Origin of the sequence: Granulicella sp. S190, from assembly GCF_009766095.1 — a bacterium.
Lineage (GTDB): Bacteria > Acidobacteriota > Terriglobia > Terriglobales > Acidobacteriaceae > Edaphobacter.
Genome location: NZ_LMUD01000023.1, coordinates 490,814 through 548,484 on the forward strand (window position 1 = coordinate 490,814; position 57,671 = coordinate 548,484).

Sequence of the window (57,671 nt, forward strand, 5' to 3'; positions counted from 1 at the left end):
ATCGAGCACGCAACCCTCTACACCACCGGCGCGGACACAGCAGCCGCATGGGTCAACGGTGACTCTGTTCTGACCGCCAGCCCGCTCCCACCCTGGCAGCAGATGCCATGGGGAACGTACGAGAAAGTCGATGTCACTAAGAATCTCAAGCAGGGCTCAAACCTCCTAGCCGTCGGCATCACTCACTATCAAACCGCCCGCGTCCAGAAGATCTCCGCACAAACTCCCATGAGCACCGTCTTGTACATCGCCTACACCGACGGCACAACGGAGCGGGTCACCTCCGCCGACCCCGGCTGGAAGGCGCAACTCGATGCAACCGATGGTTGGCAGCAGCCTGCACAAAAAGACTCCAGCTGGAAGGCCGCCGAGCCATACCGTCCCAGCTCGGACCCTTTCGGTTCTACCGACAGCGGTCAACCTTGGCCCACCGGTCCCGTTGCCGCTCTTCGCAAAACATTCTCCACTCAGCCAAAGGTCATTGTCTCCGCGCGTCTCTACGCCACTGCTCTCGGAGCCTATAAATTCCACCTCAACGGCACACCCGTGGGCGATCAGATTCTCTCCCCCGGTTGGATGGACTTCCGCGAACACATCCCGTACCAGGTCTACGATGTCACCGCGCAGATTCACCGCGGCCAAAATGCCATCGCTGCCTATCTCGCGCCAGGCTGGTACAGCACGCCCCTTCGATGGCTACGCCAGGGCAACAACTACGGCACCACCGAGCCAGCTCTGAAAGCGCAGCTCCGCCTGCAGTATGCCGACGGCAGTGTCGATTGGATCGCCACCGACAACTCATGGAAAGCCACAACCTCTCGCATCACCTTTGCAGAGATCTACGATGGCGAGACCGACGACGCCCGTCGCGATCAACCCGGCTGGGACACCGCTGAGTTCCGCGAAGCTGATACCGGCGATAAGGTATGGCATCCCGCCACCATCGTTCCGGTCAAAGAGCCCCGCCTCGTAGCGCAGTACTTTCAGCCGATACGTGAAGAGCGCGCGATGAGCGCCGTCAAGATCACTGAGCCTAAACCCGGTGTCTACGTCCTCGACTTCGGCCAGAACATGAGCGCAATTCCTCGCCTTCTAGTTCACGGTCACGCGGGCGAAGACGTCAGGCTGCGATTCGCCGAAGTACTCAATCCAGATGGCACACTTTATGTCGATAACCTGCGCACGGCCAAAGCGACAGACCACTTCATCCTCTCTGGCAAAGGTGCCAGAGAGCTCTTTCAGCCTCTCTTCACCTTCCATGGATTTCGCTACGCCGAGATCACCGGCCTCAACTACCATCCAAGCACCGCAACCTTGAAGGCCGTCGTCCTTCACACCGATGCCCCCTTCACCACTCAGCTCATAACCGGCGATCCGATGGTCTCGAAGCTCTGGCAGATCGTGCTATGGGGCCAGCGGTCGAACTTCGTCGGCGTCCCCACAGACTGCCCTCAGCGCGACGAGCGGCTCGGCTGGACCGCGGACGCCCAGGTCTTCTGGCGTACTGCAACCTTCAACATGGATCTCACCACCTTTAGCCAGAAGTTCGCTGCAGACATCCACGGCACACAGGCCACGACGCCCATGTACGGCATCTACGCGCCAGGCCTCGATACTCCAAATCCAGGTTACGGAGCCGCATGGAGCGATGCAGGCGTCATAATCCCCTGGACTGGCTGGATTCAGTCGGGCAATCCCCGCATCATCGATCAGAACTGGGACGGCATGGAGAGCTACCTCGCCGAGATTCTCAGCAAAAACCCAAATCATCTTTGGCAGAAAAACTTCGGCGCCGCCTTCGGAGATTGGCTCACTCCAACCATCACCACGCCGGAGGATCTACTCGCTACCGCCTACTGGGCTTACGACGTCACGCTCATGCGTCAGATGGCGCTCGCCACTCACCGCACCGAAGCAGCCGAGAGATATGACAAACTCTTCGAAGACATCAAGTCAGCCTTCCAACAGGCGTACATTCGCTCTGACGGATTCGTAGGCACTATCGACAACTTCCCCTCGATACCACCGCCCACGATCCACCCCACCAGCGACGGTCAGGCCGGAAAAACAGTCGAGACCCAAACCGGCTACGTCCTTGCCCTCTACATGCACCTCATGCCGGAGAACCTTCGCTCCGCAGCTGCCGATAAGCTCGTAAGAAAGATCCGAGCCAATGGAATGCGACTCGGCACCGGCTTCGTCGGCACTCCGTATCTGCTTGAAGTTCTTACCGACACCGGCCACGCCGACGTCGCCTACCAGCTCCTTCTCAATCGCGACTATCCCTCCTGGGGTTACCTCATCGACCACGGCGCAACCACCACCTGGGAGCGTTGGAACGGCGACACCATGCGCTCCGATCCGAGCATGAACTCCTACAACCACTACGCCTATGGAGCCGTAGCGGAGTGGATCTATCGTTTTGCTGCCGGCATCGATACTGACGCTGCAGACCCAGGCTTCCACACCGTCAACCTTCATCCCACCTTCGACTCGCGTCTCGGCCATCTCGACTTCACCTACGACTCTCGCTTCGGCCCTATTCGCTCTGCCTGGGCCGTCTCCGGAGCCAACGCAGCGGGCGTGAAGCCTCATGTCGCCTCCACCTCAGCGAAGACGCCAGCATCAGGGAAGATCACCTGGACGGTAACTCTCCCGGCCAACACCTCCGCCATCCTTGCCACTCGCCGGATCAACGCAACCGATATCCAACTCAATGGCAAGCCACTCGCCACAAGCTCCCTGCAGGTCGGCCACAGCGCAGGCGACTTCCTACTACCCGCCGGCACCTACACCTTCACCGCTACGCTCCAACCCAGTAGCAACTCACCCAGCACGGAGACTGCAGATGCCAGCCACTAATTCCATTCGCCGCAGCGCGCGTACCAAAGCTCGTACCTCACTCCGCTCTACCTCGGCACTCGCTCTCGCGGCCTGCCTGCTCAACCCCGCGCTATCGATTCAAGCGCAGCAATCCACCTCGTCGGCCAACATCGCCAGCGATCCCCTTGCGTCCGGCTTCCTCAACCCACCCGATACCGCGCATCCGCGCGTATGGTGGCACTGGATGAACGGCAATATCACCAAGGACGGCATCACGCAGGATCTCGACTGGATGCACCGCGTCGGTATCGCCGGCTTCCAGAACTTCGACGCAGCTCTCAACACCCCGAAGGTCGTCGATCAACGCCTGATCTACATGCAGCCTGGCTGGCAAGAGGTCTTCAACTACGCGATCCAGAAAGGCGACACCTACGGCTTCGAGATGGCCGTCGCTGGCTCGCCTGGCTGGTCCGAGAGCGGCGGCCCTTGGGTCAAACCCGAGCAGGCCATGAAGAAAGTGGTCTGGTCGCAGACCACCCTCGAAGGCGGCAAGCCATTCCGCGGCACGTTGCCCCCGCCGCCCAGCGCCACAGGCCCCTTCGGCAATCTGGCTCAGCAGGATCTCATGGGTGCCATGGGTGGAGACCAGGCTCCGCCGCCCGCGAAGGACTATGGCGCCGACACTGTAGTTCTCGCAATCCGCGAGCCCGCCATCGAGCGCTCCATGACCGCCCTGCATCCCACCGTCACCACCTCATCCGGCGCACCAGTCGATAACGCAAGCCAACTCTACGATGAAGATCTCAATAGCGAGGTCCACTTCCTCGCCGCTAAGCCCGGCGAAACCGGCTGGCTCCGCTATGAATTCTCCGAGCCTGTCGCTATCCAGTCGGTCACCTACGTTGCAGGAGGCCAACGCGATCCTCTGTCCATCTTCATGGGAGAAACCAACAGCGGTCCCCTCCTTCAATCCAGTCAGGATGGCACCACCTTCACCGATGTCGTTCGCTTGCCCACGTCCGGGGCGGTCGAGCACACCATGGACTTTGCGACCGTTACTGCCCGCTACTTTCGCATCGCCTTCGCAGAAAAAGGTCCGCCCTCTAACATGCAGGGCGACATCGATCTCAGCGACTTCGGCGGAGCCCGGCCCTCCGGCCCGCTAACCCACAGCATCGCCGAGTTCCAGCTCCACACCGGCCCTCGCATCCATCGCTTCGAAGAGAAAGCCGGCTTCGCCACTCTGCCAGACCTATACTCCGTAGCGACGCCTTCGGTAGATCAGAGCGCTATCGTCTCCAAATCCGATGTCATCGACCTTACCGGGAAGATGTCCAAAGACGGCACCCTCGACTGGACGCCTCCTGCGGGCACCTGGACCATTCTCCGCATGGGCTACTCCCTCACTGGAATCACCAACCACCCCGCCCCTGCTGAAGCAACCGGCCCCGAGGTCGACAAGCTCAACAAAGCCGATGTCGAATCCTACATAAACCACTATCTCGACAACTACAAAAAAGCGACCGGTGGAAACATGGGCTCCGAAGGGCATGCCTCCGCAGCCTCCGGCAGAAAGGGTGGCCTACAGTTCGTCATCACGGACTCATGGGAGGCCGGCACCGAAAACTGGACCAACGACATCCTCGCCGAATTTCAAACCCGTCGCGGTTACGATGCTCGCCCGTGGCTGCCTACGCTCGCAGGCCGTATCGTCAACTCCTCCGCCGAAAGTGACCGCTTCCTCTGGGACTACCGCCGCACCCTCGAAGAGCTCCTCGTTGAAAATCACTACGGCGTCATCGCCGACGCCCTGCATCAACGAGGCATGGGCCAGTACGGCGAATCGCATGAGTCAGGCCGTGCCACCATCGGCGACGGCATGGAGATGAAGCGCTACGATGACGTTCCCATGGCCGCCATGTGGACCCAGCGTCCCGGCGTCAACGAAGACAAGCCCGGCTATAACGCCGACATCCGTGAGTCCGCCTCCGTCGCCCACATCTACGGCCATCCCTACGTAGCAGCCGAGTCGATGACCGCAGCCGCCGCTCCCTGGGGCTGGTCGCCCGCGACCCTAAAGCCAACCGCGGACAAAGAGCTCGCCATGGGCCTGAACCGTTTCGTCATTCACTCTTCAGTCCACCAGCCACTCACCGGCCCCAACGGCGCAGATGCAGGCTCTCCTGCTCCTGGGCTCACGCTTGGGCCCTTCGGTCAGTGGTTCAACCGCAACGAAGCATGGGCAGAGCAAGCTGGTCCGTGGATCAACTACCTCGCCCGCAGCTCCTACATGCTGCAGCAGGGACGCTTCGTCGCCGACGTAGCCTACTTCTACGGAGAGGGCAGCAACATCACTGCCATCTTTGGCGAACACAACCCTCCCGTCCCATCCGGTTATAACTTCGACTACGTCAACGCCGACATCCTCGCGCACAAGCTGCGCACCGACCACGGCGCGCTCATCACCGACAGTGGCATGCACTATCGCGTCCTCGCGCTCGACCCCTACGCGCAACACATGTCCCTGCCCGTCCTCCGTCGCATCAGCGAGCTCGTTCACCAAGGCGCAACCGTCGTCGGAAACGCTCCCACCTCCGACATCTCCCTCGCCGACGATCAGGCCGCCTTCACCAAACTCGTTCAGGAGCTATGGGGAACCGGTGTCGAGCCCAACCGCAAAGTCGGCAAAGGCCGCGTCCTGAGCGGCAACAACCTCGAAGCCGCATTCAGACTCATCGACCTCGCCCCCGACACCACCTACACCAAAACCTCGCCCGACACCGAGGTGATCTTCGTTCACCGCACCGCGCCCGGCACTGACATCTACTTCGTAGACAACCGCTCCGACCATCCCCTGGACACCGAGACCAGCTTTCGCATCACCGGCCGCACCGCCGAGCTCTTCCATGCCGACACCGGCGTCATCTCTCCCGCCTCCTTTCAATCTGCAAACGGACGTTCCACCGTCCCGCTTCATCTTGAACCATGGGGCACTGTCTTCGTCGTCTTCCGTCATCCGACCAAGCAGACCAACCACATCCTTCCCAAGGTCACTGAAACTGATCTGGCAACAGTTACTGGTCCATGGGACGTACACTTCGAAGAGAGCCGCGGCGAGCCAGAGACTCTTCACCTCGACCAGCTAGCCTCCTGGTCCGATAACAGCGACCTCGGCGTCCGCTACTTCTCCGGCCACGCCACCTACTCGAAACACATCGAGGCCTCCGCCGACTGGTTCAAGTCCGGCGCACCACTCATGCTGGACCTCGGCGATGTCGCCAACCTCGCAGAAGTATCGGTCAACGGCAAGAAGCTGGGCACGGTATGGAAGGCTCCCTACCGCCTCGATATCACCTCTGCCCTCAAGCCCGGTGACAACCTCATCGAAGCAAGAGTAGTGAATCTCTGGGTCAACCGCCTCATCGGCGACGCTCAACCCGGCGCTCCGAAGAAGTACACCTTCACCGCGCGCAATCCGTATAAAGCGAACTCACCACTTCTTCCCGCCGGCCTACTCGGACCAGTACGCCTCATCTCAGAGGAGACAGCTCGATAGCAGCAATTCCCAGCCTTCCCTACGAAACTCTCTCCCGTGTCAGGTTGTAATAGATTACCGGCGTCACGACTAGGCTCAGAAAGAGGGAGAGCGACAGGCCGCCTATAACCGCGATAGCAAGCGGCTGTAGCATCTGTGAGCCCGCGCCCAGCGCAAACGCAAGGGGCAACATTCCGCAGATCGCAGCGATTGCAGTCATGAAGATAGGGCGCAGCCGCCTCTGAGCAGCATGCAGCATCGCTGCCCGGGCAAGCGCATCGCCATCTTTTGCGCTTCCAGAAACACCCTCTCCCCGATACCTCTCATCGGCATCGAGCAACAGGATCCCGTTCTTCGCCACAATCCCGATCACCATGATAAGACCCATAAAACTGGCGACGTTGAAGGTGGTGCCCGTAATCAGCAGCGCAATCACAACACCAGTCATAGAGAGGATCGAGCTGCTCAGGATTGCAACAGGCGCCGAAAAATTCCGAAACTCAGTTACCAGGACTCCGAAGACAAGCGCAAGCGCAAGGATCAGCACACGGGCTAAATCGGCGAAGGACTTCTGTTGCTCCTCGTAGGTTCCCCCATACTCGACACGAACACTCGAAGGAAGGTGGAGCGACTGCACCGTCGAGCGAACTCGCGTCATCGCGGAGCCAAGGTCAGACCCCTCCAGTCTGCCGCTGACGAGAACAACCTGCTGCAAATTCTCTCGACGAATCTCATTCTGCGGCGGAAGCTGAGTCACCTGGGCGAGCGATCCAAGCGTTGCCGTGTGGCCTGTGCTGGAGTTGAAGACAGTGTTCTGAATCGCCTCCAACGACGCGCGCGTGTCCTCCGGTAGTCGAACGCGGATAGTGTAAGGACGGCCATTGACGATGATGGGATCATTCGTAGGCAGCCCGTCCAGGATCGCAGTCGCGTCCTCAGAGACCTCCGCAGGCGTAAACCCTAACCTCCCAGCCAGCACCGGGTTGATCTGAAAGTTAGTCGCCGGGCCGGAGATCGTATTGTCGACGCCGTTCTGCGTATCCACCACCCCAGGAATCTTGGCAATCGCATCGGCAACCTTCGGCCCAAGCTGGTGAAGAAGAGTCGCATCCGACGAGAAGAGCTTCACCTGAATCGGCTCCGGTGAATTCGACAGGTCGCCGATCATATCTTGCAGCACCTGTGTGAACTCCACGTCCAGCGCGGGCTCTCTCTTCTTGATCTCGGCACGAACGTCGGCTATTACATCGTCGATCGGACGCGAGCGTTTGCTCTTCAGGCGAACCGTGTAGTCGCCATAGTTAGCCTCAGTGACTGCGGCAAGGCCTAACTGAAGGCCCGTCCGGCGGGATGTTATCTCCACTTCAGGGGTGTCGTGCAGAATCTGCTCTACGTGCGCCAGAATCCGATTCGTCTCCGTAAGAGAGGTTCCTGCAGGCGTAAGGTAGTCGAGGATAAAGGCGCCTTCATCCATCTCTGGCAGCAGATCCGTTCCTAGTGCACGATAGCTCAAACACCCAGCGAGCACGATGACAAGGCAAGCCATGCTAAGCAGGAGTGGACGTGCCAAAGCCAGCGTCAGCACGCGCTCATGAAGATGAAGAATCTTACGCATCAGAGAGCCATTCGCATCGTTCTTGGCCGAGGCAGATTCCCTCCTGCTTCGCAGCAGATGCAGAGAGAGAGCGGGAGTCCATGTAAGCGCCAGTGCCAGGGATGTGAGCAGCGCCGCAGTCATTGTGACTGCAAGTGCGCGGAAGAAGCTTCCAGTAACTCCGCTGACGGCGATCAGCGGAAGAAAGACGACGACCGGTGTAATAGTGGAGAAGACAAGAGGAGTGGTGATCTCCTGAAGGGCCCTCCGGACCGCCTCCATGCGGGACTCTCCGCGATCTCGATGAACAACGATATTCTCGACCACTACGATCGCATCGTCGATGACCAGGCCAATCGCTGCGGCAAGGCCACCCAGCGTCATTAGATTGAAAGACTGGCCGATCAGCCAGAGAAACAAAATCGTGACCGCAATCGTAACCGGAATAACCAGGCCAGCGATGAGTGATGAGCTCCAGTCGCGCAGAAAAAGAAAAAGAATGACGCACGCCAACACTAGGCCAATCAGGATCGCATCCCGAACACTTGCGATCGACTCTCGGACCAGCTCGGACTGATCGTAAAAAGGAACCAGGCGAACGCCGTGGGGCAGTTTGGTCTTCAGCTGGGTGATCTCGTCGGCAACCGCGTTCGCAACCTGGACAGTGTTGGAGGAAGGCTGCCGGGCAATGTTAAGCAGCACGGCTGGCTTACCATTCGAAGTCACCATCGTGTAGACCGGCATCATCGCAGCTTCGACTACTGCAACATCCGCCACTCGGACAGGCGCGCCACTGGGCGTGGTCTTGATCACGAGGTTGTCCAGCTCCGCGCTACTGTGAGCCTGCGCGCCGACAAGGCCAAGGATAAGCTGGTGGTTGGTCTCATACAGCCCAGGCGAGTCGATGATGTTCGAAGCTTGAATCCCGTTCACCAGATCCAGCAACGTCACCCCGGACGCCTGCAGCCGCGCCAGATTCGGCACAACATGAAACTCCGGAACCTTGCCCCCTTGCACAACGACAGTACTGACCCCTTGAACTCGGTTGAGCGGTGGTTTGAGATCGTAGGTCGCGATCTCCCAGAGCTGGGTCTGAGAGACGAGATCCCTCCCCGAAGGGTCTGCCTCAGAGGTAAGAGCGTAGCCAAGGATAGGAAAGGTAGCAAAGGTGAGTCGATTGGTGGTGATCCTTGCTGTGGCGGGCAAGGTCTGTTGCACCTTGGCGAGTGCCGCGTCCGTAAGCTGGAGCGTGCGGTACATGTCGACATTCCAGTCAAAGAAAAGACTGATCTCGGCAGACCCGCGACTGGTCGTGCTTCTAACAGTAAGCAGACCGGGAACGCTGTTGATCGCGTCTTCGATAGGCTTCGTGATCGTGACCTGCATCTGCTCGACAGGCATCACCCCGTTATCGATACCGATGACAACTCGAGGAAAGTTAGTATCCGGAAAGACAGAGATCGGGACCTGCATCGCTCCATAGATCCCGGCGATGGTAAGAGCGATCAGGAAGAAAAAGATAGGTTTCGAGGCTGTTGCAAGCCAGATGCTCTTAGACGAGGGCGCACCGGCAGTGGTGTCGACCATAGGCGTCACTTCTCATCCTTCTTGCCAGCCTCAGGCTTCGAGGTATCAGACGCATCAGGCGCCTCTGCATCGGCCGCTCCGATCTTCACCTTCGTCCCATCATCCAGTCCATAGGCTCCCGTTGTGATCACGCTGTCGCCAGCGTCGACGCCGCCAAGCACCTGAACCTTCGCAGCCGTCTGAATGCCAAGCTTCACCGGACGCTTGTGTGCTGTTCCGTCAGCCGCAATCACCATGACAGACTTCGCCGTACCGTCGGCCGCAGTCTGAGCGGCCTCGGTTGGAATCAACAGAGCACCCGATTCTGTGCGCCCTGTGATCGCAACGCGCACAGCCGTCCCCGCCTTATAAAGTCCCTTCGAATTCTCGATGCGCAGCCACACCTCGACAGTAGTACTCCCGGGATCTAGGGCAGGGCTGATAAGCACCACCTTGGCGTCTACCGGATCGGTAACGCCCGGAATCGTCACCTTAGCCGAAGCGCCCACCGTCAGCTGCTGAGCCTGCATCTGTGCAAGGTGCAGCTTCGCCAGCAACGCCGAGGTATCCATCACCGTAACCACCGCAGTCCCAGCCGCCGCAGTCTCACCGGCAAACAAGGGCCTGTCCGTCACCACGCCATTAATCGGACTACGAATTTCGGCGTAACTCAATTGCGCCTGAGCCCCCAGGTACTTGCCCTTCGCAGAGGCGAGCAGCCCTTGCGCATTTTCCAAAGCGGCCTTGCGGCTCACCTGTTGCACCGCTTCAAGATGCTGCTTCGCAATCTCGTAAGCCGCCTGGGACTGCACTAGCGTGGCCTTCGCCGTGTCGAGATCGCGCCCCGGAATCGCTCCCTGTGAGAGCAGCTGACTCCGCGCAGTCACAATGCTCTGGTTCAGTTCGAGCGTCGCCTTTGCCTGGGCCAGATCCAGCTGTGCCTTGGTGTACTCCTCCGGAGCAGTAGCGCGAGTCGCCGTCTCATACCCCGCCTGCGCCGAAGCGTAAGCGCCTTTATTGTCGAGCGCCGCCGCTTCAAGATCGCTGCTCTCCAGCGTCGCCAGCAGTTGGCCTGCTTTTACCTTCGATCCGCGCTGGACGTAAAACTTCCGCACCGGCGCCGTAACCTTCGGTGAAATCGCCGCCTGAGCCAATGGAGCGAGCGTGCCATCCGCCATAATCTCTTCGGAGATGCTGCCCTTCATTGGATGAACCGCTTGCACGGTGACCTCCGGCACCGCGACCTCCTCGCTTTTTTTACAGCCGCCCGCGAGCCACAAGGAGGCACCAAGCACAAGAGAACAGGAGACACGAAGATTAGTGATCCAATGCAGCGCCATGATTAAATCGTTCCTGTAAGCATCTGCAAAGCAGCAAGGGCAGCCCAGTAGCGAAGCCTTCCATCCTCACGTGCAAGCTCCGCGCCGGTCAGTGAATTCTGTGCGTCCACGACTTCAAGCACGCTTGCCTCTCCAGCGGTGTAGCGCAGCCGCGTCAACCGAAGGCTCTCCTTCGCGGTCTCAGCGCTCATCTCAAGCGACTGCAGCTGATCCCGCGCAACCGAAGCCTCTGCATAAGTCTCATCAAGCTGAGCAATCAGTCGGCGTTGTGTCGCCGTCAGCGTTATCTTGGCAGCATCATGCAGAATCTCGGCTTGCTTTACCTTGTGCTGCGTCGCAAGCCAATCCCACACCGGAATATCAAGTGTCGCCGTAGCAGAGTAGCCCAGATTGCGAACCCCGTCATTGCCGCGAGTTGCAAACTGTGCAGCGTCGATACCATAGGCAAAGCTCACACCCAGCTCAGGCAGATATGCGGCGCGTGCACTTGTCACATCGAGGTTGCTCAAACGTAGTGAGCTGAGGGCGCTCTGCAGCTCCGGATTCGCTCGAGCCGCCGCCGTCTCAACGTCGGATTGGCTGGCAAGAGGCGCAGCAATAGCAGATGCGCTAAGGGTAAATGGTGATCGCGGATCGGGAAAAAGAAGCACAGCCAATTCGAGCCTCGTCTTTTGCACCTGTAACACCGCGTCGGCAACATCTCTCTCCCGCTGCTGCTGCTGCAGTTGCGCTTTGACAACATCCGCGTGCGCGGCCTCACGCGCGGCCTCTCTCTGTTCGGTAAGCATAGTGAAACTTGATGCCTCCTGCGATGCGCGTTGTGCGACAACCAGCTTACGGTCTGCGGCAAGCGAGCCATAAAAAAGCCCAACAACTGCGGACACCAAACCTCGACGCGCGATCTCTAACTCTGCCGAAGCAACCGCTGCCGCAGCATCGGCTCGTGATACCGCAGCGATCTGCTGTAGCCCGATGGTCTCTGTGACGACACCTTGGCTGGTGTACTCATGCACGGCGTTGTTCGCAATAAAGCGTGGCGTCGAACTAACCGCGGGAGAGCTGGCACTGGCATTGCTCGAGCCAGTCACTCCGTCAGCGGGCTGCGTATAAATAAATTGATTGTGGTAAGTAACCGTAGGCAGCAGCGCGCCCCGCGCGATGGACCGGTCAATATTGCTGACACGACTTGCAGCGGCAGCCGCTGCGAAGCCGGGCTCGTTGCTCCGCGCTCGTGAAAGCGCCTCGTCCAGGGTAACGGTCGGAGTCGTCGCCGCCGAGGGCAATGATGCGGCTGCATTCCCTTGTGCACGAAGCAATCCCTGTGCAAAGCACAGTAGCAAAAGAGCAGCTAGCAAAGTTCTCTTTCGCTGACCGCGACCTATCCCGCTATCGAAATTGAGACGAGGAAACATACCTAATTGCGCCCGACCACAAGCACTGTAAAGGTCCCCGGCACAACTGAAGGACGTGGCCGCGGGTTCTCCGCAGTCGCTGCTGGCCTGGGGCCAAGCTCTGCGGTGACCAGGTAGATTCGTCCCGTTCTCGAATCAAACGCCATGGTCCGCGCGCCCTTCTGTGTCGCAACCGATTGCAGCACCGGATAGTCACTCTTGCTGGCGTCGACGATCGTAAGCGTCCCCTCGCCATTCGAGGAGAACGCCAGCTTGTTTGCAGCATCGTAGGCCGCCGCATCCGGCCCCTCTCCAATGCTAGGCAACCCCAGGCCTTTGCCGGATCTCGAATCGGTAACAATCATCTTCTTCTCATCGCAGACGGAAAAGAGACGATGACCGGACACATCGATCGCCATCCCTGAGGGTGAGTCACAGCCGGTGAGAGGCCACGTAGCCGTGACCTTGCTCAGTCCTGCATCCAGCCGGAGAATCTCATTCTTGTCTTCGATATTTACAAAGACGGTGCCACTTCCATCAACCGTCGGGAACTCAGGCTTACCCGGCAACGCAATGGTGGCGCTCACGGTGCGGTTGCTTGTGTCGATGACAGTTACATTCTTGCTCCGCCCGTTGAAAGCCCAAACAGTCTTCGTGTGAGGTTCGAAGACAATACCATCAGGATTCGTGCCGGCCGGTATCGACGCTATCTTCTCAAGGGAGGTACGGTCAAAGACCACAACAGCATTCGCACCGCCATCCGAGATATACCCGAATCTGCCCGCATCGTCGAACGCAATGCCATGAGTCCCCTTCAGATCCGAGATAGCGCCGAGAATTTTCCCGGTCTCTGTATCTAAAACATCGACGCGCGCGCCATGCGTAACGTAAAGCCGAGGCATGGCAGGATCAACCGCAAGATAGTCCCACCCCCCTTCGCCCCCGACCGCCCACTTTGTCTGAACGCTGAACAGCTTCTGCGCTACTGCTGGCTGATGCAAAGAAGCGAGAGTTGCCGCGACGGCGAACAATCTTCCAAAGCTTCTGCAAACACTCTTTCTTGTCATGAAGTCTCCCTGTCTCGCACGGCGATATCTTCGCGGCCCGACAGCTCCACTATTGCAGGTCAACCTTAAGACACACTGAAGATCCCTGCGATCCGAACCCATGCCGTAACCGCCTCAAAGGGATTGGTTCTCCTGCTTTTGAGCCGGCTCCGAGGCGCGCGTGCTGTCCCATGCAATAAAATCCCGCTCGAGTCGCAGTCTCACAATAGCTGTAGTTCCTGAGCCAGACTTGCTTGTGAGTTCAAGGCTGCCTTTCGCCTTCGCGACAATTGCCTTACAGATCGCAAGTCCAAGGCCCGTTCCACCTGTACGGCGGCTGCGCGAAGGATCGTTGCGATAGAAACGATCGAAGACATAGGGCAGGTACTCCGCCTCAATCCCGCTGCCTTCATCCGCAACTATCAGTTCGAGCCATACCCCCATCGACCGACCGGTCACACGAACGACATCAGACTGCTTACTATGCTGCAAAGCGTTCATCAACAGGTTAGAGCAAAGCAGTTCCAGCTCCTCTTCTTCAATGTCTAGAGTGACACTAGCAGGCACAGAAAGCTCTACACCTACCTTGTTGAGTTCGGCATACGTCTCGAGTTGCCCCGCAACCCTCTTGACGACTTCGGCCACATCCGTAGAGAGAACGCTCGAAGCCCTCTTCTCTCCGCTCAAGCTGCTTTCAATGCGAGCAAGAGTGAGCATCTTTGCCACAATCTCCTCCATTCGGCTGCAGTCATCCTGGCATCGTTCAAGCCCAGCCTGATACTCCTTTGCGCTCCTTGGCTTCATCGCCAGTAACTGAAGCGAAGACTTGATCACTGCAACTGCCGTCTTCAGTTCATGCGCAGCATCGCTGACGAACCGGTGTTGTTGTGTAAAGGACCGCTCCAGTCCTTGCATCGCAGTCTCAAGTGCCTTTGCAAGCGGAGCCAGCTCTGCAGTCTCGCGGACACGGCTAGAAGGTACAAAACCCCAAGAGTCTACCGATAAGCCCGAAGCTTGTACCGCCAGCTCGTCCAGAGGCGCGAGCCCTCTGCGAAGTAACCAGTACATGCCCAGTCCTGTCAGCACCACGAGAAGCATGCTCGTCACGCCATAAAAATAGACGGCGCCCCACACTGCCTCCCAAATCGGACTCGTCGGCGAGCCATAAACAATCGTCACGTGGCGCAGCACTCCTCCACCCTTGTCTCCTGGATCAACCACCCGTACACCATCAATCCGTATGGTTCGATATCCCTCTCCCATCACACGGATCTTTTGAAATGGCTTCGCCGAAGTGGCAAACTCACCGGCGTTCGGAGCGATCCTCCACCCAGCCGAATGACCCAGGACGCGCAGATCCTGGTCCCATACCTCGTAGAGATCTTCTTTGGGCAGGTTGATCTCGCTGCCATCGAGCATTACGTTGTCCTGCGTATCTTCCGCATCCTGGACAGCACCTAGCAGCGAGTCGGCGCGGCCGCGAAGCATGATGTCGAAGGCATGGAAGCGGGCATGCCGCTCGTAGAGAACCGCTAGACCAGTCCCCAGCAAAGCGGAGACGAGCTCGACCAGCAGTACAGAGGCTATGAGCTGCATCTTGATAGATCGTAGCCTCATCCTGGTAGTCGCTCCTTGAGAGAGAGCCGATAGCCGCGTCCTCGAAGCGTCTCGATACTCGGCTCTGCGGCATCGAAGTCCAGCTTTCGACGCAGATTAGACACGTGCGCCTCAATCACGTTTGAGTGATGCTCCCAGTTGTAGTCGTATAGGTGCTCCAGCAACTCACGCTTGGAGACGATCACCTTCGGCCGGTGCATAAGATACTCAAGAATGCGGTACTCCATCGGGGTCAGATCGATTACAACCCCTGCACGGCTTACCAACTGTTGAAGCGTATCGAGTTCGACGTCCGCAAGATTCAGTATGGGATGCGCGACTCCTTTTCCTCGCCTCACCAGCGCCTTGGACCGTGCGATCAACTCCCCGAGATCGAAGGGCTTGGCAAGATAGTCATCGGCACCTGCGTTGAGAAGCTGAATGATCGAGCTCGCCTCCCCCCGCGCCGTCAAAATCAGCACCGGCGTCAGATCGCGATCTGCACGTAACCTCTTCAAGACGCCCTGCCCATCCAGCAGGGGAAGCATCAGATCCAGAATGATGAGATCGTAGCAACGGTTACCCGCCAGGGACACGCCCATCGAGCCATCGGAGGCACAGTCTACGGCAAAGCCCGGAATCTCACGAAGAGCGGCAGCAACATTCTCAGCCAGCCGCACTTCATCTTCGACAAGAAGAACACGCATCCAGAAAGTATCGCCGAGGAATGCTTAAGCCAGCCTGAAGAAGAGTTTTGAGGGGTGGAGCGCAGATCCGCCCCATTGACTCTCGGTATGCCAAAAATAAACCCAAAACCCGTGTCATGTTATTAGGACTACAAAAAGTGGATGTCAGGGCGCCACGTTAGCCATGCAATTCACCACGCTCTCACCATCAAAAAACCATGTCGAAGCACCCGGTTTTCTTAAAAACCCCAGTAAAAACTACCAAGCAGGCCACACCAAAAAAAAAGCAGCACCTCTAACGTTCGAGCGACCTGACAGCCTCGTCAAGGGCCTCCGCAACTTGCAAAATACGGCCTTTATCGAGACGGTTGAAAAAAGGCAAAGCCAGCGTACGAGAGCTGACTGACTCCGTAACTGTAAGCAAAGAAACACTCGGAAGGTGACTATAAGCAGGCTGCGAGTGAATCGGAGCAAAGTAGCGTCCGCAACCAATTCCCCTTGCAATCAGCATTCTGGCGACCGCATCTCTATCTTCCCGACTGAATCTCGGCGCCAGCCGAACAACATAAACAAACCAGCTGATCTCCCGTCCAGCCAACTGCAAAGGAGGCCGTTCCACGCCATCAACATTGCTCAAAGCTTCGTCGTAGGCACGCGCAACTGCCGCACGACTCGATAAAATATCGTCAATACGCCGCATCTGCGCACATCCCAGCGCGCAATTGATCTCAGAGAGCCGATAGTTCCAGCCAAGGATCGAGTGCTGATGCCACTCGTCGGATTCGTATCGCCCTTGGTTACGCATCGCGCGAATCTGCATAGCGAAGTTCCGGTCGCCCGTAACCACCATCCCACCTTCCCCGGTTGTAATCTGCTTATTGGGATAGAAGGCAAACACGGCGGCATCCCCAAAAGAGCCCACTTGGCGGCCATGGTAAGTCGCACCAATCGCTTCGCACGCATCCTCGATCACTTTGAGGCAATATCTTTCCGCTAATTCGAGAATGGCGTCCATCTCTGCGGGTATCCCGAAGGTGTGTACAACAAGGATCGCCCTCGTGCGTTCGCTGATAGCTTTTTCCACACGATCAGGATCCAGGTTTAGAGACAAAGGATCGATATCCACGAAGACAGGCGTTGCCCCTTCATACAGAACCGCATTTGCCGCCGCAATGAACGTGAAGGATGGAACGATCACCTCATCTCCGGGCCCAATGCCCAGTGCGCGAATACAAAGATGCAGACCGGTTGTCCCAGAGCTCACCGCTATCCCAAAAGGTTGATCCACGTAGCTGCAGAGAGATGCTTCAAACTCCTCCATCTTTGGACCAAGGCTCAGTCGTGAACTGCGCAGGACAGAGACGACCTCCTCCACCTCCGCTTCAGATATATCTGGCTCCGAGAGAGGTATCTTCACTTCTGCACCTGAGGAACGAGTTTTAGCAGCAGCACATCGCGGGACGGAAGATTGGTCAATACTTGCGCAATGCGTTCGGCCGCACAGCCATCACCATAAGGATTCTTCATGCCTTTCAGGTAAGCGCGAAATTCAGTGCTATCCGCCTTCAGAACGGCAGCAAGTATGGACTCCTTTACTGGAGAGGCATCGATCACGTTCCGCGGACGCTCTCGGCCCTGTTGTCGCATCCCGATATTCACCGTTGGTAGCGCAAACGAAGCTGTTTCCATGATGCCGCTGCTCGAATTTCCAAGAAACAACTTCGCGTATTGCAGCAGGCTCCAATAGGTCACCGACGGAAGGTTCGTAAAAAAATATGCGTCCTGGCGACGCTCAAGCAGCGACCGAATTCGGGTAGCCAGATAGCGGCTACCTGCATCGGCGTTGGGGTAACAAAAGATCAGCTGCTGCGAAAGCTCTTCGATTGCAGCGAATACCTCCTCTGCCTCCGCATTCGTATCAGATAGCAGGGTGACTGGATGATATGCAATGACAACGGTAGGCCGGGACAAGTCGATCTTGAGGCAGGACTCGACCTCCAATTGAGACATCAGCTTGCTCTTGCTGAGATGGTCGAGCGACGGCGCACCTGCACGCTGCACTCGCCACGGCTCCTCCCCCATTGAGATCACACGATCACGAGCCCCATCGGTGGAGGTGAAATGAATGTGACTCATCTTTGTCAGTGCATTCCGAACTGCATCATCGATAGCTCCTTGGCTGAGCTCTCCGCCCTCAATGTGTGCGATAGGAATGCGTAACGCCAGCGCAACCGTCGCCGGTGCCAACATCTCATACCTATCGGCGATCAGAAGGATCAGATCGGGCCGCATGGCCGCAAGTGTATCCGCGAGAGAGAGCACTGCGACCCCGATACTCTTCGCCATCCCCACGTCTGTATCCGAGCTCAACAAGCACTCCAGTCGAGCAGCAATGGGGAACCCATCTTTTTCTATCTCGCGAACCGTATCTCCAAACTCCGGAGAGAGATGAGACGCAAGAACAATTAATTTAAGATCGACCTCGGGGTGTGCGTTCAACTGTCGAAGAGGCCAGTAAAGATGGCTGTAGTCGGCCCGCGATGTTGTAATCACCGCAACGGTTCTCTTCACGTCAGCACCTCTGCCTTTCTACATCTGCATGCCGCTGCAACAGAGGCGAGGGACGGTATTCTGGCACCACGCGCGTAATCGTGTCGAGTAAGCGTCGCAGGTCTCGGTAATTGATTGCTGCCTCGATCTCCTCAATCGCGGCATTCAGCATCGCAGTGGATGGTGCATGATCTGGCGATACGATATGGAGTAATGCAACGTTGGAGGGGCTCACAGATTCGCCGATTGCGATCATGCTTTCTGTCAACTTATCGCCTGGTCTAAGGCCGGTTCGCTTGATCCTTACGCTGCCGGGGGTGAGCTGCGCGTCTTGAATAAGAAAGTTTGCGAGACTGACGATAGAGAGTGGCTTGCCGGTCTCCGAAATGAGAACTACTGAATCCTTTTCGACCGCCAGCGCCGTCACTAAACGTGGAATCACCTCTTCGACCGAAAGAAAGTATCGTGTGCAGTCTTCATCGGTAATTGAAATAGGGATGCCCCGAGCAATCTGCCGCGCAAAGATAGGTCCAACGCTTCCAGTTGATCCAAGGACGTTGGCGAGGCGAACAGCCTTCACTCGCGTTGGCCCGCGATTCCCCTGTACCAGTAGCTCTCCAACTCGCTTGGTTACTCCCATCACGCTGACAGGATCGACAGCTTTGTCAGTCGAGATCACCACGATCTGCTCAACATCTGCCCTGTTTGCAGACGTAAGGAGCCTGTGTGTCCCAAGAATGTTGCTCCGCGCTGCGGTAAAGGGGTTCGTCTCCATCAAAGGCACATGCTTGCAAGCCGCTGCATGAAAGACGATCTGAGGACGATATCTTTCAAATATCGAGTCCAGCAACGAGACATCGCATACATCTCCCACAATCTGTACACGTGGCGTGGCGAACTCCCTGTCATCAAGCTCTGCACTTAATTCAAATAAGCCCTGCTCGCCGATGTCGAGGAGGGTAAGGTGCTGTAATGAGGCTTTATCAAGACAGCGTGCTAACGCCGAACCAATATACCCGCCCGCACCCGTTATCAGCACGCGCTTACTTTCAAGCGTACCCCTAAAGATCTCAGGGTCATTTGCATCTGGCACACGCCCGAGGAACTTCGTCCAATCGATCGTTTCATCTAGCATAAGGGCTACGGAACCATCCTAGAAAGCGACTTCAGTGTACGCAATGCAAGCCTTTGCGGCACACTGCAGGTACCGTTCATTGCTTATATCGTGTGACTGTTGCTGTTTCATCCAGTACATCGTAAAGTCGAGATCCTTATGAGTATCGCGCTGCAATCGGCAACTGAACAACTCAAGCTTTTGCAGAAGAAGCAGATATCTCCGGTCGAACTCGTAGAGGAGCATATTCGACGCATCGAACGATTGAATCCGGCACTCAACGCAATCGTCAACTTTGATCCGGATAAAGTTCGGGCACAGGCGCGAAGCGTCAGAGTCGGCGCACTGGCCGGTCTGCCAATAACAATTAAGTCTTCGATCTCCGTCGCCGGCTGTTTATGTGAGGTTGGCAGCGTACTGCGGAGAGGCGTTGTTGTCGAGCAGGATGCAGTCGCCGTGGCAAAGCTGCGCGCTGAGGGAGCGATCATCCTCGGCACCACCAACTGCCCCGAGTTTCTGATGGCCTACGAGACCGATAACCTGCTGCACGGACGCACCAACAATCCATGGGATCTCGAACGAACTGCGGGAGGATCGAGCGGCGGAGAGGCTGCAGCAATTGCAGCCGGCCTTTCAGCAGCGGGCCTGGGAAGCGACAGCGGTGGATCAGTGCGAGAGCCCGCTCATTTCTCGGGAATCTGTGCTCTCAAGCCCACTTCGGGGCGGATCTCCTCTGTCGGGCATGTTCCTCCATGCATCGGACCGTTCTCTGCTCTGGGCGTGATCGGGCCTATGGGGCGTTCCATTGCAGACGTGGAGTTATTATTTCGGGTCGCCGCGCAGCCAAGTTCGTTCGATTCCGCAGGATCGCCAGCGGCTTATCGCGAAGTAACTATTCCCGAGGCGAAGCGGCTTCGAATCGGGTATCTGGAAGACGATGGATTAATACCGGTCACCTTTGAGACAAGACAGGCAGTTCGTGCTGCAGCCGAAGCACTCAAGCATCAGGGGTTCGATGTTCAGGAGTACAGGCCTCCCTCCCTGGAGGCTGCGCGAAAGCTTTGGGACATCTTCTTTGTCCAATGTGGAGCGATGTTTTACGAACCGGAGATTGTCGGACGGAAACAGGAGCTGAGTCCTGTGTTCCTAGATTTTCTCGCACACGCGGAACAGCGCACACCGCTTACCGCAAAGAGCTTGCTGCAGGCGTGGGCACAGATGGATCTAATCCGCAGTCAGCTTCTCTCCGAGATGGAGGCGTTTCCTATCCTGCTCACGCCCGTCTGCTCAGTACCTGCGTTTCGACATGGAGAGCGCAGCTGGGAGATCGGAGGCAAAAGAGTCGAATACCTGGATGCAATGAGGTTTATGCAGTGGTTCAACCTTCTCGGAGCGCCGGCCGCCGTCGTGCCGGTGGGCATCTCCCCGGAGGGGTCTCCTATCGGAGTGCAGATCGCGGGCAAACCGCTTTGGGACGAGGCTGTGCTCACAATCGCCTCTCTGCTCGATGCCGCATTTGGATACAAGGTGCCCCCAATCAGCTGACGATCAACTTAGTATCCCCTCGTCGGATTAGGGTGCCGGAACAATAGGCTCCGAAGCTGTAGGCGTGTAGTGAAATTGAAAAAGCTGCGTCCTATCGCCCGTTTCGAAACGATCGTTCCAGTCAAGCAGATACTTCAGTGTTTTTTCATCTTCTGGATAGTGTTCGGCCATCGAGTAGGGATAGGTGCTCATGCCATGAAATGGCATCTGTGAAACCGTGAACGGCAATGCCTCATAAAAATCCATGTCTTTTACAAATCCATCCGCATAAAAGAAATAATCTCGCTTCCATTGTGCCGGGAGCACGGGCAAAGCAGCATCGCTAAACTCTGCATCGATCTCTTCGCCACTGCCAAAGATGACGAACTGATCGTCTTTGGCTTGAAGCAGAGGAGTCACAGTGCCATAGCGAGTGTAGTTACCACGCTGCCATTGGAACGGCCCTGTAGCGCTTATTGCTTGATAATCGTAGGTCAAATCACCCGGCGTCTTTCCATCCACTTGCCTTGGATATCCTCGGAATGAGAGATGAGCCGACGCCAACGTAAGTTCAGTTTGCTGGGTGCTTTGCGGCGCGGACTCATTGTCGACCAGCACCTGATCCCAGTAAATCTGTAGGTTTGTGCGAATGCGGATTCGTGTCGATTGCGGCGGAAGCTTACCAGTTAGATCGACCACGATCGTCCGCGGCAGGCCGGCGGGGAAGCCCATGTCTTCTATGATCTTCTTCCAGGATCCATCCGGCAGTTGCGCCTCCACGGTCGGCGCCTGTGGCGTCAGTCCCGCCTGCCACGCAGAGTACATCGAACTGGCGCTAAAGTATTCGATGAACCCGCTCATAAATAGCCTTAGCGGACGCCCGGGTGACCAGGCACCTATATCGATCGTCAAAGCATGTTCGTTTGCAAACCCTGCATAGCTCAGATTCGTGAAGTCGCGAACATACTCATGATCGAGATGTGTGAGCAACGGCAGAACATCTTGCCCCTGATCTCCCCACGCACCCCTTGGCAGATGCCTCTCGGATGACGCCACGACTGCGGAGCCATCAGCAAACGGCCTTTCATTGAGAAAGCGCTCATCAGGATAGACTTCGGTCTCCTCTGGATGATCGATCGCGACCAGCCTTAGCTGATCGATGTAGTTGATCTCCTCCATCGGCTCGCCAAAGCGGAGACTCAATCTCCCTCGATACGAACGCAGCATTGAGCCATCCACTTTAACCCATTCGTCGGAGTCGCTTTCGTTGCGAGTCGTCGGCGACGTCCAATGGCCGACGACGCCCGCACCGATCACATCCGTCACGAACTCATACTTCTTCCCATCCCAGGCAAACAGGACAGGGCATGAGCTGCCCCGCCGATCGAGTTCCGTCATGGAGAGAGGCTTCACCGCTGAAACGTCTAGCTCATCCTGCGGCACGCCCGTCGGCCACAACATACGCACGACATCTGCGTGCTCTTCCTGCCCTAGTCCCGCAAGAATCTCAGACGAACTCTGTCCAAGATAGCCGGAGGCACCGGCGACCTCGAACTTCTGAAATGATCCCTTGACGAACACCTCAACCTTCGTCCCGAGCCCTAATTTGTTATCTGCAAGGCCTGTCAGCGTGATCCGTAGCGAGTGGTTTTTGCTCCCGCCAACATTGCGTAGTACCAGGGGAGCCGCATTGCCGCGAGCGACCACCAGGTCCGCTGCTCCATCTCCGTCCACATCGGCAGCAAGCAACGATCTGGTTCCAGTGAGATCCAGCTTGGACAGGCCAAGCAAATCGGTGACATCCTCGAACCCGCGAGCTCCGAGATTCCGGAAGACACGCAGATGCGTGCCGTGCGAATCCTCGACAAGAGCTGCCAGATCGATCCAGCCGTCATTATCGATATCGATCGAAGTCAGACCCCACGCTCCCACGATGCCTTCAGTGGGAAGCGAGACTCGTTCGAAGGCCTTGCCCTCCACGTTCTTCCATAAACTCACGCCTGGAGCGCCGGCATGAGTCGCAGCGACATCCATCCACCCATCTTTATTGAAGTCGAAGGCCACAACACCTCGTGTGGCGCCAAGGGTCGCGTCGTCATATAACGCCACCCGTTTGAACGCGCCCTCACGCTGGTTCTCGAAGAGAGCCGGTGACGGATCCTTCCCCGCAACAATCAAATCCACGGCGCGATCATTATTAATATCCGAAAGCGTGGCGCCCGCCGTCTCAGCGGCCCCTGCAAGAGCTGTAGGAGAAGTCCACTCCGTGAAGGTAGAGTTCCCATTGTTCCTCCACAACACGCTCGGTCCCGAGCCTGCACCCAAAGATGCGCCAGTAATGTAGAGGTCCAGATCGCCATCGTGATCAAAGTCAATGAAGGTTAGTCCGGTTGGCCGATTGAGCGTGCGAAGACCCAGTGCGGCAGTAACGTTCGAAAACTTACCGTGTCCAAGGTTATGGAATACCTCAACGCGATCGTCCATCGCAACTGCGAGATCCGGCAAGCCGTCATTATCGTAATCGCCTACAGCACATGAGACTCCACGCCCTTTGAGCATAAGACCGGTTTGCGCTCCGCTGATCTCCTCAGTCGACCCAGTAGCAGTAACCAGGTAGGCGTGGAGGGCATTTTCTCCCTCACCCATGGACACGATAGCCTTTTGCCCGTTGCCTTCCAGGTCGAAGATGCAAGCTCCAGCACTCACCCCGCTCAAGCTCTGCGCTCCTTTATTAGCTTCATCTAGCGCCGTTCCAGGTACAAACTTCACGGGAATCATCGGACCAACCGCGGCGGGCGGCGCGAGCATATCCTGCACTAAGGCATACCGGCCCTGTTCCCCATAGTTCGTGCTGAACAAGATTCCAACCTTGCTCTGTGTGATCTCCTGAAAGCGCTGAAGATGAGTGCTGGACTCCGACGTCCTGCCAGCGCGTTGTAACGCACGGGCCAATCCGTACTGCGCTGAAGCATGCAGCGGCGTCAATTCGATCGCCTTCTGAAACTCTTCGATGGCGTGAGAATAGTCCTTCAGCTGCAGCTCCGCCGCGCCAACGTAGAAATGCGAATCCGCATCGGATGGCGAGATCTGAGCAGCATGGCGAAAGTACCCTAATGCCTCCTCCTGGTCGCCCACTTGGTAGTGCGCGAGGCCAAGCCCATACCATCCGCGCGCATTCATGGGGTCTTTAGTCGATACAAGCTCCAGAGCCGCCTCCGCCTCTGGAAGGCGGCGCAGGTAGATGAGGGCGAAACCTTTATTCAATAGCGGAATAATCGCGTCGGGGTCTGCTTTGTGCGCCGCTTCAAAATGTATCAGCGCCTTCTCCAGAAGCTGCTGATTCATGAGCGCTACGCCGGTGTTATTCTCGCGAGCGGCGTCTATGGAACCCTTGTCAGTGCCCGCAGCCCACGCGCACGCCGACAGCAAGAGGGAAATAACAAGACAAAGGCCGGCCTGAGGAAAAGGTAAACGATTCACGGAGTCTCTTTCGCGACCGGAGCACTAAGGCAAAGCCCGCAGGTCCAACTCTCGGCTCGCAGCAGATCGACTCAGTCCTTCTTCGGTCGCCTAGAGTATACAGGCGAGCCAAAGCCTCTCATGCAGGTCGTTTACCATACAAACGATTCCAGCTCAGATTTCCACTACTCGCGCAATGACCTGTAAACAAAGCGTAAACTGAACCCCCGGAGGTTTTAAAATGTCTATGAATCACTATGTGGAGCGCGTTGTTGACCTGTTGGATTCCTCGGCCAACGATCTGTTCGACCTCTCTACGGAACAGGCTCAGGCCCTCCTGGTGCAACAACCGGCCGAAGCCATGCAACACATCGACGGCTCCTTTGCACTCGTCGGCCGAGCCGGCAAGATGGTTCGAATGGTGCGCTCTCTCGACCGGCCGATGCGCTACTTTCTCGCGAAGCGAACCGAGGGGCCGGTATTGATTGTTGCGGATCGCATCGACGCGATCTATGACTGGCTCAAGAGCGAAGGCTTGGACGCTCAGTTTCATCCCAGCTACACCCGCATGATTCCTGCCCACTATGTCGTAGACCTGCAACTGATTGGATGTCCCGATCCCGATCCCGTATACACCCGTTTCTTCACTCCCGAGATGGCCACCATGGAGCCCAACACCCAGCGGATCGGCGAACGATATATCGCAACGCTCGCGGACGAAATCTCCCTATGGCTGGACCGGATTCCGGCACACGAGCCAATCGGCGTTTGTTTCTCGGGAGGCATCGACAGCGGCAGCGTCTTCCTTGCCACCTGCCACGTGATGAAGACCCGAGGCATGTCCCTGGGACGCCTGAAGGCGTTCGTCCTGGATCTCGGCGACGGCCCCGACCTGCAGCAGTCCCGTGACTTTCTCAACTCCGTAGGTCTCGGCCTCTTTCTCGAGCCCATTCAGGTTGATCCTGCAACCATCAACGTGCAGGAGACGATCGACATCATCGAAGACTATCAGTCTCTTGATGTACAGTCAGCCTCCATGGCGGTAGCGCTTCTGCGCGGCATCAGGCAACTCTATCCGGAGTGGCGTTACTTATTGGATGGTGACGGAGGAGACGAGAACCTGAAAGACTATCCGATTGAAGAGAATCCCGAGCTGACCATTCGCAGTGTCGTGCACAACCCGATGCTCTATCAGGAAGGTTGGGGAGTAGGCAAGATCAAGCACTCTCTCACCTACAGCGGAGGTCTGAGTCGCTCCTACACGCGAACCTACGGCCCGGCACGTCGCTTCGGCTTTCGCGGATTCAGCCCCTACACGCGCCCCAAAGTTATTGCCGTTGCAGAGTCGATTCCCTTCATCAAGCTCACCGACTACAGCGTCGAGCGACTGTACGAGTTGAAGGGCGAGGTCGTAGCCCGCGGCATTGCAAGCCTGACCGGCATGACCATGCCGGTATATCCAAAGCGACGCTTCCAACATGGAGCCATCTCCGAGCAGAAGATGCACCAGACTCTTCCCTATCTTGAGACGGAGTATCGCAAGCAGTTTCTCTCCCGCTATCTATGACCACGCCGCAACTGTCGATCTACCCCGAGCACACCCGCGAGCGAGACCAATGGATTGTTGCCAAGAGGGGCCTACGCAATGCTCTGGATCCGCGGCGTCCCTATGCATTTCTTTCAGAGCAGGAGCGCTCCTCCTCTGGTGAGATAGTTCCGGTCTCAACTCTGTTCCTCACGAACCGAGAGTGTCCCTGGCGCTGTCTCATGTGCGATCTCTGGCAGAACACACTCGTTGACGCTGTGCCTTCAGGAGCAATCCTCGAACAGATAGAGTTCGCTCTTCACCGTCTCCCGCCAGCACGATGCATCAAGCTCTACAACAGCGGCAGCTTCTTCGATGTAAAAGCTATCCCACCGGAGGATTACTCCGGGATAGCCGCGGCGCTCAGCTCCTTCGAGCGTGTCATCGTGGAAAGTCATCCCGCACTCATCGGCGCCCGAACGTTGCAGTTTCGCGATCTGCTCTCGGCGCAGCTCGAAGTTGCCATGGGCCTTGAAACAGTTCATCCCGCGGCGCTTGAGCGGCTAAACAAGCATGTCACCCTGGACCAGTTCGCTGCGGCCGCTGAGCGCCTCCATGCCGAGACCATCGATCTTCGCGTCTTCGTCCTCGTACAACCTCCTTTTGTTCGCGGCCATGAAGCACTCCACTGGGCGCAACGGTCGCTCGACTTCGCCTTCGACTGCAACGCGACCGTAGTAACACTCATTCCCACCCGCGCCGGAAACGGCGCTATGGATCTGCTGCAGCGGATCGGCGAATTTACTCCACCCGATCTCACGATCGTCGAGAAAGCAGTCGAGTATGGTGTAATACTCAAGCGTGGAAGGGTCTTCGCGGATCTCTGGGAGATTGAGCGCATCGCGAAATGTCTGTCCTGCTGCGCGGCCCGTATCGCGCGCCTCGAGCAGATCAACCTCACCCAATCCCTTCCATCCAGAGTCGAATGTGAGCATTGCGGAGGTGGCGCCTGAGCGAAATCTACGACGTAGCCATCTTGGGATCGGGATTCGCCGGATCGCTGCTCGCGATGATCGCTCATCGTCTCGGGCGAAAAGTTGTTCTAATCGAGCGCGGCTCTCATCCTCGTGTCGTGATCGGAGAGTCCTCCACGCCACTCTCCAACCTTTTACTGGAAGAGCTCGCCATCCGCTATGACCTCCCGGCGCTGCTTCCCTTCACCAAGTGGGGAACTTGGCAGCATCACCATCCCGAAGTCTCCTGCGGTCTCAAACGCGGCTTCTCCTTCTTTCACCACGACCTCCAACATCCGAACAAGATCAGCTTCGAGAAGCAAATGCTCGTTGCGGCAAGCCCGCACGATCAGATCGCCGATACGCACTGGTACCGTGCAGACTTCGACCATCATCTGGTCCGCGAAGCCCAGAGACTAGGCATCCTTTATCACGATCAAGTGCACCTTCAGAGCCTCGTTGAGACGCAACAATACATCGAACTCGGAGGAGAACATCATCAACAAAATTTCAGCATCCGGGCACGCTTCGTCATCGACGCCACGGGACCACGTGGCTGTCTTCATCATCTGCTTGGTCTCCCGGAGCAGAGACTGCCTTATATGCCGACGACCCAGGCGCTATACAGCCACTTCAGCAGCGTCAAGCGTCTAGACGACGATCTCTCCTTTAGCGCAAAAGACAAGCTACCGTACCCCGTGGACGATGCCGCCATGCACCACGTCTTCGAGGGCGGCTGGATATGGGTTCTGCGTTTCAACAACGGCATAACCAGCGCAGGTGTAGCAGCGACCGAAGCTACGGCCCGCCACCTGAAGCTCGCTGAAAAAGATCCCGCATGGCAAACGCTGTTAAATCGAATTCCCGCACTTCGCCAACAGTTCTCCGAAGCAAGACCACACCAGCCCTTCACTCACGTACCTTCCCTGAGCTTTCGCAGTGGTGCCATCACTGGCGCAAAATGGGCGCTCCTGCCGTCCGCTGCAGGCTTCGTCGATCCGCTTCTCTCCTCTGGATTTCCTCTCACACTGCTTGGTATCGAACGCATGGTGGAGATTTTGGACAGGCATTGGCTCCAGCCCAGCTTCGCTGCGAAGCTCTCAACCTACGGGCAAGAGACCGACCGTGACCTCCTCGCAACCGCTCGCCTCATCGGAGCGCTCTACGCCAACATGAGCAACTTCGAAGCCTTCCGCGCGATCTCTTTGCTTTACTTCGCCGCTGCCAGCTTTTCGGAGACTGCGCGGCGACTAGGAAAAGGCCATCTGACAACTTCGTTTCTTCTCAACGCTGACCCGCGATTCGGGCCTCCCGTCGAAGCCCTGCTGCAACGCGCTTGGACAGGTGTTCCTGCGCCCGAGACTGCCGCCTTCGTAAACGAGGTCCATCGCCTCATCGAGCCCTTCGATGTAGCAGGTCTCCGCGCCTCCCCTCCGAATAACTGGTACCCCGTAGATGCAGAAGATCTAAAGCAGTCCGCCTGGAAGTTGAAAGCGACGACCCAGGAGATCGATGACATGCTGCACCGCTCAGGCTTCTACAAATAACTCTGAAAGATTTCAGTGAGCAGCCAGCCCGGCCGGCGAAAACACGATCGGCTTACTCTCCACCATCCCGCTGCCCTCTTTCAACGTGATCTCCTGATTGGGCTTCACATTAGAGATAATCTCTCTCTTGGCCCCGCGCGGCCACACAATCTCGACCGTCACTGTCCTACCCCCCGACGGTTTTCCCAACCCAAACGTCAGCGGCATTTCGCTCTGCGAGAGATAACTCGAACCGCTCTTCACCATGGCAAACATACGAGGGCCATTACCCGCCCGCACCGTAACCTTCGCTCCGATGCCATCGCGGTTAGATCTCACTCCCACGGTCTTCACGCGAAGCATGTCGTTCTCATTGCCATTGTCATTTCGCAGCAGCCTGGCCGCTCCGTTGGACGAGGTAATCATCAAATCGAGATCGCCATCATTATCGTAGTCCAGATAGGCCGCGCCGCGCCCAACCACCGGCTGCCGAAGTGCAGCCCCTACCTTGTTCGACACATCTTCAAAGCGACCTGATCCGCGATTCCGCAACAGCAGCGCAGGTTCGGCATACTTTACCGTCGGTTGCGTCACGCTGACGTCATCAGCCACATGTCCATTCGCCGCGAAGATGTCCGGCAGACCGTCTAGATCGTAGTCGAAGAAAAAAGTACTGAACGTCAACGAACTCGCAGACGGAGCACTAATGCCTGATACCGGCGCTTTATCCGTAAAGAGTCCCGACCCATCGTTGTGATACAGCGAAAGACTCTCATTGGTGAAGTTGCCGATAAGCAGGCTTTGCCGACCGGATCCGTCATAGTCGCCGACATCCGCACCCATGCCAGCCCTCGGCTTCCCGGCATCGCTGAAAGCCACGCCCGCCGAAAAAGCACTCTCCGTAAATGTCCGATTATGGTTGTTACGGTAAAGCTTGTTCGGCTGAGTATCATTCGCAACGAACAGGTCCATCCATCCGTCATCATCGAAATCAATAAGAGCAACTCCCAAGGACTTACTTGACGGATCGTAGAGCCCAGCCTTCCTGGTCACATCCTCGAAGACCCCATTGCCAAGGTTGTGAAACAGCGTCCCACTCTGGCCCTTATACGCCTCGGGGGTGCAGTACGATTTGTGTTTGCCGTCCAGCGAGCAACTTTGATCCGTTGCAATCGACCAGTCCACATAATGAGAGATGAACAGGTCAAGCTTGCCGTCGTTATCGAAATCAAACCAGACCGCCCCGGTGGCAAACCCAGGATCGCCGACCTTCGCCTTTGCGGTCACATCGGCAAACCGTCCGCCGCCGAGATTCCGAAACAGGTGACTGCCATTTAAAGCCGTAATGTAAATGTCGTCGCGGCCATCATTATCGAAGTCTCCCACCGCACAACCCAGCCCGTACATCTCAACGTCCAGTCCCGAACCGCGAGTCACGTCTTTAAAGGTGCCGTCATGATTATTGTGGAAGAGCGTCGCCGTAAATCTTCCGGTCTTATGTTCCGGCCAATCCATCGACTGGACAAACAACACATCCTGCCAGCCGTCGTTGTCATAGTCCAGTACGCAGACTCCGCTTCCCATCGTCTCCGGCAGGTACTTCTTTCCAAAAGCTCCGCTATGGTGGCGAAAGCGAATCCCCGCAGACTCCGTCACGTCGACGAAGCGAATCGGGCCAGAGGGACGTGTTGTGTGGGCCTCTGTCGCAGGCTGAACCGCCGCTTCATCCGTGCTGGTAACCGGCAAAGCCTGCTTGGCTTCGTCGTGTTGTTGCTCTGGAGAGAGATGCGCCGCTCGATCGCAACCGCAGAGCAGTGACGCAGTAAACAAAGCCATAGCAATCGCACGCAACTTTCGGGATGACATCTAAACTCCTCACGTTCGGCAAGCGATCTAAGGTCTAGGGAGATCGCCTGTCAGCATCGCCGTAGCATTGGAGTTGACTAGTGGTGACCGGCGCGAATGCCGCCACATCTCCACCAGCAGTGCGGAGGGTCCCACCAGGAATAAGGCATAGAGCGATGCGTAGATACTCTGGTCCAGCCGAAGCAACATCTCTACTGCCGCTACCAGAAACGCCACAAGAACTTGCCCACGCACGGAGCGCACCGTCGTCTTCGGATCCGTAATCATGAAAAAAATAAAAAGTTGATACTCAGGTCCGGTGATTGGAGAGATCTCCGACTGCCACGGATCGCCGATGATCCACGCACGCAACAAAGCGAACGCAAAAAACGACGCCACGTACGCCGCGCAGATATGAAACCGCTTGAGTCGCCATAGAATGACCGACCCCAGCGACCAGATCACCAGCATGGCCCATAGACTATTGCCCCACTGAATGCTGAGTGTAGTCACGGACTCAGCCGCGAAAAATAGCATGACGCAAATGCCGAAGTTCGACGGATTCCAGATATGGCGATTCTTTACGCGAAGCACGTACTTTGACGTGATCGCAATCACAGCGCACAGCGCATAGGGCCACAACGCCGGCGAACGGAGCAGAATCCCAACGCTGATTCCGCTGATGTAAGCGCTAGCCAGGTGAGGCCACTTGCCTGTCATCGTGCGTCCCAGAATCAGCTCGGTCGCAAGACTGCAGCCAATCGCAAGCAGCGTCTTCTTCCAACTCTCAAGGATGCCGAAGGAGAAGTGCCCGACCAGAAGAATCACCGTGATAAAGATCGGCGGGATGAAGCGGTTCTCCATCGTAAACAAGCGCCGCGCCCAGGTGTCTTGAGCCGTTGGGACCGTGGGATGCATGGTAGCTGGCGCGCTCATGAAGGTTCCTTGACTTTACAAATCTGGTCGATGCCGACGTTCTTCAGCGACTGGATTCTACCAGACGGCCAATGAATGACGACCTCCTCAATCACCGATGATCTCCCCAGACCAAAATGCAGTCTGCGGTCATTCTCTGACGCAAATCCGCTGCCCCCAGCGACCTGCTGCATCTGTTCCTGTCCATTCCATCTCACCGTAACCTGTGCTCCGATCGCGCTGCGATTGCTCTTGGTCCCCTCCAGATCCAAACCCACCCAATGGTTCTCCGGTGTCACCGAGTTCTTGTAAAGCAGTAGCCGCCCACGCTGATTCGCGACGATCACATCAAGGACGCCGCGATTCCACAGGTCCGCCATCGCAACCGAACGGCCATCCTCGGTATCTTTAACTCCTGCCATCTGCGCCACATCCACAAACTTTCCCGCTCCATCGTTCAACCAGACATGCTTCTGCTGATAACCGGAAAGGCTGCGGCCCTCCATCGAGGGCCAGTCCTTCGCATCCCCGATTATTGCGGAGTTTCCTCCTGCGACCTTGGCGAAGTCATACCAGTAGTTTCGTCTCTTATCCAACGAAACATAGCCGTTAGTAAGGAAAAGATCGAGCGTGCCGTCATTATTAAGATCGCCAAACTGCGCCCCAAAGCTCCATCCGCCAAGCTCTACGCCCATATCGCGCGCCAGGTTTTCGTACTTCATCCCGTCGCCCGATGTCCCCTCCTTCGGCACCCAGAGATTATTTCCCTGAATCAGAACGCCGTCCTCAGAAATATTCGAGACGTAAATTGAAAGCTTTCCCTGGTTGAATACATCTCCGAACGCCACATTCATGCCGCTCTTCGGTGAAAACCCAACACCTGCGCTCTCGCCCACCTCGTGGAAGCGTTTGCCATCGTTCCTATAAAGTTCCGAGACGCCATAGTCATTCGCGACGAACAGATCCGGATGCCCGGTCTCGCGTAGGTCTGCAGCGCCCGACGCCAGCGCCCATCGCCTGCTGTCGATGCCAACCTTTGCGCTCACTTCTTCAAAGCGCCCATTGCCAAGGTTGTGAAACAGGTACTTTCGTCCGCCATTCTTCGCATACTCGAAGCTATCCGGCATCATCCGTGTATTCGCCAGATGCCACAGATCAACATTCTCCGGATAATAGCCACCAACAAATAAATCGAGCAGCCCGTCGCCGTCATAGTCGAACCAGACTGCGGTATTCGCATTGATCCACGGAGGTAGGCTCGCCCCATCGCTTACCCGCCGAAAGCCATGTCCTTGCTCGTTATGGAAGAGCTCCGGCCTCCCCCACTTGATCAGGAACATATCTTCATAGCCGTCATTGTCATAGTCGCCCCACACGGCGCCCATCGAAACCCCTGTGCCCTCCTGGTTGACGTCAGCCACGCCCATCTCTGCTGCCACGTCTTTGAAGGTCCCATCGTGCATATTCCGATAGAGATGATTCTGGCTGCCTACCGCACTGTTGGTCACATACAGATCGGGCCACCCATCACGATCGAAGTCCACGACCGACACAGAAGCCCCCATGGACGCGACCTGCGGCATGATGTGCGCGAGCTTCGCATCCAACACTGGCGCCTGGTGGATGAAGTCAATACCCGCCGCATGCGACACCTCCTGCAGATAAAATCCATGCCGGGCCAGCGATGCCTGTGGATCAAAGCTCTCTTGCTGTTCGGTCTGTCGCGCAGCCGCGGACCGCTTCTTCAGCAACACCGGCGTGGCGAGCAGGCAGACGAAAAAGATTGCAAGCACGATACGAAGTCTGGAGCCGCGACTCATCGTTCTTCTCCAGCATGCAAAGCGTCGCGGAATCCTTTGGAGCTGATAAATCGCGTCTGGTAAGTTAGCCAGTCCTCTGTGTGATGCCGGTACATCCAGTCATCCTCAAGACTGGTAGGTGGCCCATCATAGTTTTTCCGTGCATGATGCGGATAAGGCATGACGTTCTGCGAATACGCAGAGTTGTAATCGCCATCTTTAATCCATCCATCCCCGGCAAGAACATAATCTCGTACCCACCCGTCAGGAGGAGCCGCTGGAGCAGTAAACCGCAGCGACATCTCGTCCCCGGCGTTCATGATCACGTACCGGTCATCCGCAGCCGTCAACAAGGGACGCACATCGCCAAACCGCGTATAGAAGCCGGCAAGATCGCGCCACATGCCGCCGGAGCTTGCTAGGTGATCGTAGTCCGGAATCTCCGGCGAAGAAGAGTTTGCCTGCCGGGTAACAGAAAATCCTCGATAGTGAAGATCAGCCAGCGAAGGTGACAGTCGATGAATCGTCAGCGGCGTCTCCGGCGCCCCTCGAGCCCACTCAATGGAATCCCAGTAAATCTCCAGATTCGTACGCAGCCGCAGACGTCGCGGTGCACCCGGCCCAAACACATTCGTCAGATCTATCAGGCAGATCTTCTTTCGCCCAGCAGGGAAGCCAAGATTAGGCTTGACCACGCGCCATCCTCCACGGCCGTCTGCAACTTCCATACTCAGCCAGTGCGGTCTTTCATGCTCCCCCTGGCCCATCGCCACGTTCACCGTCGAATCCGAAGGATGCAGCCACCCCTTCGCAATCAGCCACAAAGGCCCTGCCTCCGGAACGTGATCCCCAAGATCGACTTCGACATAATGATCGCGGGTCACACCCTGGTACTGCCCTCGTCCAAAGTTATCCAGATATCTTCCATCAAGGGTGCGAACAATCTCCGTCACATCGTTTCCATTGTCATCAATCGCCCGCTTGATCGGCTGCGGTCTCTCCACTGCTGTAACCGCGAGCTTCACCGCTGGCACATCATATCGCTCATCGGTAAAGACCTCAGTGCCAGCGGGATGATCCACCGTCATCAACGCCAGCGAGTCATAGAAGTAGCTCTCCCAGAGCTCCCCCGTCACCCGCAGATCATAAAATCCACCGCGCTCCTTAAGCTCGTCGCGGCCGATCTTGTACCACTCCTCGGTCGCAGCAATATCGGCAGTTCCCAACGCATTGATCCTCAGTCCGATCGCCGATCCCCACGGCACCGAATCCTTCACAAACGCCATCCGGCTCCCATTCCATGCGAAGAGGAACGGACACGATCCCTTCAACCGCTGCTCCGTCACAATCTGCTGATCTGCCTTTAGCGCAAACTCCGCACGGACAGATCCATTCGGCCAAACGATCCGCGCAACATCGACGCTCCTCTGCGTCCCCAATCCAAAATGCAGCGCCGGTCCCGTCATCACCTGCTTCTGCAACAGTAACCCCGAACGAATCTCAATCTCTCCGCCCACGCCAAACGGATTAATCCGCTGATCCCCTGTAGCCTGGCGTGCGCGTGGGTGGATCGTCTGCCAGTGATAGTCCTTTGTCCCACGATTGCGCGCCACGGTAGCCGCACCATCTGCACTCAATCCAAGCAGATCCAGCCGCCCATCTCCCTGCAGATCCACTGCATCAAACATCTTCGAAATCCCCTGCGGCTCCGCTAAAGCATGAAACGCTCCCGCCTCATCCTGCAGCCAGACCCTCACACTATCTCCAGCTTCGACGGGCATCAAAACAAAATCAACCGCGCCGTTGTTGTCGATATCTACCGCGTGCAATCGCACCTCTCCGGCAGACGGCGCCGGCAACCGCGCAAGCTCTCGCTCCGCCCAAGTCCCACTCAGCTCCTGATACACGAACTCGACAAGTCTCCCATCGTCCTGAAGCGCCTGCAGGCGAAGGAACCCATCAGGATTCGTGTCGCCGGTTGAAATCGCTCGAACGCCCTGCAGCGTCTCCGGTAGCTTCGATTCGGAAAACTTTCCGGCACGCTGGTTGAGAAACACACGCAGTCTACCGCTACCATCGATCAAAGCCGCGTCAGGATTGCCATCTCCGTTCAAGTCGGCCCATGCAAACTGTCGTATACCTGAAACCCCCGCGAAAGCGTGGATCGGCGTAAACGTTCCGTCACCGTTATTGCGCAGCACTGTCGGCTCACCGCTCTGCGTTCCAAGCACGACATCCAGATCTCCGTCGGCCTCCACATCAATCGCCCAGGCCCCGCTGTATGCGGCCTCGACAATTGCCTTCGGAAGTTTCATAGCTCCAGTCACATCGGTAAAGTTGCTTGGACTCTCCTGGCGAAAGAGTCGAACTCCTCCACTCCCTGCCAACAGCAAGTCTGTTTTGAAGTCGTAGTTGAAATCGAACGCCAGCACCCCCTCCGGCGACGGAGCCTGTGCTGAAGCCCCGCCAGGAAACATCAGATCCGCACCACTCGCAAGATGGACATGACGGCCATCCGCGACCGCAACGACGGGCAGATCCGACCCGTTCAGCGCAATCGCCCCGATCCATCCCCACCTCTGCGCATCGCCGGCAAAAGCAGGCTGCGCCGCAAAACTAATCGCTGCATCCATCGGCGCAGGATGCGACGGCGGATTCTGTAATCGAAGAAACCGGGTAATAGGCTCCGTTTCTTCACCCGGCTGCGCGGCAATCTCAGAAAGATCAGCACGAAACTCAGGCTCCCGCATCAACACGTTTCTGAAGAAAGTCGATCGCGTCGCCGCTGCTCGATGCTCTGGCGCGGCAGCAGCCGTCTGCAGCTCCGCAAACTGCTGCTTCACCTCGGGCGACCAGCCCTGCGAGTGCGCAGCGATCAGAGCAATCGTGGACCGCAAAGTCTCCATATCGCCGCGTTTGGCAGAGACACGGCACAGATCTACCAGCGCCGCCATATTCTCCGGCTGCACCTTCAGGATCTGCTGCAAAAGCATCTGCACCTCCGCATCGCTATCTGCCTCGCCCTGCCGCTCCACCTCGGTTGCTAGGCGGTAAATAGCTCGCAGGTTCCGCGGATTTTGCCGCACAGCCTCTCTCAGATCGCCGATGGCTGCTGCCGAGTTACCACGTGCACTCTCCAAAATCCCAAGCAGGTAGTCGATCCTGTCATTCTGAGGCGCAAGCTCATGAGCGCGGTTCAGGCGCTCACCTGCCGCATCGAAGCTTCGCTGACGAAGCGCAAGAATCCCCCAGTCAGCCCAAACTGCAGGCTCTCCCGGCACCAGCGCAGAGGCACGCGAAAGCTCGTCTTCCGCACGTACGTCGTCGCCCACCTGAAGTCCCGCAAGCCCCGTATAAAACCTGGAGACAAACTCCGCATAGACCTTCGAGTCGATCGCTGGCAGCCGGTCCCGCGAGCGGCAACCTGCCATCGTCATTGCGCACAGGCACAAGGCCACTGAAGAGCCTCTCTTCGCAACGGGGAAAGCCCCGCACAGCCGAAGCAACCCGGCGTCTCTAAGGCTTCGAGCTGATCTAACCAAAACGTGCAATCGCTTCATCCTTCTGACATCCTAGCCTCGTCAACCGGGCTTTGCGGCGCGTGGTTGTTATCAAATAGGATCTGCCGCGCAGGAGAAGACTACCGAACGCAAGCCCTGCTACGCCACAGCCGTGGCATACTCGCTCTTGACTATCTAAAGTCGGACCCCAGCCTCAACCCTTCGATGGATAGGTGCCAGCACCTTTCGTCAGTACTATGGCAGGGACTAGGAATCAGTAAGGATCGTGTTCTCGCATCCCTCTGTCTGCGCGGCACATCTTCACGGCTGTTCACACAATCTCACCTCATCGTAAGAAGCGGCTAAGGGGTAATCGTTGTCATTCGAAGAAAAACCCGGAGCAGTCATCAAGGTACCTGTGTGGCTTCGTCCCTGGCTGCTCCTCGCCGTGCTGCTTGTGCTCTGGCAGATCGCCATCCAGCGCCATCCCGGCCAGTTGTTGCCCGGCCCCTGGGGCGTGGTCGGCGGCATCGCAGACCTCCTTCGTCACGGATTGTTGTTGAAGTACGTCGTCGCCTCTCTCTTCCGTGTCACCTGGGGCTTCGGTCTCGCGGTCATCCTTGCCGTACCTCTCGGCATGGTCATCGGCTGGTACACTCGCGCAGAGATGGCGCTCAATCCCATCATCCAGATCCTGCGTCCCATATCGCCGCTCGCCTGGATCCCGATCGCTATCCTATGGTTCGGCGTCGGAGACCTCTCTGCCATCTTCCTCATCTTTCTCGGCAGCTTCTTCCCGCTTCTGCTGACGGCCATGAATGCTGTACGCGGTGTCCCCGCTGTATACGTCAACGCCGGACGAAACTTTGGCCTGCGCCCCATCGACCTCTTCGTCCGCATCCTCTATCCTGCCGCTGTGCCGCAACTCATCATCGGCCTGCGAATCACCTTAGGCATCGCGTGGCTCGTCGTCGTCGCAGCGGAGATGATCGCAGTAAATTCAGGTCTCGGCTTCCTCATCGTCGATGCCCGCAACGCCGGTAACCGCTACGACCTCGTCGTCGCCGGTATGGTCATCATCGGACTCATCGGGCTCCTGTTGGACTGGGGCATACGCTCACTCGAACGGGTCAAATCGTTCCGGTGGAGCTACTCGGAGGAATAAGGTGCTATCGATGGAATCAAGTGTGGCAGCGTCTGCAACCAGAATCGCCGTGCAGGTTGAAGACGTCGGAATGATCTTCACTCGCGACGGCAAGCAGACCCTTGTCCTCGATAACATCAACCTCGAGGTCGGCGAGGGCGAGTTCGTCTGCCTCCTCGGCCCCTCCGGATGCGGCAAATCAACTCTGCTCAATATCATGGCCGGCTTTCTCTCTCCCACCAGCGGTACCGTTCGCGTCGGCGGCGAAGTAGTGCAAGGCCCGGACCCGCGTCGCATCGTCGTCTTCCAGGAGCGCGGCGTCTTCCCCTGGCTCACCGTCGAAGAAAACATCGGCTTCGGCCTCGCTGCTTTGGACCGCAAAGAGCGCCAACACCGCATCAACCACTACGTCGGAATGGTAGGCCTCAAAGGCTTTGAAAACTCCTACCCCTCAGACCTCTCCGGCGGCATGAAGCAGCGCCTCGAAGTAGCAAGAGCCCTCGCCGTCAACCCGGATATGCTGCTGCTCGACGAACCCTTCGGCGCGCTCGACTCCATCACCCGCCTCACCATGCGCCGCGAGCTCCTCCGCATCTGGGAGGCCGAGAGAAAGACTATCCTCTTCGTCACCCACGACATCGATGAAGCCGTCCAGCTCGCCGACCGCGTCGTCGTCATGAGCGCGCGTCCAGCCACCATCCAGCAGATCGTCACTATCGACATCCCGCACCCACGCGACCTGAGCTCACCGCGCTATCTTGAGCTGCGCGACGGCATCTTCCAGCAGATTGGACTGGCGCACCACGTATGAACTCTCTCGCCACCCCAGCCCGTTGGGAACGAATCGTCCTACCGCTGCTCGTGCTTCTGGCATGTCTTGCTCTGTGGTACTTCTCCGTTCGCTGGACGAAAACCAGAGTCTTTCCCTCTCCTTTCGAAGTAGGGAAGGGAATCAAGGAGCTGATGCACAAGCAGGTTCTCTGGGGCGACATCATTGACTCCCTCAGGCGCGTCGCCATCGGCTTCGGCACCGCAGCCATTCTGGGTGTTCCGCTCGGCCTCATTCTCGGCTGGTATCCCGCAGCCAATCAGGTCGTCAACCCGCTCCTGCAGATCCTTCGCCCCATTAGCCCACTCGCTTGGATCCCCGTCACCATTCTCCTCTTTGGCATCGGCGATCACGCCGCAACCTCTCTCATCTTTCTCGGCGCATTTTTTCCCATCGTCGTAGCCTGCATCGATGGTGTCTCCAACGTCCCCGCCGTCTACCGCCGCGCCGGTCGCAACTTCGGCCTCACCCCCGTGCAGTTGCTCCTGCGCGTCGTCTTTCCCGCAGCTTTGCCCCAGATCATCGTAGGCCTCCGCATCGCCCTCGGCATCGCATGGCTGGTCGTCGTCGCGGCAGAGATGGTCGCCGTCGATTCAGGACTAGGCTACCTCGTCATCGACTCACGCAACTCCGGAAAGCGCTACGATCTCGTCGTCGCTGCCATGCTCCTCATCGGAATCATCGGCCTCTGCCTCGACCTTTTCATCCGCTCCGTCGAACACTTCAAATCCGTACGCTGGGGCTTCCGTCATGACTCTTAAATCCCGCGTTCTCCTCTACGCCACCTGCTGGATCGTCCTCATCTCCATCTTCCACGCCTCCCTCAACGTAAACTGGGCCGCCGTCCTCAACGACTACCAGCCACTCGCGAAGCGCAAGATCACAGTCGCCTACATCCCCGTCACCTGCCAGCTCACCTGCCCCGTCACCGACTACATCTCCAAGGTCTCAGACAAAGGCGAGCTCTTTCTCCCCCGCCTGTTCCAGGGCTTCCCCGAGATCAAAGAAGCCCTCATCTCCAACAAGGTCCAGGCCGCCTTCATCGTCGCTCCACTCGCCATCGCTCTTGCCTCCCAGGGCGTCCCCATTAAAGTCGTCTACCTCGGCCACCGCTACGGCAGCGCTCTCGTCGTCCGTAAAAACGGCCCCGTCAAAACCTTCGCCGACCTTCGCGGCCGCACTATCGCCATCCCCAGCCGCTTCTCCGACGAGCGCCTCATCGTCTTCCGCGCTATGAAGGTCTGGGGCCTCAAGCCCGGCGACATCAAGATGGTCGAGATGGCGCCCCCGGACGTCTCCGGAGCCCTCGCCGCCGGCGCAATCGACGGCTTCGTCATGGGCGAACCCTTTCCCTCACAAGCTGAATTAGGCGGCTACGGCCGCGTCCTCTTCCAGGCCCGCGACTACTGGCCCGACTACATGTCCTGCATCCTCGTCGTCCGTCAGGACCTCATCGACCAGCGTCCCGAAGTCGTCCAAACCCTCGTCGACGGTATCGCTCGCTCCGGCCTATGGCTCGATCAGGGCAAGCCGCATCGCGAAGACGCCGCAGACTTCGTCGGTCGCTTCTACTACAACCAGAAACCCGCGCTCCTCCGCTGGGCCCTCACCAAGCCGATGGACCGCGTCACCTACAGCCCACTCGCCCCGCGCAAAGCAGACTTCGATATGGTGCGCGACCTCATGATCGAGACCGGCGTCCTCAATAAAAAAATGGAGTTCAGCGACTACACCGACACCAGGTTCTCCGATGCTGCCAGTCAGCAAACACCCTGGAGATACGAGCCCGGCATAGCCGCCGCCAAATAACGCATCCGCAACACAAGACTCAACGAACGGAGACACACAATGATTCGCAGAAAGTTTTTAGGTCTCATGACTCTGGCCAGCGCCACCGGTCTCGCAACTCTCAAAACCGCCGCCGCCCTCGAAAAAAAGACCGCCGCCTACAAGGTCGCCGGCTTCACCTGCATCACCTGCGCCGTCGGCCTCGAAACTCTTCTCCAGCGCGAGCACGGCATAGCCGCAGCAAAGGCAACCTATCCTGAAGCCATCCTCACCGTCACCTACGATCCCAGGACTATCTCTGAAGCCGCCATCGTCGAAGTGGTCGAAAGCCTGGGCTTCCACGCAACCCAGCTTCACTCTTCCTGACAACAGTCGCAAAAAAAGAAGGCTCCAACGCCGCAAAGCGATGGAGCCTCCCTTCTAGTCTTTTGAAATCCTAACGACCCTTCAAACTAAGCTCAGCCTTCAGCGGCAAAGACTCCACAGAATCGCCCACCGAGATCGTGAACTTATCCGAGCCGATCGCCCACTTCTTCGCTGTCACATCGTAGTAAGAGAAAGACCGCGCATCGAGGGCAATCGTTACATGCTTCGTCTCACCCGGCGCAAGCTCGACCCGTTCAAAGCCCTTCAACTCACGCTCCGGTCGCTCCACCTTCGGATGATTCTCCGCCACATAAAGCTGCGCCACTTCGGCGCCCTTGCGGCTACCCGTATTCGTCACGTCGAAGCTCGCCGTTCCACCAACCTCACTGCTGCCATCATCCTGCGCCACCTTAAGATTTGAGAACTTAAACGTCGTGTAGGAAAGCCCATACCCAAACGGATACAGCGGCTTCACCTTGTTCTTCGTGTACCCGCGATACCCGACGAAGATCCCTTCCTTATAGTCAACCCGCTTCGAATCGCCTTCAGGATAGTAGTTTGCAAACGTCGGGTTATCCTCCGCTCGCCGTTCAAACGTAGCCGGCAGATGCCCCGAAGGATTCACATCGCCAAACAAGATCTCGGCCAACGCTTGCCCAGCCTCCTGCCCTCCGTACCACGTCTCCAGCACCGCCGGCACGTGCTCAATCCACTTCGTCGAATCCACATTGCCACCCGAGGTAATCGCGACGACCACCTTAGGATTCGCCGCCGCAATCTCGCGTATCAACTCCGTCTGTCCATACGGCAGCGTAAAGGTTCGGTCGCCACCTTCGCTCTCGCTCTCCGGCTGAAATCCAGCCTCCACCACGACCACATCAGCCTTGGCTGCAAGCTGCACTGCCTGTGGGTTCACCACCTTGTTCTCCGCTACAACACCCAGCACCACATGTCCGCCGATCACGCTCTTCTGCCACTCTTCGATCACCACCTTATGCGGACCCGCAGACAGATCCAGCGTCACATGCGGTTGAAAAGCCCGCACGATCATCCAGTTGTCGATCACAAGCTTGCCATCCACATACACGCGATTTCCCGAACCCTCCCCTGAATCTTCCAGCGCGAAGATGTACTTACCCGCCGTAGCAGGGGAGTAGTAGCCGGTAAGGCGATGCGAGATCTCCGAGGGCGGCGTCGAAAAGAGCATTGCCATTACTGCTTCAATGTTCTCGATAACACTCTTGATGGTGAGTCCTTCAAGAACTGCATGGGGCGTCACAGTCGTAGCCGTTGGAGCTCCTGAGAGCTCCAGATTGCTAAAGCTCTCAAGCGTTAGCCCAGGCTTGCCGTTCTTGGCCGCAGTCGTAAACTGCGTCTCGGCCGCAAGGTGCGACAGCGTCGGAATCCCACGATCATAGAGCACCGTAGTAGACGAGCCAACCTCGTTGGAGATTCCCTCCAGCGCGCTCACCATGTGAAACGGAACCACCCCGGCGCTTCCTCCGCCCACAGGAACACCCGGATAAGCATCCGGCCCAACAATCAGAACTGTCTTCACCGCCGCCTTATCCAGCGGCAGAAGATTGCCTTCGTTCTTCAGCAGCACCGCACCCTCTCGCGCCGAATCAAGCGCAGCCGCCTTGTTCCGCGGATCTAAAAACGAGAGGGACGTATCGCGCTGGTCCCGGTTCAGCCACCCGTACGAGGCCGCCGTCTCCAGAATGTGCCGCACCTTCTCGTCGATCGTCGCCTCAGTCACCTTGCCCGCCTTGATCGCAGGCGCGAGGTTCGCGTTGTTCATAAACTTGCCCGTCGGCATCTCGATGTCGAGGCCGCCGTTCGCCGCGCCCACCGCATCGTAGGTCGCATCCCAATCCGACATCAGCACATTCTGAAAGCCCCACTCCTTACGCAGAATCTCCGTGTTGAAGTAGCTGTTCTCCGTCGCATGCTTGCCATCGATCAGGTTGTACGAGTCCATCACTGCGCTTACATGGCCCTGCTTCACCGCTGCCTCAAACGGAGGGAGATAGATCTCGCGCACCGTCCGCTCATCGATCTCCGTATCAGAGTCGTGCCGCAGAAACTCGCTGTTATTTCCCAGGTAGTGCTTCACCGTGGCGCTGACGCCCTGCTCCTGCATCCCGGTGATATAACCCACCGCAATCTGTCCCGAAAGGTATGGATCTTCGCCGAAGTACTCGAAGTTGCGTCCATTGCGTGGCGAGCGATAAATATTCACTCCGGGGCCAAGCATGAAGTGAACTCCGCGAGCCCGCGCATCGCGCCCTATTCCCGCTCCCACCCGCGCTGCCAGCGCACGGTCCCACGAAGCCGCAGTATTGATTCCCGCTGCATATGTCGTCGACGGAAAACCTGAGTTCGACCGCGTCCCATAAGGCCCGTCCGACATCTCAAGCGCTGGAATCCCAAGCGATGGAACACCGCGCACCGCGAACCCGGTCCCCCCGATGTAATCGAGCTTCTGTTGCAGCGTCATCTGCTTCACCAGCGCATCTACCTTCTGCTTCTCTGCGGCATCCAGCGGATGGGGAGCTTGAGCAAAGCTCGCAGAGGAAAGAAGAGTCGCACTCAAAGCGAGTGCCGTGATGCAGCAACTACGAAAAAGGCCGGAGAGCTTCCAGTCCATGGAGAGTTGTCCTCGTTATTGTGCGAAATTGTAACTGTAAGACAACATGCTTGTCGCACAGCTTATGAACCACAACCTGCGACCTCTGGAATCGAGCGGTGTGCGACACCTGAAAAGGGAACTGCCGAACTATTCAGGCGACACTGAGCTGTCCATAAGAACTTCTTCTCATATGCTTCTCATGAACTCGCGCGCAAACTCCGCGTCCTCTCTCTGAACGAGGCATACGCCAGGCCGCTGACCGGCATCGAATATACTGGTACAGCAATGAATGAAGAAAATCTTAAACAGCGGCTCGCCTACTTCGAGTCAAGGCTTGAAGAGGCTAAGCGCAGACACTCTGCGAAAGAGCCTCATCCGCGAACCTTCGATGCCGGTTACACCACAGACACCTTCAAGACTTGGGGAGAGTCCATCGCTCTCATAAATGAACGACTTGCAACCATCAACGCACAGTTGAAGGCCGAGGCAAGAAAGTCCAACCCAGCTCACGAAGACCTCTGAATCCTGGCTCCACTCAACCAGGGAGCAGCGTAAGTCCTGATAGACGGAGAGTTCCTCCGATCGGCAGGCAACTCCTCCAGAGGTTTGTACATCACAACAAAAAAGACTCCAACGTCTTCTAAGGAGATCATCATGGCCGAACAAGCCACTGCAGCACATCCCCATCGCCCCAAGATGGACGGTTCCTCTGATCTAATCTGTCTCAACTGCCTCGCGACGGTAGTAGCAAAGCACGATGCCGGCCAATCCAGCGGTGAATCCCTTCACATCTGCAACCCTTCGTTCTCGGGCCGCCGCATCCCCGCCATGCAACATGCCGTATAAATCTTCGTGTAAATCATTTAATCAAACACATTGAACAGGTAAGGCGAAAATAAAGTCCAAACTCTTGGCGTATGTTTCAGCCTCTAAAAGTTGACGGTCAGAAGACCATCTTTTACCACGCATTTCACCACGTCTACACCACCAAAAAACCACGTTCACGCACCAGTTTTTCGCAAAAATCCCCCAAAACATCTCCTTCAACCATCGAAATTATTTTGCTTCTGCAGAAGCACTCTCCCTCAAAACATCGTTGGCTAAATCTTCCTGCCTCCGGATAAAAAACTCTTACCTCGCTTCTCCGGACCAAACCAGAAGATCAGCAGCAGTGAAACAATCACCAGCATCTCAAACGAACACAGCGCCCACGGATACCCAAACTTGCTCCTCAGCAAGTTCTGCAGCGGCAGCACCGGCGAGGCAAACAAAACCCCAAGCTGATACACAAACCCAGGAAACAGCCCGCGAATCGCATCCGGCGCGAGCTCGTTCAGATGCGCCGGAATCACGCCGAACGCGCCCTGAACCCCACTCTGCATCAGGTACGACCCCGCCACGATGGCCATCAAAGACCCGCCAAACGCCCACATCGGCATCGCCATCAGACACACTCCAAGCGCTGCCATCACGGCATATCTGCGCCCAATGCGCTCCGACATCGCACCCACCACCACCGCTCCTATGATCGCCCCGACGTTGTAAATCACCGGAATTCCAAGCGTCGCCTTCATCCCCAGCACGGTAGCGCCGTTCATCCACGGCAACGTCTTCAGGAAGTCGGGATAAAGATCCTGCGTCCCATGAGACAGGCACGTAATTGCGGTCATCAGAACCAGCAGATACCCGAAGACGCCCATATGCTGAAACATGGTGCTGAAGATCTTCGCAACCGAAGGCATCTTGTGCATCTGCCACGCCGCAGACTCCGGTGCCATAGCAGCCAGCACCACAATCACCACCGTCACTCCAGCGCCAACAAAAAACATCATCTGCCACCCAAAAGCGGGGGCAAGCGTCTGCATGCCAATCGCAGCCATCAGATAGCCGAACGGATACCCGCCCTGCATCAACCCCGAAAGAATGCCTCTTCTATGTCGAGGTGCGCTCTCCATCGCATACGAGGCGCCAATGCCCCAATAACCGCCCATCCCCAGGCCGTACAACAATCGCATCGCCAGAAAGACCCAGTAAGTCGGCGCAAGTCCACTCAGCACTGTCACCGTCGAAAAATACAAGACGCATGCGATAAGAGGCTTCTTGCGCCCGAATTTGTCAGCAAGAGCCCCAAACAGCAGAGCCCCAATCGGTCGCATGGCAAGTGTTAAAGTCATGCTCCAGACAATCGCTCCCTTGCCCACATGAAACTTGCCCATGAGCTCCGAGATCAGAAAGACGACAACAAAGAAGTCGAAGGCATCGAGAACCCACCCCAGAATCCCCGCCGCCACAGCAAATCTCCACCCAGGGGCACCAGCCTCGGAGCCCTCTGCTTCCCTCACATCCAAATGCATAAGTCAGTCTCACTTCCCAAATCCATACCTGCTGGATCGACGCGGCGCTCTCAAGAGAACGCTAGCCTTCGACTATATCTAACATGTATGGGATCTCCCGCTGGAAATTAGACCGGCTCGCACACAGGGACAGCCTGATCCGATAAAGAGCGGAAGGGGGACGCCAACTATTCAACGCGATGGCATTCGGATGATATCTTCCCCGCAAGTGAGTCCGACGAAAACGTAGTTCCACGGCCGCCGGCGTCCCACCAGATGAACTCTCGAGCCGCGTATCGCGCACCAGAGCCTGAAACGACATTCGCGAAGACTACCGATTGGCCGCCCACGGGAACAACCGCAAGGCTGTTTCCTGCTCCATTCAGATACTCGACCGAAAAGACACCTGCAGGTAGCCCCATCTTGCTCCCTCGGGCATCGCACTGAAACTTGAAGCTGCTTCGGGAGATCGTTTGCGAACCATTCAGATGAATCGTCAGATCGGTAGCGCCGGCGCATGCGCTACAGGAAATAACCGCACCCATCAAAACCTGTCTCCAGGGCGTCTTCACAAGTTGCCTCCTAAGCCTTCAGAGAACGTTAGAGTGAAAACATCATAGCCTCAACAGATGTAGACCTGCGGAGGTGATTTCTCCCGTCACCTCCAGCAGGCATCACCAGCCCAAAGACTCAACTGGCTGGAACACACAGTAGTGACAGTAGATCCGAATTCGTTTCAATCATCCCCAAACTCTCAAGGAGGAACGCACGCCCGTCGCCCATCAAACGTTCAGGACGAAGCCATCTTCAGGAGCCGGCATAGAGCTGGAAGGCCGCCCAATACATAGGTTTTCGAGTGACCCCCTGGGACCGCATCATCTCCAGCTTCGCTGCGCGGAGTGCCTCAGCAGGTTCCCTTCCACCCTCGAGCCCACCGTACAACCGATCCATCAGCATAGGGGTGGAGGCGTCGTTTACCTCCCACAATGCTCCAATCACATTATGAGCTCCCGCCCGCAAAAACGCCCACGAGAGACCCACCAACTCCTCTCCCGCGTAAGCTCGAAGCCCGGATCCATAGCAAGAGGAGATAGTCACAAGTCTCGCATGCAGTGGATAGTGCACAATCTCTCTGGCATACAGCTTGTAGTCGTCTGGATGCGCCTTTGGAGCGGAGAGCACAACTGCTGAGTCCAGCGGACTCAATCGGCTCGCAGTTCCATGAGCGACGAAGTGGATGTAAGCGAACCGGTCCGGCCTTGTCGTTCCATAAGCGGAAGGCATCGCATCGGCTTGTGTCAGAACCGTCTCGTGATCCGCTCGGAAGTGCTTTCTGATGTCATCGATCTCCGCCGGAGCATTCGGCAGGCTCTCATACTCTGACCCGGACGAGACCGGATTGCCTATCAGCAGAAGATTCTTCGCGTCCGTGGAAGGAAGTGCAGATCCAAGCTGCGACAGCAGTCGAATAGAGTTCGCATTCGTAAGCGTCACATCCTCAATCCAGTAGTGAAACTGCTCCCCCGACGGCTTCAGCAGCGTCTCGAAGTTCAAGCCATTCAAACCACCGTCCGGAATTACAAATACCCTCGCCCCATCTGGGATCAGGGATGCAGCGGGCGCGACGATCGCATCGTACAGATATCTCCCGTCGGCATTCGCTTCTCGCAGCACGTCGCTCGACTTCAAAATAGATCTTTGATAGCTCTGGACTCGCGATTCAATCTCCTGCCTCTTAGGCAGCACGAAGAGATCTGTGTGACCGCCAGTAACGGCCCATAGGTAGGACTTGTCCGGCCCTAAGGAATAGAAAAGAATCACGGCATGGAGCTTGCCGGCAACGGTCTCAGGACTTGTCGCCTCACGCAATGTCGAAGCCTTTTTCCCCGTCCTGAGTCCCTCCGCCAGTGTCTGTGCACGTCCCTTGTCGAGCAGTTTCAGAGCCTCCTCTTCTCTGTGCGATGCGATCAGAAATCCCGCGTAGTCTCTGTAAAGCTCGTCGCCGTTAGCAAAAAAAGGCAGCTTCAAATCCATGCCGCTGACCTCAGTTCTCTTATCTTCAAAGGTCTGAATTGATCTTCGATACCAGCTCTCAGCCTGCTTCGTATCTTGTTTGCCGCTGTAGTACTTCGCGAGAGCATCTTCAATCTGCCATCGCATAAAAGGCGTGCCAGCCGCACTGTCATGCGCCTCCACCAGCATTCGCTCTGTATCCTGGCCGCCTGTCTGGTGCATCGCCAGAAGCGCCTGGACAAACTTAGCTACAATCTCAACCGATTCGTCGCCGGACAAATACGCCGCACGAACCGCCTCATCGCTCCGAACCTTTGCAGAATCGAATTGCCCTTCTTGGAGTAACAGCAATGCCAGTTGCGTATCGATATCGGCGATCTGATCAGCAGCGTTGATGGCCGTGGCAGACTTTAGCGCCTTCTCATAGCAGGTCTTCGCTTCCTTCAAGTTGCCAAGCTTGTAGTAAGCCGAACCCGCCTCCCATAACCAGACGACCTGTGCGCTTGTAGTTCCAATCTCTGCAGCTTCCTTCTCCGCAGCTTGGAAGTTTGACAGCGCCTTCTCGTAATCTCCGAGATGATAAAGTGCGTCCCCCGTATCTCCCAGGGCCGCTTCAGTGACCTGCCGTGCTTGAACGGACTTCGCAAAATTTGCCGCGTCTTGCAACAGCGCCACAGCTTGGTCGTAGTGCTCCCTCTGCATGGCGACAAAACCAAGATTCAGCAGGTCGCTGGCTTCGAGAAACGCATCGGAGTGCGTCCGTGCAGCGCGCAGGCTCTTCTCGTAAAGGTCTGAAGCGGAAGTCAGGTTATTGCGATTGAGCTGTATCTTCGCTTCCGCTCGGAAAACTTCCCCGTCCAGATTTGAATTGCTTTGATCGGACAGAACCCGAGCTTGATGCAGCTCTTTATCCGATTGCTGAGGCTGGCCCAGACCAGCATGCGCCAGCCCACACAATAAGTCTCTTTCAATCGCGGCATCCCCTGCCTCAGGATAAGAGACCGTCTTGTCGTCGAGCAGCTTGAGTACATCCGTCCGGCGTCCCTGGTAAGTAAGGACCTCACCCTCCAACAGGCGAAATCTCATCGACCAGCCCGCATCTTTGCTGGCAAAGCTAATACGCGCCTGATCTGCTTCCACCTGGGCAACGTCCAGATTGCCATGCAGAAAATCGCTGCGTATATGCTGAAAAGTCGCCGCCGGATCTTCGCTCACCACCGCAGAGCGGCACCCCAGGGAGCAGATGGTCATCAGAGACGCAACCGTTACGGCTATGGCGGAACGGTACGTCCACCGATGGTACCCATTGCCACGTCCAGCTGCCCTTCCACGGTGCAGCCCAACTCCGCTCGAACCATCGAGAGCCGAAAGGAAGAGTGACACGCGAAGACCTCTCCGAGAAATACCCTCCCAAACTCCGGGATCTCGATGACGTGACCGAAAGACTTGCCCGGAATTGCCGAGCTGACGCCTTCCACCAACGAGCATAGAACACATTGTCCAACTCCCGCCTTCGGTGGGGTACCCATCCATCCAAATCTATTGCTTACCCACGCAGGGTTGCCAGCTTTGGTCAGGTTGCCCGCCTGAGTTGTGCTAGTGGTCTGAAACTGTGCCTCAGTCAGCGGCCCGGGTGTTCCTCCCGGAAGGTTCATCAGGGTCGGGTTCAGTATCGGAGTAAGGTCGTGGTGCGCCAGCTTGAGTCCTTCGAAGTGCGAACCCGCAAATGAGACCCGAGGAAACGTCCCGGCATTGTCATACTCCACCGCGATCTGACCTACGATTCGATCCGCTGTCAGAACCTCCAGGATGTTCAATCCCTCGATGACAGACGTGACAACCATCGACCATGGGCCGCCCTCAACATGCTCTCTACCCGAGACGCGAGTGTAGGCCTTCTTGCAGGACACGATGGAGTCATGATTGAACGCATCCGTCGACGCCTCCACATGGCCGCCAACCCCGGGCAGCGAAGAGTGTGCCTGCGAAGGGACGATCTTATGCGAAGGTTGTTTGATGAATCCGCCCAGCGAATGCGCGTCGGATTGAAAATAGAACGTCTTCGTCTTCTGGGAAGCGGGTCGCATATTAGCCTTCATCTCTCAGTAGTCTAATTCTGAAGATTCAAATTAAAGCGATAGTGAGCTAAATCATTTGCGGGCCCGGCTGAAGCTTTATCTGTATCCCCTCGCACGATCAAGGCGTAACTTCCCGTCACCTTCTCGACCGCAGGGACCCGGATCGAAACAGTATCCTTCGCCTCCTGCGCAGACACCTGGACATGCCAGGCAAGCGAACCGGAGGGGGAATACAGAGAGCAAGTGTAGCTCAAAAACCGATCCTGTGTGGGGATGTCCACCTGCAGCAGAAACGGTTGAGTCTTCGAGACTGCGAGCGACGAAACCTCACCCCCGCGACTGTTTCCACTCACTAAAGACAGGGTAGGCAAAACCTCCGGAGCCTTCAGCTGGGCAATTTCGCCGCTCAGGTGCGGATAGGTCACGACGTTTTGATAGACAGTGAACAGCAGGGAAGCCGCCAGTGCTCCCCAGGCAAGCACAGGCTTCCACGGCAGAACAAACAACGACCTCTTCTCACGCTCCGAAGCGGGCTTCGAACGGGGAGCGGACTTAAGTTCCTGCTTTGCCGTCTCAAGAAATGCGGCAGTCGCACGTAGGTCTGCCGCGCACTCCGGACAATCGAAGTAGTGTTCTTCGAAGCTGTCCCGCTCAAGCGGAGACATCTCTTCCAGCAAATATCTCTCTGCCGCCGTACTCTGTATGGCTTCCGAATGGTCCATGGGGAAAAATGCCTCAGCTCTATAGTGTCTCCAGCGGCTAAATCGTGTCACGGGCTCAGTTAATACATCTTGCTATCGCCTAAACGGCTTACATAAAACGACTTGAAGGTCTGCTTGGCGCGGTGAACCATCACTCTCAGATACTCACGGGTAATGCCGAACTCTTCGCACACGTCATCCTTGTCCCGCTCTTCCAGAAGTACGGACTGCAGCAGCCGGCGGTCTCGTTCGGGCAACTCAGCCAGAATCTGCCGAACCACTCGCTGCGCATCTTTTGTCTCGAGAAGACTGAGCGCGCTGGGCGTACGAGCCATCAGGGTAGCTTCCATATCGCTGTCTAAAAACGATTCGGTCTTAGTCTTCGAACGATAGTGTTCCATCAGCACGTGGTTGCAGACTGAATTGACAAACGCCCCCAGCCGGTCAGGCTCTCTCAGGCCATTCGCCGAGCGCACCTGCCCCATCACCCGTACAAAGGTCTCCTGCCTGACGTCTTCTATCGCTTCCTTGGTGCTTAACCTCGAGCGGAGCTTCAGTTGGATCAACTCTCCGAAGTAGCTGACAAAGTGCCCTTCGGTATCGGCATCTCCAGATCGAAGCTTCTCGAGATACGCCGCGTCGAACGCAAAAAATTGCAAGCTCTGTCCCCCCAGGCGGCTGTACTTGCGCCCAAGTTTACACCGTAGGAAGAGCTTCTCCCGAACGCACTCCTGCAATTCTGCGCTCGGATCCTCCCGCGCCTTTGTCCTTCGCTCGACTGACCGCCTCTCTGGCCCCCACGTTGCAGGCAACGACATAAAGGGAGGTTGGGTCGCGCGTCCTCTTCGGACCGCAGTTCGACGATCTCGCATCTTCAGGTTTCTTGAAATTTGTTCAGGTCGCATGGCAGATCAGGTTCAGCGTGTGAAACGAGGGAGCCAAGGCAGAAGAACGTCAAAAACAGGGCCATACTCTCGAGCCGGTGAGGCGCGATAACCAGATAGTGATCGACAGGCGGCAGACGTTTCAAAGATGCTCAAAGAAATCTCTGCTGCCTGTTTCGGCATGTCGGGTCCACTCCAGAGGCATTCGGAGTTCTCTCGCGACGGCTGGTACGATAGTCCTCTCAGCAGGAGGCCCGTCTATGTCCGCCACATCTACCTTGACTGCACCCTTATCCGCAGACAGCCAACTCCGGGAAGTGCATCACTGGGTCAACGGCGCGATCATGACCGGAATCGCCGGACACTTCGGGGATGTCTACAACCCGGCCACCGGAAAGATCCAGGCCAAGGTCGCCCTCGCAACCAGTGCCGAGGTAGACATCGCCGTAGCCGCCGCAGCCGCAGCCTTTCCCGCATGGTCGGCCCAGCCCTCCCTTCGCAGGGCCCGCGTCCTCTTCCGGTTTCGCGAGATCTTCGAGCGGCGTCTCGACGAAGTCGCGGCTCTACTCACCAGTGAGCACGGCAAAGTCTTCTCAGACGCCAAAGGCGAAGCCACGCGCGGCTTGGAGGTTGTGGAGTTCGCAACCGGCATCCCGCAGCTACTCAAAGGTGAGTTCACCGAGCAGGTAGGTCCGGACATCGACAGTTGGTCCATGCGCCAGGCTCTCGGTGTTGTCGCGGGCATCACCCCCTTCAACTTCCCCGCCATGGTGCCCATGTGGATGTTCCCCATCGCCCTCGCCTGCGGCAATACCTTCGTCCTCAAGCCGAGCGAACGCGATCCCAGCGCCTCGATGCTCCTGGCCGAGATGCTCAAAGAGGCTGGTCTTCCCGACGGTGTCTTCAACGTCGTCCACGGAGACAAGACAGCCGTCGACGCGCTCCTCGCCCACCCGACCGTGCAGGCCATTAGCTTCGTGGGTTCCACTCCAATCGCCGAGTACGTCTACCGCGAAGGCACGAAGCACGGCAAGCGCGTCCAGGCTCTCGGCGGCGCGAAGAATCACATGATCGTCATGCCCGACGCAGACCTCGATCAGGCTGCCGACGCCCTCGTCGGCGCCGCCTACGGATCTGCAGGTGAGCGCTGCATGGCAATCTCTGTAGCTGTAGCGGTAGGAAAAGCCACAGCCGACCAGCTAAGAGGAAAGATCGAACAGCGCATCGAAGGCCTGCAAATGGGCGATGGCATGAAGGAGGGCGTAGAACTGGGCCCTCTAGTCACCGGGGCGCATCTGGAGCGTGTCACCGGCTACCTGAAACAAGGCAAGTCCGAAGGAGCAGAGCTAGTAGTGGACGGACGCGAGCACGCGCAGACAAAAGGAGAAGGCTTCTTCCTCGGTGCCTGCCTCTTCGACCACGTCAAGCCCGAGATGAAGATCTACCGTGAAGAGATCTTCGGACCAGTGCTGGGCATCGTACGAGCCAGCGACTTCGAAACCGCGCTCAAGCTCATCAACGAGCACGAGTACGGCAATGGCACCTCCATCTTCACGCGCGACGGCGACACGGCACGAGACTTCGCACACAGGGTGCAGGCCGGCATGGTCGGAATCAATATCCCAATCCCTGTCCCCATGGCATTCCACAGCTTCGGCGGCTGGAAGCGCTCTCTCTTCGGCGACCACGCAGTCTACGGTCCCGAGGGCATCCGCTTCTACACCCGCCTCAAGACGATCACCTCCCGATGGCCCACAGGCATCCGCAAAGGCGTAGACACCTCAATGCCAACGCTAGGTTAAACCGGTATACAACTCACGAAGTGACCGCCCCACGCGCAGTGGGGCCGGCCGCCAGGACGCACTTAGACTCCGACAGCAGCATCCGCCAAAGCGAGATGCTTATCGAGAACCGATATCCCAAGATCAATCTGCTCCTTGGTCACAATCAGCGGCGGCGCCACCACGAAGTGCGACACCCACGCCTGGATCGTCACCCCGTCAGCCAGTATCTTCGCCGCAATCTGGTCCACAAGCAGCGGCTTCCCCGAGACCTTATCGGAGTAAGTATTGAAAGGCTCCTTCGTCACCTGGTCCTTCACAAGGTCGACCGCCCAGAAGAGTCCCTTGCCGCGAACATCCCCGATAGAGGGATGCTTCGCCTTCAACTCCTTCAGCTTGCCTTCAACGTAAGGCGCAAGTTCACGCGCCCGCTCCACAAGCCCCAGCCGCTGCATCTCGCGAATCGTAGCAACCGCCGGCGCCAGCGTCAGCGGATGCGCCTCATACGTATGTCCATGCGCGAAGTAATGATCCTGAAAGAACTCCGCAATCTTTTCACTCGTCGCGCAAAGCCCCAGCGGCACATAAGCCGAAGTAATCCCTTTAGCCGTCACCAGAATATCCGGAGTCACTCCCCAGTGATTCATCGCAAACCACGCGCCGGTGCGCCCCCATCCCGTCATCACCTCATCTGCAATCAACAGCACGCCATACTCATCGCAGATCCGGCGCAGTTTCGGCATGTACTCATCCGGCGGAACAATCACACCGTTCGTTCCAACAATAGGCTCTACCAGAACTGCAGCTACATCCGACTCATTGCGAATCATGTGCTCGATATAGTCCGCGCAGGCAATTCCGCACTCTGGATACGTGTGCTTGATCGGGCACTTGTAACAGTGAACCTCCGGCGCAAAGATAACGCCAGGAGCTTTTCCGCCGGGCTCCATCGCCCATCGCCGTGGATCGCCCGTAGCCGCGATCGAGCCAGCCGTCGAACCATGATACGAGCGGTAGCGCGCAATGATCTTCGTCTTCCCCGTATACATCCGTGCAATCTTGAACGCCGCTTCGTTCGCCTCGGTCCCCGACGTCGTGAAGAAGAACTTGCTGAGCCCCTTCGGCAGCACCTCCAGTAGAACCTGCGACAACTCCGCACGCGCCGTCGTCGCATAGCCCGGCATCGCATAGCTCAACTGTTGAGCCTGGTGTGCAATAGCGTCGATCACCGCCTGGTTCTTATGCCCAAGGTTGGAGCACATCAGCTGCGAAGAAAAATCCAGATACCGCTTGCCCGCGCCGTCGACGAGATAGCATCCCTCAGCATCGACGATGTGCATCGGGTTCCAGCCCTTTTGAAATCGCCATGTTCCATAGTTATGCTGCCGCGTCAGATCGACAACCTGCTGACTGGTGAGTGGCTCGGACTTCTTGGAGCTCTGAGGCTCGACAACATCGAGAGGGGTCATAGCTGCAATCCTATTCCTGAAAGTTTGACTGTGTCACGACACTCAACTCCGCATGCGCCGGAGGCGACAGCAGCATGAGGCCATAGTAGCTGGCCGCCGCCACAAAGAAGCCAACGAACCACGCATAATCATAGAGAAATCGTAGAGAGGGGACAGCCAGCCCGATCAGCGCTACAACCACACCCGCACCAAGCGCCACCAGCGCTCTCGGATTGAACCCTCGCGTGTACTCGTACGGCCCACCGCGTCGATATAAAGAGACTGTATCCAGCTTCGTCCCGCGTATCAAAAAATAATCCGCTACCATAATCCCCGCGACCGGCCCCAGCAATCCCGAGTAGCCGATCAGCCACCCGAAGATATAGCTGCCGAAGCTGCTCATCAACTTCCACGGCATCATCGCCAGCCCCAGCAGCCCCGTAATCAATCCACCCGTACGAAAGCTGATCAGCCCCGGCGCGAGGTTCGAAAAGTCGTTCGAAGGCGAAACCACGTTCGCCCCGATATTCACATTCAGTGTCGCGATCAGCAGCGCAACCAGCGCCAGCATCGCTGCCAGCGGCTGATGAAACCGTCCCAGCAGCGTAATTGGCGACCAGATCGCCTCCCCAAAGATCGTCACCGAAGCCGAGGTGCACGCGATCCCGATAAAGGAGTAAAGCACCATCGCAACCGGCAGACCGAAAGCCTGCCCCACAATCTGCGAGTCCTGCGACTTCGCATAGCGCGTAAAGTCCGGGATGTTCAGCGAGAGCGTTGCCCAATACCCCACCATCGCCGTCAGAGACGGAAAGAAGAACCGAAGAAAACTGCCCGTCGTATGAAAGTGACTAGGCGCCGACAGCATCGGGCCAAAGCCGCCCGCCTTATGCAGCATCCAGAACAAGAGCGTCAACGACATCACCAGCATGAACGGAGCCGAAAAACTTTGTAGAAATCGAATCGATTCCACGCCCCGCCAGACCACATACATATTCAGCAGCCAGAACCCAAGAAAGCTCGCCCACAACACAGACGGCATGTGAGCCGTCGCAGGCCACAGCACCGCGATCATCGCTGCAATCGCCTGCCCGCCCAGCCACGACTGAATGCCAAACCATCCGCAAGCCACAAACGCCCGTAGCATCGCCGGTAGGTTCGCTCCACGAGTCCCAAAGCTCGCGCGCACAAACACCGGGAAGGGAATCCCGTACTTCGCCCCCGCATGCGCGTTCAACAGCATCGGCACCAGCACAATCAGATTCCCCAGCAGGATCGTCAGTATCGCCTGCTTCCAATTCATGCCGCCCGCAATTAGCGACGACGCCAGCATGTAGGTCGTCACCTCCATCGACATCGAGAACCACAGCGCGATGTAGTTATACGTCCCCCAGGTACGCTGCGCTGCGAACGTAGGAGCCAGATCTTTGTTGTAAAGACGCGGGTCATGATGAGCTGAGAGATCCGCCCCAGCCTGATCAAGCGCACCCGACGCAGACGAACTCACCGCCATGCTCCACCCCTCGCCTCGCGTCGCAGATACTCGCCTCGTCCAGTCGACGCAACATAGCGCCCGCCATCGGCAACCAGCTCGCCGCGCGAATAAACCTTCCGCGCATTCCCCTTCACCTTCCATCCTTCAAACATCGAAAAGTCACACCGCATGTGGTGAGTCGCAGCAGAGATCACATGCTCTGCCTCTGGATCCCACAACACCAGGTCCGCATCCGAACCCACGGCAATCGTCCCTTTCTTCGGATACATCCCAAAGATCCTCGCAGGCGCAGTAGCAGTAATCTCAACAAACCGCTGTAGCGAGATCTTTCCCGCGTTCACGCCAAAGTGATAGAGCAGCTGCATCCGGTTCTCAACCCCAGGGCCACCATTGGGAATCTTGCTGAAGTCGTCTTTGCCCAGCTGCTTCTGATCTGCAAAACAAAATGGACAGTGATCAGTCGAAACCACCTGCAGATTATCTGTCGCCAGTCCATCCCAAAGCTTCGGCTGATTCTTCTTCTCCCGCAGCGGAGGCGTAAACACATACTTCGCCTCCTCAAAGCTCTTTCCCGGCATCTGGTCTTCGATCGAAAGCAGAAGATACTGCGGACAAGTCTCCGCAAAGGCAGGCACTCCTCGGTCTCGTGCCTCGCGAACCTGGTTCAGCGCATCTTCGCTCGACAGATGAACGATATAAACCGGCACGCCCGCCATCTCCGCCAGCGCAATCGACCGATGCACTGCCTCTGCCTCAGCCTTCGTGGGTCGCGTCAGCGCATGATAGATCGGCGCCGTCTTCCCCTCCGCAAGCGCCTGCTGCACGATTACATCAATCGCGCTCCCATTCTCGGCATGCATGCAAACCAGCGCGCCGTTCTTCGCAGTCTGCTGCAACGCCTTGAAGATCGTGCCATCATCCACCATCAGCACATTGGGGTAAGCCATAAAAAGTTTGAAGCTCGCCACACCCTCCCGCACCATATCGTCCATATCGTGCAGCCCCTGCTTGCCGTTATCGGAGCCAAGGTCGGTCACAATCATATGCAGCCCATAGTCGATGCAGGCCTTCCCATCTGCCTTCGCCCTCCAGAGATCGAGCGCATCGCGCATTCGTGTACCCTTCGCCTGAATCGCAAAGTCAACGATCGTCGTCGTCCCGCCAATCGCCGCCGCCCGCGTCCCCGTAAGAAAATCATCGGCGGACACCGTCCCACCAAACGGCATATCCATATGCGTATGCGCATCGATGCCACCCGGCAAAACAAAGAGACCCGACGCATTCACCACCGTGTGTCCCACAGGATCAATCTGTGCCCGCACCTCTCGAATCGTGCTGCCCTCAACCAGCACATCCGCCTTTTCGAAACGCTCTGCGGTAACAACCATGCCACTCTGAATCAGGATTCCCACGCTTCGCTCCGAACTGTTTCACATTAGAGTTGCATCGTTTTGAACCGCGGTCACATTTACAAAGACGAGCCGCTTCAGCTATTTGTACTCATCACTTCACTCGCTCCAGGAGGAACCAGACCCTTGGCCACGCGCTCCTCCCAACTCTCGAAAGGAAGATCCTTATCGATCCGCTCCATCGTGATGCAGTTCTCCACTGGGCACACCAGCGAGCAAAGGTTGCACCCCACGCAGTGGCCTTCATCCACACGAGGAATCCGCTCCAGCGGAGTAACCGCACTGCTGCGCCCCAGACTCCCCGCATCAAGCTTTGGAATCGGCGTAGTCGAAATCTGTCTCGAAGACTCAGCCTCCACCATCGCCGGAGTCCGCGTAGTATCGGGCGTCACGGAGGTCCTGTCCAGATGAATGCACTGATGC

General features: G+C 57.3%; 39 protein-coding genes (1 of these 39 cut by a window edge). 14 read left to right on the forward strand and 25 right to left on the reverse strand.

The window, feature by feature from the left end; translation table 11 throughout:
- A partial coding sequence (locus GSQ94_RS15490; protein WP_158944738.1) for a family 78 glycoside hydrolase catalytic domain occupies positions 1 to 2,862 on the forward strand: 2,862 nt, incomplete at its 5' end.
- Positions 2,849 to 6,379, forward strand: coding sequence for a glycosyl hydrolase (locus tag GSQ94_RS15495; protein WP_158944739.1), 3,531 nt, complete (start codon positions 2,849 to 2,851; stop codon positions 6,377 to 6,379). The genes GSQ94_RS15490 and GSQ94_RS15495, both read left to right, overlap by 14 nt.
- 19 nt (positions 6,380 to 6,398) lie before the next feature.
- On the opposite strand, the gene GSQ94_RS15500 is transcribed toward GSQ94_RS15495, so the two are convergent.
- From GSQ94_RS15500 to GSQ94_RS15540, 9 genes are all read right to left on the reverse strand, one after another.
- Positions 6,399 to 9,539 (reverse strand): efflux RND transporter permease subunit, encoded by a 3,141-nt coding sequence (locus GSQ94_RS15500; protein WP_158944740.1) that lies wholly within the window; start codon positions 9,537 to 9,539, stop codon positions 6,399 to 6,401.
- Positions 9,540 to 9,544: 5 nt separating this feature from the next.
- Positions 9,545 to 10,756, reverse strand: a complete 1,212-nt coding sequence (locus GSQ94_RS15505) for an efflux RND transporter periplasmic adaptor subunit (protein ID WP_254063901.1) — start codon at positions 10,754 to 10,756, stop codon at positions 9,545 to 9,547.
- 104 nt (positions 10,757 to 10,860) lie between these two features.
- The gene (locus GSQ94_RS15510) at positions 10,861 to 12,213 is read right to left on the reverse strand and encodes a TolC family protein (RefSeq protein ID WP_254063902.1); all 1,353 of its coding nucleotides are present in this window, start codon (positions 12,211 to 12,213) and stop codon (positions 10,861 to 10,863) included.
- A 59-nt stretch (positions 12,214 to 12,272) separates the two neighbouring features.
- Positions 12,273 to 13,316 (reverse strand): YncE family protein, encoded by a 1,044-nt coding sequence (locus GSQ94_RS15515; RefSeq protein WP_158944743.1) that lies wholly within the window; start codon positions 13,314 to 13,316, stop codon positions 12,273 to 12,275.
- A 114-nt stretch (positions 13,317 to 13,430) separates the two neighbouring features.
- Positions 13,431 to 14,912 (reverse strand): cell wall metabolism sensor histidine kinase WalK, encoded by a 1,482-nt coding sequence (locus GSQ94_RS15520; RefSeq protein ID WP_158944744.1) that lies wholly within the window; start codon positions 14,910 to 14,912, stop codon positions 13,431 to 13,433.
- Positions 14,909 to 15,598, reverse strand: coding sequence for a response regulator transcription factor (locus GSQ94_RS15525; RefSeq protein ID WP_158944745.1), 690 nt, complete (start codon positions 15,596 to 15,598; stop codon positions 14,909 to 14,911). Before GSQ94_RS15525 ends, GSQ94_RS15520 begins: the two co-directional genes overlap by 4 nt.
- Positions 15,599 to 15,872: 274 nt before the next feature.
- On the reverse strand, positions 15,873 to 16,994 hold the full coding sequence (locus GSQ94_RS15530; protein WP_158944746.1) for a DegT/DnrJ/EryC1/StrS aminotransferase family protein: 1,122 nt from the start codon (positions 16,992 to 16,994) through the stop codon (positions 15,873 to 15,875).
- Entirely contained in the window at positions 16,991 to 18,148 is a 1,158-nt protein-coding gene (gene neuC, locus GSQ94_RS15535) for a UDP-N-acetylglucosamine 2-epimerase (RefSeq protein ID WP_158944747.1), read from the reverse strand. Before neuC ends, GSQ94_RS15530 begins: the two co-directional genes overlap by 4 nt.
- A 1-nt stretch (position 18,149) precedes the next feature.
- Complete coding sequence (locus GSQ94_RS15540) at positions 18,150 to 19,262, reverse strand: polysaccharide biosynthesis protein (RefSeq protein WP_158944748.1); 1,113 nt, start codon at positions 19,260 to 19,262, stop codon at positions 18,150 to 18,152.
- 138 nt (positions 19,263 to 19,400) lie between these two features.
- Between GSQ94_RS15540 and GSQ94_RS15545 the strand changes: the two genes are divergently transcribed.
- Positions 19,401 to 20,786 (forward strand): amidase, encoded by a 1,386-nt coding sequence (locus GSQ94_RS15545; protein ID WP_158944749.1) that lies wholly within the window; start codon positions 19,401 to 19,403, stop codon positions 20,784 to 20,786.
- A gap of 27 nt (positions 20,787 to 20,813) precedes the next feature.
- On the opposite strand, the gene GSQ94_RS15550 is transcribed toward GSQ94_RS15545, so the two are convergent.
- Positions 20,814 to 24,245, reverse strand: coding sequence for an FG-GAP-like repeat-containing protein (locus GSQ94_RS15550; RefSeq protein WP_254063903.1), 3,432 nt, complete (start codon positions 24,243 to 24,245; stop codon positions 20,814 to 20,816).
- 220 nt (positions 24,246 to 24,465) lie between these two features.
- Between GSQ94_RS15550 and GSQ94_RS15555 the strand changes: the two genes are divergently transcribed.
- From GSQ94_RS15555 to GSQ94_RS15565, 3 genes are all read left to right on the forward strand, one after another.
- Positions 24,466 to 25,791: an asparagine synthase-related protein gene (locus GSQ94_RS15555; protein ID WP_158944750.1), complete on the forward strand. Its 1,326-nt coding sequence runs from the start codon at positions 24,466 to 24,468 to the stop codon at positions 25,789 to 25,791.
- A gap of 200 nt (positions 25,792 to 25,991) precedes the next feature.
- Positions 25,992 to 26,762, forward strand: a complete 771-nt coding sequence (locus GSQ94_RS15560; RefSeq protein WP_216843094.1) for a hypothetical protein — start codon at positions 25,992 to 25,994, stop codon at positions 26,760 to 26,762.
- Positions 26,744 to 28,309: an NAD(P)/FAD-dependent oxidoreductase gene (locus tag GSQ94_RS15565; protein WP_158944751.1), complete on the forward strand. Its 1,566-nt coding sequence runs from the start codon at positions 26,744 to 26,746 to the stop codon at positions 28,307 to 28,309. Before GSQ94_RS15560 ends, GSQ94_RS15565 begins: the two co-directional genes overlap by 19 nt.
- Before the next feature lie 12 nt (positions 28,310 to 28,321).
- Here the strand turns inward: GSQ94_RS15565 and GSQ94_RS15570 are convergent, their stop codons facing one another.
- Genes GSQ94_RS15570 through GSQ94_RS15585 form a run of 4 tightly spaced genes read right to left on the reverse strand, consistent with a single transcriptional unit; the run spans position 28,322 to position 36,278 of the window.
- Positions 28,322 to 30,154, reverse strand: a complete 1,833-nt coding sequence (locus GSQ94_RS15570; RefSeq protein ID WP_158944752.1) for a CRTAC1 family protein — start codon at positions 30,152 to 30,154, stop codon at positions 28,322 to 28,324.
- Positions 30,155 to 30,181: 27 nt separating this feature from the next.
- Entirely contained in the window at positions 30,182 to 31,069 is an 888-nt protein-coding gene (locus GSQ94_RS15575) for an RnfABCDGE type electron transport complex subunit D (protein ID WP_158944753.1), read from the reverse strand.
- A complete protein-coding gene (locus tag GSQ94_RS15580; protein ID WP_158944754.1) occupies positions 31,066 to 32,868 on the reverse strand; it encodes a CRTAC1 family protein in 1,803 nt (600 codons plus the stop codon). The genes GSQ94_RS15575 and GSQ94_RS15580 overlap by 4 nt, the downstream gene beginning before the upstream one ends.
- Positions 32,865 to 36,278 (reverse strand): CRTAC1 family protein, encoded by a 3,414-nt coding sequence (locus tag GSQ94_RS15585; RefSeq protein WP_216843095.1) that lies wholly within the window; start codon positions 36,276 to 36,278, stop codon positions 32,865 to 32,867. The genes GSQ94_RS15580 and GSQ94_RS15585 overlap by 4 nt, the downstream gene beginning before the upstream one ends.
- Before the next feature lie 445 nt (positions 36,279 to 36,723).
- On the opposite strand from GSQ94_RS15585, the gene GSQ94_RS15590 reads away from it, so the two are divergent.
- The 5 genes from GSQ94_RS15590 to GSQ94_RS15610 are packed head-to-tail and all read left to right on the forward strand — an operon-like array spanning position 36,724 to position 40,474.
- A complete protein-coding gene (locus GSQ94_RS15590; RefSeq protein WP_216843096.1) occupies positions 36,724 to 37,512 on the forward strand; it encodes an ABC transporter permease in 789 nt (262 codons plus the stop codon).
- A gap of 10 nt (positions 37,513 to 37,522) precedes the next feature.
- The gene (locus tag GSQ94_RS15595) at positions 37,523 to 38,302 is read left to right on the forward strand and encodes an ABC transporter ATP-binding protein (protein ID WP_158944756.1); all 780 of its coding nucleotides are present in this window, start codon (positions 37,523 to 37,525) and stop codon (positions 38,300 to 38,302) included.
- Positions 38,299 to 39,081, forward strand: a complete 783-nt coding sequence (locus tag GSQ94_RS15600) for an ABC transporter permease (protein ID WP_158944757.1) — start codon at positions 38,299 to 38,301, stop codon at positions 39,079 to 39,081. Before GSQ94_RS15595 ends, GSQ94_RS15600 begins: the two co-directional genes overlap by 4 nt.
- Positions 39,071 to 40,129: an ABC transporter substrate-binding protein gene (locus GSQ94_RS15605; RefSeq protein ID WP_158944758.1), complete on the forward strand. Its 1,059-nt coding sequence runs from the start codon at positions 39,071 to 39,073 to the stop codon at positions 40,127 to 40,129. Before GSQ94_RS15600 ends, GSQ94_RS15605 begins: the two co-directional genes overlap by 11 nt.
- Positions 40,130 to 40,168: 39 nt before the next feature.
- Positions 40,169 to 40,474 (forward strand): heavy-metal-associated domain-containing protein, encoded by a 306-nt coding sequence (locus GSQ94_RS15610; RefSeq protein WP_158944759.1) that lies wholly within the window; start codon positions 40,169 to 40,171, stop codon positions 40,472 to 40,474.
- 70 nt (positions 40,475 to 40,544) lie between these two features.
- Here GSQ94_RS15610 and GSQ94_RS15615 read toward each other — a convergent pair whose 3' ends face one another.
- Complete coding sequence (locus GSQ94_RS15615) at positions 40,545 to 43,124, reverse strand: glycoside hydrolase family 3 C-terminal domain-containing protein (RefSeq protein WP_158944760.1); 2,580 nt, start codon at positions 43,122 to 43,124, stop codon at positions 40,545 to 40,547.
- A 267-nt stretch (positions 43,125 to 43,391) separates the two neighbouring features.
- Between GSQ94_RS15615 and GSQ94_RS15620 the strand changes: the two genes are divergently transcribed.
- The gene (locus tag GSQ94_RS15620) at positions 43,392 to 43,628 is read left to right on the forward strand and encodes a hypothetical protein (protein ID WP_158944761.1); all 237 of its coding nucleotides are present in this window, start codon (positions 43,392 to 43,394) and stop codon (positions 43,626 to 43,628) included.
- 132 nt (positions 43,629 to 43,760) lie between these two features.
- The gene (locus tag GSQ94_RS15625; RefSeq protein ID WP_158944762.1) at positions 43,761 to 43,952 is read left to right on the forward strand and encodes a hypothetical protein; all 192 of its coding nucleotides are present in this window, start codon (positions 43,761 to 43,763) and stop codon (positions 43,950 to 43,952) included.
- Between the two features lie 254 nt (positions 43,953 to 44,206).
- Here GSQ94_RS15625 and GSQ94_RS15630 read toward each other — a convergent pair whose 3' ends face one another.
- From GSQ94_RS15630 to GSQ94_RS15655, 6 genes are all read right to left on the reverse strand, one after another.
- Complete coding sequence (locus GSQ94_RS15630; protein WP_158944763.1) at positions 44,207 to 45,460, reverse strand: MFS transporter; 1,254 nt, start codon at positions 45,458 to 45,460, stop codon at positions 44,207 to 44,209.
- 167 nt (positions 45,461 to 45,627) lie between these two features.
- Positions 45,628 to 46,011 (reverse strand): MliC family protein, encoded by a 384-nt coding sequence (locus GSQ94_RS15635; RefSeq protein ID WP_216843097.1) that lies wholly within the window; start codon positions 46,009 to 46,011, stop codon positions 45,628 to 45,630.
- 235 nt (positions 46,012 to 46,246) lie between these two features.
- The gene (locus GSQ94_RS15640) at positions 46,247 to 48,835 is read right to left on the reverse strand and encodes a CHAT domain-containing protein (protein ID WP_158944764.1); all 2,589 of its coding nucleotides are present in this window, start codon (positions 48,833 to 48,835) and stop codon (positions 46,247 to 46,249) included.
- Entirely contained in the window at positions 48,724 to 49,539 is an 816-nt protein-coding gene (locus GSQ94_RS15645) for a hypothetical protein (protein WP_158944765.1), read from the reverse strand. The genes GSQ94_RS15640 and GSQ94_RS15645 overlap by 112 nt, the downstream gene beginning before the upstream one ends.
- Before the next feature lie 23 nt (positions 49,540 to 49,562).
- Complete coding sequence (locus tag GSQ94_RS15650; RefSeq protein ID WP_158944766.1) at positions 49,563 to 50,252, reverse strand: anti-sigma factor; 690 nt, start codon at positions 50,250 to 50,252, stop codon at positions 49,563 to 49,565.
- Between the two features lie 59 nt (positions 50,253 to 50,311).
- The gene (locus GSQ94_RS15655; RefSeq protein WP_158944767.1) at positions 50,312 to 50,890 is read right to left on the reverse strand and encodes an RNA polymerase sigma factor; all 579 of its coding nucleotides are present in this window, start codon (positions 50,888 to 50,890) and stop codon (positions 50,312 to 50,314) included.
- A 485-nt stretch (positions 50,891 to 51,375) separates the two neighbouring features.
- Between GSQ94_RS15655 and GSQ94_RS15660 the strand changes: the two genes are divergently transcribed.
- Entirely contained in the window at positions 51,376 to 52,917 is a 1,542-nt protein-coding gene (locus tag GSQ94_RS15660) for a CoA-acylating methylmalonate-semialdehyde dehydrogenase (RefSeq protein WP_158944768.1), read from the forward strand.
- A gap of 62 nt (positions 52,918 to 52,979) precedes the next feature.
- Here the strand turns inward: GSQ94_RS15660 and GSQ94_RS15665 are convergent, their stop codons facing one another.
- The 4 genes from GSQ94_RS15665 to preA all read right to left on the reverse strand — a co-directional run.
- Positions 52,980 to 54,365 carry an aspartate aminotransferase family protein gene (locus tag GSQ94_RS15665; protein ID WP_158944769.1) on the reverse strand — a complete coding sequence of 462 codons (1,386 nt, stop codon included), beginning with the start codon at positions 54,363 to 54,365 and terminating at the stop codon, positions 52,980 to 52,982.
- Positions 54,366 to 54,375: 10 nt separating this feature from the next.
- A complete protein-coding gene (locus GSQ94_RS15670) occupies positions 54,376 to 55,857 on the reverse strand; it encodes an NCS1 family nucleobase:cation symporter-1 (RefSeq protein ID WP_158944770.1) in 1,482 nt (493 codons plus the stop codon).
- Positions 55,848 to 57,251: a dihydropyrimidinase gene (gene hydA, locus GSQ94_RS15675; protein ID WP_158944771.1), complete on the reverse strand. Its 1,404-nt coding sequence runs from the start codon at positions 57,249 to 57,251 to the stop codon at positions 55,848 to 55,850. The genes GSQ94_RS15670 and hydA overlap by 10 nt, the downstream gene beginning before the upstream one ends.
- 74 nt (positions 57,252 to 57,325) lie before the next feature.
- Positions 57,326 to 57,671, reverse strand: partial view of an NAD-dependent dihydropyrimidine dehydrogenase subunit PreA gene (gene preA, locus GSQ94_RS15680; RefSeq protein WP_158944772.1) — the end only. The gene runs 1,079 nt beyond the window's last position; the window shows 346 of its 1,425 coding nt (coding positions 1,080–1,425); its start codon lies beyond the right edge, outside the window; it ends in the stop codon at positions 57,326 to 57,328.

Bases quoted from the DNA above. Each gene is read 5' to 3' on its own strand.
- GSQ94_RS15495 (WP_158944739.1), top strand. From the start codon at position 2,849: ATGCCAGCCACTAATTCCATTCGCCGCAGCGCGCGTACCAAAGCTCGT.
- GSQ94_RS15525 (WP_158944745.1), bottom strand. From the start codon at position 15,598: ATGCGTGTTCTTCTTGTCGAAGATGAAGTGCGGCTGGCTGAGAATGTT.
- GSQ94_RS15500 (WP_158944740.1), bottom strand. From the start codon at position 9,539: ATGGTCGACACCACTGCCGGTGCGCCCTCGTCTAAGAGCATCTGGCTT.
- GSQ94_RS15620 (WP_158944761.1), top strand. From the start codon at position 43,392: ATGAATGAAGAAAATCTTAAACAGCGGCTCGCCTACTTCGAGTCAAGG.
- GSQ94_RS15610 (WP_158944759.1), top strand. From the start codon at position 40,169: ATGATTCGCAGAAAGTTTTTAGGTCTCATGACTCTGGCCAGCGCCACC.
- GSQ94_RS15600 (WP_158944757.1), top strand. From the start codon at position 38,299: ATGAACTCTCTCGCCACCCCAGCCCGTTGGGAACGAATCGTCCTACCG.
- GSQ94_RS15545 (WP_158944749.1), top strand. From the start codon at position 19,401: ATGAGTATCGCGCTGCAATCGGCAACTGAACAACTCAAGCTTTTGCAG.
- GSQ94_RS15575 (WP_158944753.1), bottom strand. From the start codon at position 31,069: ATGAGCGCGCCAGCTACCATGCATCCCACGGTCCCAACGGCTCAAGAC.
- GSQ94_RS15605 (WP_158944758.1), top strand. From the start codon at position 39,071: ATGACTCTTAAATCCCGCGTTCTCCTCTACGCCACCTGCTGGATCGTC.
- GSQ94_RS15645 (WP_158944765.1), bottom strand. From the start codon at position 49,539: ATGCGACCCGCTTCCCAGAAGACGAAGACGTTCTATTTTCAATCCGAC.
- GSQ94_RS15615 (WP_158944760.1), bottom strand. From the start codon at position 43,124: ATGGACTGGAAGCTCTCCGGCCTTTTTCGTAGTTGCTGCATCACGGCA.
- GSQ94_RS15665 (WP_158944769.1), bottom strand. From the start codon at position 54,365: ATGACCCCTCTCGATGTTGTCGAGCCTCAGAGCTCCAAGAAGTCCGAG.
- GSQ94_RS15560 (WP_216843094.1), top strand. From the start codon at position 25,992: ATGTGCGATCTCTGGCAGAACACACTCGTTGACGCTGTGCCTTCAGGA.
- GSQ94_RS15585 (WP_216843095.1), bottom strand. From the start codon at position 36,278: ATGGCAGGTTGCCGCTCGCGGGACCGGCTGCCAGCGATCGACTCGAAG.
- GSQ94_RS15670 (WP_158944770.1), bottom strand. From the start codon at position 55,857: ATGGCGGTGAGTTCGTCTGCGTCGGGTGCGCTTGATCAGGCTGGGGCG.
- GSQ94_RS15540 (WP_158944748.1), bottom strand. From the start codon at position 19,262: ATGCTAGATGAAACGATCGATTGGACGAAGTTCCTCGGGCGTGTGCCA.
- GSQ94_RS15625 (WP_158944762.1), top strand. From the start codon at position 43,761: ATGGCCGAACAAGCCACTGCAGCACATCCCCATCGCCCCAAGATGGAC.
- GSQ94_RS15650 (WP_158944766.1), bottom strand. From the start codon at position 50,252: ATGGACCATTCGGAAGCCATACAGAGTACGGCGGCAGAGAGATATTTG.
- GSQ94_RS15580 (WP_158944754.1), bottom strand. From the start codon at position 32,868: ATGAGTCGCGGCTCCAGACTTCGTATCGTGCTTGCAATCTTTTTCGTC.
- GSQ94_RS15660 (WP_158944768.1), top strand. From the start codon at position 51,376: ATGTCCGCCACATCTACCTTGACTGCACCCTTATCCGCAGACAGCCAA.
- GSQ94_RS15520 (WP_158944744.1), bottom strand. From the start codon at position 14,912: ATGAGGCTACGATCTATCAAGATGCAGCTCATAGCCTCTGTACTGCTG.
- GSQ94_RS15595 (WP_158944756.1), top strand. From the start codon at position 37,523: ATGGAATCAAGTGTGGCAGCGTCTGCAACCAGAATCGCCGTGCAGGTT.
- GSQ94_RS15570 (WP_158944752.1), bottom strand. From the start codon at position 30,154: ATGTCATCCCGAAAGTTGCGTGCGATTGCTATGGCTTTGTTTACTGCG.
- GSQ94_RS15555 (WP_158944750.1), top strand. From the start codon at position 24,466: ATGTCTATGAATCACTATGTGGAGCGCGTTGTTGACCTGTTGGATTCC.
- GSQ94_RS15515 (WP_158944743.1), bottom strand. From the start codon at position 13,316: ATGACAAGAAAGAGTGTTTGCAGAAGCTTTGGAAGATTGTTCGCCGTC.
- GSQ94_RS15630 (WP_158944763.1), bottom strand. From the start codon at position 45,460: ATGCATTTGGATGTGAGGGAAGCAGAGGGCTCCGAGGCTGGTGCCCCT.